Raw genomic sequence first — 57,671 nt, 5'->3', positions numbered from 1 at the left:
GCTTGACTGATCTCAGTGTTTGGTACCATGACTTTAGTATGGACTAGCTCAAAGTAAACTTGTTTCGCATTGAGCGTACCACTTGCTACTTCACTGCTTAGACGAGTGAGTTCAGATTGTAATAGGCTAATATCCACAGGTGCAAAAAATTGCAGTAAATCCGGATAAGACGCAAGCATCAATACCAGATCTGATGTATCAACGAAATCGCGAATATAAATAGGTAAAGTAATAAAAATTTGCTGATATACCATCCACATACCAGAAAGTATCAGTAGATAAATAACAAAAGGTTTGTTACCTAAACTAATTTTTTGTGCATACCAAGGGGCTGATTTTTTAGAAGAAGCGAGTTTGTCCCAAATAATATGCCCGCTGAACCAAAGGGCATAAATGATCAGTGTGGTTTCACCTGTGATCCACTTGGCACCATAAGACATCAAAATAACGAGGGTGCCGAAGAATAAAATAGCAAAACGCGCATTACCCAGCACTTCTTGGATATCTTGAAATACCGCTGTAAGAGGCTTACCTTTTTGCTGATTTTGATCTGTTGGCTCTTTATAAAAGAAATAGGCAGGAATAAAGTTAACCGCAATCCAAAAAGCAGACATGATAAAGACCCAGTCCCAACTAATTGCTCTTACATAACCTGCGATGAATGGACCTAAGAATCCGCCGATATTGACCATCATGTAGAAGATCCCAAAGCCTAAGCCGCGGTTGGTTTCATCTGTTGTGCGTGCCACCGTGCCGGTTACCACAGGCTTAAAGCAGGCCGCGCCAACAGCAACCCCCATAAAAGCGACAAAAAATCCCATAAAGGTATCGACCTGGCCGAGTAAATAATAACTGGGGCACATGATGGCATAGGCGACTAAAAACATTTTGCGGTAGCCATAGCGGTCAGCGAGCGCGCCTGTTAGCACTGGAAATAGGTAAAGAAAAAAAGGGATCATGCCTTGTAATAGGCCGCGCTCTTGCTCTGAAAAGCCTAAGCCACCTTGGTTTTGTGGTGAGGTCATATATAAGGATGACAAGGCAAAGAAGCCATACCAAGCGAGGCGTTCAAAGATCTCCATGGTATTGGCAACAAAGAAAGTAGCGGGCAGCGCAGTGCGTCCTGCTTGAGTCATATTATTATCCGTATATTTTATGCAATTTTAATCATGCTATCACATGTTAATAAAAAGTGGCGACAATTGTGCAAAATAGAAACGGATTCGTGGGGTTGTATGAGCAAGTTATAGGGCTTGCTTGAGCTCATTATTGCGCTAGTACCCCCTAAACTAGAGGGATTGCTGACTTTAAATGGAACTCGAGATTGCCTTTATTGATGATTAGGTCATAATAGCGCGAATTTTATAGTTAACATTTAGTGTGATAAAAATATGGCAGTGTTAGACATCTTAACGATCCCCGATGAGCGCTTAAAGCGCAAAGCTGTGCCTGTAACAGATATTGCGTCTGTACAAGGCTTTATCGATGATCTAATCGAAACTATGTATGACACCGAAGACGGTATCGGTCTAGCGGCGACTCAGGTTGGTAGTTTACATGCAATTTTGGTTATCGATTTGTCTGAAGAGCGTGATCAGCCAATCGTGTTGATTAACCCTGAAATCGTTGAGTCTCGTGGTGAGTATCAAGGTGAAGAAGGTTGTTTATCTATTCCTGGCTACCGCGCTAAAGTGAACCGCCATGAAGGGGTTAAAGTCTCTGCATTAGACCGTGACGGTAAAGCGTTTGAAATTGATACCGATGAATTTTTAGCGATTGTGTTACAACACGAAATGGACCACCTAAATGGCATCGTGTTTACCGACCATCTTTCTATGCTTAAACAGCAAATTGCATTAAAGAAAGTGAAGAAGTTTAAATAAAATAATGAATTATTTGGCTTACTAATAGCCGAAGATTCGTTTTTATCGACTTTAAAAGCGCCCCTCATTTGAGGGGCGCTTTTTTTTGCGCTGTGGATCGCTTGCGATATAACAAAAGATAATTATACTGTATAAGTATACAGTGTTTGTTTTTGGGTCAAACTCAGCAGTTAGTGAGTTGTTGGCTAAATAGGTGCATTAACATGAGTTACGCTAAAGCGCTAACAGCGAGAGAAATGAAAGTAGCGAGTTCTACTTATGCTCCCAAGGGGGAAGAACTTATCCAAAATAGGGCTGCGGTAAGTGAACCCTTAGCCGCGCTATTACAACGTAAAGATCTCTGGTTAGGAGAGCAATGGCAAGCGCCAACAAGTGCATATTCTAGCGGTTTTACTTTGCTTGATAGTCACTTAGCTGATAACGGCTGGCCACAACAAGGTGTATGTGAATGCTTGTATGATGGTAACGGGCAAGGGGAGTTAACACTTGTATTACCGCTATTAAAGCAATTAATTGGTGTTTCGGGCTCTTTTTTAACATCGCCAGCCCTTGCCGACGCTAACTTACAGGTGCAGGACGATAGTGAGCAAGTTGGGCAATCAGAATCGATAGAGAGTGATGCCTTAGTGATGCTGGTTGCTCCGCCACATATTCCCTACCCACATGCACTAGAACAACAAGGCATAGCGGTTGAACGGTTAGTTTGGATTGATACACCAGACAGAAAAGAGCAACTCTGGGCAATTGAGCAAGCCTTATCTAGTGGTTCAGTACCCTTGGTATTAGCCTGGCTAGATGGTTTATCGGTGACAGAATCTAGACGCTTACAGTTGGCTGCAGAAAAAGGCCAAGCATTATGTATTTTATATCTGCCGAGCAAACTGGCAGATAATGGTCATCCCGTGAGTTTGCGTTTATCACTAAAACGTGAGTTTTTTGATGTTAAACAGCCGCAAAATTATTTGAGCCAGAAGCACTATTCACATAAAAACGATTTGCGGAAACATGATTTACATACGCACAGCTCACATAAGCTCAGCTCATATCAATCAAGTCCCAAGCGCGCATGTGGCGATACAGAAATTAATATCATCAAACGTCGTGGCGGCTGGCCCAGTACTGAGTTTAATTTGTCCTTATTACCCGAGCATTTAAAAGAGAGCTTACTCGGCACAAGTCACTTTTTAATTCGAGAAAACGCGATTAACTCGACTCTTGGCTTAGCAGAGACGAGCGAGCTGGCTATTGCGCCGCGAGAACGGGGGAATTTAACTCTGGTGGCTAGCGACTCTAAGGCAAATTGGCATAATTCAAGCAACCCTAGTCACTCAAGCATTTCTAATCGCTCAAACATCACGAATGGCTTCAGCAAGCAATGCCGATTAGCCCCATATTCTGTTTTGGTCTAGTTGAGCCAACTTACTTTTCGAGAGCATTAACATGTTATGGCTTGCTGCATATTATCCTGATTGGGCATTTCAACATCTTAAATATCGTCATGAACTGCAATTAACGAAAGGTTGCTTACTGTTTGCGCCTAAGTCGCTACAAGTGTTGGCGCAAGACAGAGTTGCTGCAGATGCTGGGATCCATATTGGTATGAGTGTGAGTACGGCGCAAAGTTTACTACCCAATGTGGTGTTAATTGAATTTGAGCAAGATATGGTCGAGCAAGCCTGTCAGTGGTTATGTCAATGGAGTTACAGCTTTAGCGCGCGGGTGGTGCCTTTGCAATGTGCTCATACTCGTGTCGAGTCATCGCTTTTAGGGCGCGGTAAATTTGCTGTCAATGAATTTGTCAGCAACTGCCTTGTTATGGAGGTTAGCTCGATGGCATTAGTGTTTGATGGCGTAGAAAACTTGGCTGAACAGTATGCAAGGCGTGCGATCAGTTTAGGCTTAGAGCTGCAATTGGCGATTGCTGAGACGCCATTGGCTGCACAGTTACTGGCACAACAAGCACCGACTTATGTAACGACTGACATTGAGGAAACTGCGGATGTGCCTGATGGCACTCGTTCTTATCACCCATCGCGAGATAGTGTCTCTGCCGAGGTTTTGCAGCGTCAGCAGCGTTACTTACAGCATGACGATAATGCGCTATTACTCGACACATTACCCTTACAAGGTTTGCCTGTGTCTGCTTATCTACGCCAAGCATTTAATGATATGGGCCTACATACTTTCTCTGCATTAACGGCTTTACCGCAAAAGGAGCTAGGTCAGCGTTACGGCAAACCCTTACTGCAAATGATGGCAAAAATCACCGGGCAGCTGCCTCAGCCACTGCGCTATTTTGAGCCCGCAAATGAATACCAACAAAAGCTGACTTTGCTTTATGAGGTCGAATCGATGCAGGGCATCGTGTTTCCTTTAAAACGTATGATTGATGATATGGCAGGGTATTTACTGCAACGGCAATGGGCGCTGCCAGTATTAAGGTTAATTTTACACTATCGAGATCAAGAACTGCCGCCCCTTGAGATCACTATTCACTACCCCTTTGCGGAGCATAGAAGCGAGGCTTTATTAAGTTTGTGCCGTATGCAGCTTACACGGATGACCCTATACCAACCTGTCGTTGAAATTGAGCTCCGCGCAGACAAGTTTGTCCCAGCGGTTCAAGGGCAAGCGGCATTACTGGATCAGCAGGCAAAAAAAGGGCGTAAAGCGGGGGCTTGTCAGTACTTATTATCGACGCTGCAAGCAAGGCTCGGAGCCAATAAAGTTAAGGGGTTACAGTCTATATCGGCTCATTTTCCTGAGCACTGCTGGCAAAGCCTTGGACTTGAACATATCGGAAAAAGTCAGGTTGCTGTTAAGGCGAAATCAACTTTGGCAGCGGGCGCATGTCGACCACTTTGGTTGCTTGCGACTCCAACGGCCATTGCGATGAATGATATTGCATTAATCAAGGGACCTGAGCGTTTGCAAGCACATTGGTGGCAGCAAGATGAACAGTGCCGAGATTACTATATTGCCAGTCATATTGATGGTGGACTTTGCTGGGTGTATCAAGTGGCAGATGGCTTTTTTTTACATGGATGGTTTAGCTGATGTACGCCGAGTTACATGCTATTTCTAACTACAGTTTTTTACGTGGTGCATCTCACCCTCATGAGCTGGTGGAGCAAGCAGCTAAGCTAGGTTATAAAGCGATAGCGATAACGGATGAGTGCTCCTTCGCGGGTGTCGTCAAAGCCTATGAAGCCGCTAAAAAATATGAGATCCGTTTGCTAGTGGGGGCCGAGTTTCGAATTGATGAAGGTGTTTTCGTGCTATTAGCCATGAATCGTAAAGGTTATGGGCAAATTAGTCACTTGATAAGCCGTTGTCGCCGCCGAGCAGAAAAAGGCCGTTATCAACTGGAGTTTATAGAGTTATTAACTGGACTTGAGCAATGCATTTTGTTGTGGCAACCACAACGCCCGTGTCAGCTTCATCAGCCAAATATAGCGCTATCGACACGGTTACAAGATTATATGCAGCAATCCTTGCAAATTGGCTGCAAGCTTGCGGCCAGCTTTAAAGACCGCTGCTATTTGATGATGGAACGCAGTTTGGTTGCAGGAGAGGCTTTAAAGCTGGATTTCTGGCGTGAGTTAGCTGTGCAATTACAGCTTGAGTGTGTGGCTAGCGGTAATGTGCATATGCACATTGAGCAGCGCCAAAAACTGCTCGATGTGTTGACCTGTATACGTCATGGCAGCCAACTTGAGCATGCGGGGGATTTATTATTGGCGAATGCTGAAACCGCATTAAAGCCTTTAGTTGCAATAGCTAAGCGTTATCCTAAAGCTTGGTTGGACAATAGTCTTGTGGTCGCGAGTCGCTGTGATTTCTCGCTCGATGAGCTTAAGTATGAATACCCAAGCGAAGTGGTGCCTAGCCATTTAAGCGCGAGTGATTATTTGGCACAAGAAGTTTATAAAGGTGCTTTGTGGCGCTTTAACAATGCGATCCCCTTTGAGGTTACAGCGCAATATGAAAAAGAGTTGCAGCTGATTAAGGAGATGCAATACGAGTATTTCTTTCTCACCATTTACGACATTGTCCAATTTGCTAAGTCGCAGCGAATTTTACATCAAGGCCGTGGCTCAGCGGCAAATTCAGTGGTGTGTTATTGCTTAGGGATCACCGAGGTGGACCCGACTAAAGTGAATATGTTGTTCGAACGTTTTGTGTCTAAAGAGCGTAATGAACCTCCTGATATTGATGTGGATTTTGAGCATGAACGGCGAGAGGAGGTGATTCAATATATTTATGGTAAATATGGCCGAGACAGAGCTGCACTGGCGGCTACTGTTATTAGCTATCGCTTTAAAAGTGCGATGGGCGATGTCGGCAAGGCACTCGGTATCGATAAACAACATATCGATCATATGTTAGCGAGCATAGATAGGCGTGATAGCGAGTTTGACTGGTTAGCACAGCTTGAAGCTAAGTCGCTGATCCCTAAAGAAGGCATTGGTCAATATTGGTTGCCATTGGTACAAGAAATTTTAGGCTTTCCAAGGCATTTATCGCAACACGTGGGCGGCTTTATTATCTCTTCAGGTCCATTAAGTGAGCTAGTGCCTGTTGAAAATGCAGCGATGGCAGATAGAACCGTTATCCAATGGGATAAAGATGATTTGGAAAGCTTAGGCTTGCTTAAAGTCGATGTATTAGCCTTAGGAATGTTAACTGCTATTCGCAAATGTTTTGAGTTGGTAGGCCAATCTAAAGTTTGCAATAACGCCAATCAATTACAGCAAGCTCAAGCATTTACTATGGCAGATATTTGCTGGGAGCAACCAGAGGTGTACCAAATGCTGCAACGGGGCGACAGTATTGGTGTATTTCAAGTGGAATCTCGGGCGCAAACCTCAATGCTGCCAAGGCTTAAGCCTAAGTGTTATTACGATCTAGTGGTGCAAATAGCGATAGTGAGGCCCGGACCGATTCAAGGCGATATGGTACATCCCTATTTAAAGCGCCGCGACGGATTAGAAAAGGTAACGTATCCAAGCCGAGAGGTTGAAGCAGTACTGTCTAGAACTATGGGTGTGCCTATTTTTCAGGAGCAAGTGATCCAACTTGTTATGGTTGCTGCTGGTTTTTCGGGTGGTGAAGCCGATCAGTTAAGGCGAGCGATGGCGAGTTGGAAACGTTCGGGAGAGTTACAACAATTTGAAGCGAAATTGCTAACGGGTATGCAGAGCCGTGGTTACTCCGCGGAATTTTCACAGCAAATTTATCGGCAAATAAAAGGCTTTGGCGAGTACGGTTTTCCAGAATCCCATTCAGCGAGCTTTGCGTTATTAGCTTATGTTTCTGCTTATTTAAAATATCACTATCCCGCCGCTTTTTGCTGCGCGTTACTCAATAGTCAGCCGATGTGTTTTTATAGCCCATCTCAATTAATTCAAGATGTTAAGCGGCATAAGGTTACCGTACTCCCAGTGTGTATTAATCACAGTCAGTGGCAACATACATTGGAAAGGTCAGCTCTTGGTACGATGCAGATCCGTTTAGGTTTTCGCTTAGTAAAAGGGCTCAATTGTAAAGAGATAAGTCGCATGGTGGCGCAAAGACCGCCAGCAGGATTTAAACAAATAGAGCAAATTTATCAACTGGGTATTGCACGTCACGAGCTAGAAATACTGGCGAGTGCCAATGCATTTGTGGCGGTTGCTGGTCATCGTCATCAAGTACGTTGGCAGCTGTCTGCATGCCAAGCAAGTTTACCGTTATTTGAAGAGCAAGAGCTCAATGCGTTAGATGAATATCGTCAGCAAAGTAAGCCGTCATCAAGCTTGGAACATTCATTCTCAACAGCAGCCGTCAGCTTACCAGCGCCAAGTGTTGCCGAGTCAATGCAGGCTGATTATGCCTACACAGGTGTGACGTTAGGCGAGCATCCCATGGCATTGCTTAGACAGCAAGTGATGACAAAACAAGGTAAGGGAATGACGAGTATTCAAGGTGTTCAGCAAAGGCTAAACACACATTCAGTACTGCAACATTGTCTTACGGCAGAGCAGTTAGATGATTGCCGTAGCGGCCAAGTGGTGACTGTGGCTGGGTTAGTGGTGGGGCGGCAAAGGCCTGGTACAGCATCCGGCGTGACCTTTATCACCTTAGAAGATGAAACCGGGAATGTGAATTTGGTGGTCTGGAGCGCAACCGCACGGGCGCAGCGGCAAGTGTATTTGGTATCAAAAATAATGAAAGTCACCGGAATTTTAGAGCGAAAGTCGGGTGTGACTCATGTGGTAGCGGGCAAGCTATATGATATTTCTCATGCATTAGAGGCGCTACAGCTTCGCTCGAGAGACTTTCACTAAAGTATATTTTAGTCGCTTATCTGGGCGTTTATAGAGGAATAATGATGATTGTATTTATCCTTTTGAATGAATTGACCAAGAAGCCTTTTAAGCTGCTCAACTTCTTATATGAGCGGATATAAGGTTATAATCTGGCTTTCAATGTTTTACGCTAAATACCAAAAGAGTCTTTCTATTGCACGTCATATTGCTCACCCATGAACGCGAAGCTACTCGGCAAACGAATACCGGTACTATTGCACTTAACTGTTTGCCTGAACATTGTGAACGCATCATGTGGTCACGGGTTTCACCATCGCAAAAGCTACTGGATAAATTAGCTGAACCGCAAACGGCATTATTGTTCCCAAGTGACGGGAAAGCGATGCTCAAAAGCAATGTTGACAGTGATGAAACCGCCGATGAAGAAGGATCTGCTGATAATCGTAATATTAGCCCTGCGGTATTACCAACTACGTTAGTGATTTTAGATGCGACCTGGCAAGAGGCGCGCAAAATGTTGCGTCAAAGCCCTTATCTTAAGACGGCGCGAACTTTTTCACTTGATAATACGCCAAGCTCTCAGTTTAATTTAAGGCGTAATCAGGTTGAAGGTGGTTTGTGCACTTTAGAATGCATTATTGAGTTATTTAAACGGGCAGATATGCTAAGTGAAGCTAACTTGTTGACCGAACAGTTTATTGATTTTTGCAAGTTATCAGTAGATGAATAATTTTAAAAGGCGCAGTACGCGCCTTTTTAGTATCGAACGGGTCGAGATAACTGCAATATCAGTGAGTTAAATTACAGTCAAATAGATGCATAAGAAATGAGATACCGCACCACCTAGAACAAACAGATGCCAAATCGCGTGATTAAATGGGATCTTTTTTGCTACGTAGAAAATCACGCCTAAACTGTAAAATAGTCCACCACTTATCAGTAAGTTAAAGCCTAAGTCAGACATATTGGCGATGAGATCTTGCATCACAGTAACGCATAGCCAGCCCATAACGAGATACAGGATTAAGCTGAAGGCTTTAAAGCGACCAATAAATAGGGTTTTAAATAAAATCCCGCCTATGGCGAGTGACCAAATGGCCATTAATACCCAATCGGCATCGCTACTGGTTAAGGTGATCAGCATTAATGGCGTATAGGTACCCGCTATTAACAGGTAGATGGCGCAGTGGTCGGCAATTTTAAGCTTATGTTTTAAAAGCGGTGAGGTAGCACTGTGGTAAAGCGTTGAGCATAAGAAAAGTAAAATGATGCTGGCGCAGTAAACAACAACGCCTGTTAACTGGATAAAGCTTAAGTGGTCATAACCTTCTAGTAAGCAAAGGATAAGTCCAACAATACCGAGAATGACACCGAGTCCATGACTAATACTGTTAGCCAGTTCTTCTTTGGCACAGTAATTTGCTTCTGTAACTTTTTTATCTGCTGGTGGAGGTGCTTGATTGTCTGAAACTGTCGCTTGTTCTACTGCCATCGTATAAAAGACTTCTGGTTTGACCACAATTAGGCTCAGTGTAACAGTTTTGAATTGAAAAGCCACAGGTTTAGCTAACACGTGTACGCTTAAATTGGTTGGTGTTAATGCTGTTATTATTGGCGACTTTTAGTCATTTTGTGTTGGCTTTAGTCGGTAGAATCAATGTTGAACTAATTTCATTAAGCTTGCTCTAAATTACAGCTGAATAGGGATAATAGTTCAAATAGGATCAAGTTAACTGCATGAAGCAAATAACCGTCAAAAAGGATTTCAATGCTAAGGTTGACGCTAGCGTCGATGACAAAAGACATTTTACGGCATACTCAGCGACTGATACTTGCTTAGATGATAGGTTGATAACGGTATTTTATGGCGCTGAAGGTGTTCTAGAACCCAGCGCTTATTTTATTCAGCCTCTAAACATCGATAGACAGACTGAGGATAGCCGCCACGGTCGTTCCTCAGTTAACAATAGCGTTATATTACAAAACCCTGTTACACCAATAATGCGAGATAATACCGCAACCAATGTGTTATCTAAATCGTATATAGCAAGATCTCGATTATCACCATTTTCAGTGCTGATTATTAGCGTGCTTTTAGTGCATGTTGCTGTCATTGTTGCGGTCAACTACTTTTGGGTTAGACCTACTGTAACCGTTAATAAACTGGCCGAGACTACAATCCAATCTTACTTATACCAAGCGCCAAAAGCTGAGCCTTTGTTAGAGAGCCGATTAGAGAGTAAGCCAAGTGCAGCAACGCCATTAAAGGATAAGCCTGATGATAAGCTCGCTGTTAATAATCAGGATACGGCAAGGATTAAGCACACAGAAGTTCAAGAGCCTAGTAAACAAATTAAGTCTGCGCCCAAAACTGACTTATCACAGGAAATTGATGATAAAGCTAAAGTGACAACTGCATTATCGACCCCGAGTGCTAATACATCCAAAGGTACTTCAGCAAAGCGCTTTACCCAATCTTACCTTGCGAAACAGCGGGCGAATAAACTTGATGAACTGGTCGTAAGTAGCGCGGCTAACTATAGCCAAAAACGCTCGTTAAGTGAGATGGATGGCGAAATGCAGGAACTCATTTTTCCGGAGATAGATAAGTACAGTAAGGTGGTCACCACCGATCATGTACTGGATCCTAATCGCATCGTTAGAAAAGGCGATACTTGCTATCGCATCGTTAAAATTGGCGACCAAATTAACCCTTATGCCGAGACTATCGGTTACCCTTTCAATTGTGGTGGAGACAAGGTTAAAAAAGCAATTAATGAGGCTATCGCTGCTCGACTAGAAAAGCGTATGCTGGGGAAATAATAATAAAAATTTGTTTGATAAAAACTCAAGGTGATGACCGTCTCCTATAAAGCAGATGTTAAAAGTTAATAAATATCAGTTGCTTATATTTTTCTAGTTAAGTCTTTAACGTCTGGTCTAATTACTTTTTAAGCCCTTGTATCTCACCTACGGATAGGTCTATACTGCCAGCTCATCTTGTCGGAGTGCCATATGGCTGAGACCGTTAATTCGGGATCCGTTGAACCTGATCAGGCTAGAACCTGCGAAGGAAACAAGCGAAATAACTGCATAAAATGACTTTTAAATGAGCGCCAAAGCAGCATTTCGGTGGTTACGTGTAACTAGAATTTACCCTAGTTATATGTTCAACTTTTCACATTCTCAATTTCTCCTGACAAGCAACTTCATTTCTTTTTTATAAAGTGAGTTTGCTAATGTCAAATCGTCGCGAAACCCGAGCTCAAGCTCAACAATTTATTGATAACCTAAAACCGCTACAGCACCCAAATTCTGAGAAAGTTTACCTTGAAGGTAGCCGTGCCGATCTTAAAGTGGGTATGCGCCAAATTCATCAAGCTGATACCTTAATTGGTGGTGACGAACAAAACCCCGTATTTGAAGCTAATCCGCCATTAAAAGTGTATGACTGTGCGGGTGCTTACTCAGATCCTGATGCCGAAATAGATGTGCGCAAAGGTCTTGAGAAGTTTCGTGAAAACTGGATTGAAGAACGTGGTGATACTGAGCAGCTAGCGGGTGCCAGTTCGGGTTTTACCCAACAGCGCCTTGCCGATGATGGTTTAGATCATCTACGTTTCGAGTCTTTATTACCACCACGCCGCGCCAAAACAGGTAAACGTGTTACGCAATTACATTACGCTCGCCAAGGTATTATTACCCCTGAGATGGAGTACATTGCCATACGTGAAAATATGGCAAAAGCGGAAGTGACCGATCCCATTTTGACCCAAAAAGATAAGGGTGAAAGCTTTGGCGCAGCAATTGGTGAGCCAATTACCCCAGAATTTGTTAGGCAAGAAATTGCCCGTGGCCGCGCAATTATCCCACTGAACATTAATCACCCTGAAGCAGAGCCGATGATTATTGGTCGTAACTTCTTAGTCAAGGTTAACGCCAATATTGGTAATTCTGCGGTGACCTCCTCAATTGAAGAGGAAGTTGAGAAGCTAGTTTGGTCAACCCGTTGGGGCGCCGATACGGTAATGGACTTGTCGACGGGGCGTTATATTCATGAAACTCGTGAATGGATTATCCGTAACTCGCCAGTGCCAATCGGCACGGTACCTATTTATCAAGCGTTAGAGAAAGTTAATGGCGTTGCTGAGGATCTTAACTGGGAAACTTTCCGCGATACGTTAATCGAGCAAGCAGAGCAGGGGGTGGATTATTTTACTATTCATGCCGGCGTATTACTGCGCTATGTGCCGATGACGGCTAAACGCTTGACCGGCATTGTTTCTCGCGGTGGCTCGATTATGGCGAAGTGGTGTTTATCGCACCATAAAGAAAATTTCCTTTATGAACACTTTAGAGAAATTTGTGAGATCTGCGCAGCTTATGATGTGTCGCTGTCATTAGGCGATGGAATGCGTCCCGGCTCAATTGCCGATGCCAATGATGAAGCGCAATTCTCTGAGCTAGAAACCTTAGGCGAGCTGGTGAAAATTGCTTGGGAATATGGCGTGCAGACCATTATTGAAGGTCCGGGTCATATCCCGATGAATCTGATTAAAGAGAACATGGATAAGCAATTAGAGGTGTGTGATGAGGCGCCGTTCTATACCTTAGGCCCACAAACTACTGATATTGCGCCGGGCTACGATCATTTTACCTCTGGTATTGGCGCTGCAATGATTGCTTGGTATGGCTGCGCCATGCTGTGTTATGTCACGCCTAAAGAGCATTTAGGCCTGCCAAACAAAGAAGATGTTAAACAAGGGCTAATAGCCTATAAGATTGCCGCGCATGCTGGTGATGTGGCGAAAGGGCATCCTAGTGCGCAAATTCGTGACAATGCCTTATCAAAAGCGCGCTTCGAGTTCCGCTGGGAGGACCAATACAACCTAGGTTTAGATCCTGAAACCGCCCGCGCTTATCATGATGAATCTTTGCCGCAAGAGTCAGCTAAAGTCGCACACTTTTGCTCTATGTGTGGCCCTAAGTTCTGTTCAATGAAGATCACTCAAGAAGTACGTGATTATGCCGCGGCGCAAGAGCGTGAAGCTGCAGCCAAAAATATTGATATTAAATCTGCCGCAGAATATGAGTCTTACAACAGCAGTGAAGCTGAGGCGACAAAACTGGCGGTTGAACGAGCGCAAGGTATGGCGCAAATGTCGGCCGAGTTTAAGGCGAAAGGTGCAGAGCTTTACCATGAGGCAAGTAATAAACAGCCTGATGTAGCACTAGAGGACTAATCATGGCAAATCCAGATGCGTTATCTGTGAATCGTCCTATTGTATGGACTATAGCGGGCTCAGATAGTGGCGGTGGTGCGGGTATTCAAGCTGATCTGGCAACCATGTCAGATCTTGAGGCCCACGCTTGCAGTGTGATCACCGCAGTAACCGCGCAAAGCTCGGTTACTGTGGCGTTGGTTGAGTCTGTATCAAGCAAAATGTTGCAGTCTCAGCTTGATACTTTAGCGAGTGATTTACCGCCAGCGGCGATAAAAATAGGCTTGCTGGCCGATCAGGCTCAAATAGAGCTGCTAGCTAAATGGTTAACAGAGCAGCAAGCTTGTTGGTTGCAATCAGGCAAAAACGTGCCTGTGATTCTCGATCCTGTGATGGTGGCTACTTGCGGTGATGCCCTAGCAAATGGTGGCGGCTTAGACTTTACGCCGTTTAAAGGGTTATTAACCTTAATCACGCCGAATGTGAGTGAATTGGCTGTGCTTGCAGCCACTGAGCTTACAAGTGTTGATGCATGTATTGCTGCTGCCCAAAAGCTATCTGAAACCTTAAATACTTCAGTGTTAGCAAAAGGCGGTGATAATGGGCCTGCTTGGTGTCAGCAGCAAGCTAACGATTTACTGGTATGCACCGATGTTGATGGGATCTCTGATAAGCACCAGTGGCAGAGATTTTGGCTATCGAGTAATCGAATTGATACAAATAATAATCATGGTACAGGCTGCACATTATCGTCTGCTATCGCAGCGGTAATGGCTCATGGCTTTGTGCTTAATGATGCGGTGGTTGTGGCTAAGGCTTATGTAAATTCGGGGCTTAAGGCCAGCTATCAGATAGGTCAAGGCCCCGGCTGCTTGGCAAGAACGGCTTGGCCGAAGGAGTTAGTTGATTTTCCATACATCAAGCTTGTGACGACCAACGAAATAGAGCCTATGCCGCTTAAAACTTATAGGCATGAGCAAGCCAGTTTCAAGCAGATTGAAGAGTCCTTGGGGCTTTACCCTGTGGTTGCAGATGTTGAAATGCTCGAAACCTTACTTAAAGCGGGTGCTAAAACAATCCAGTTAAGGGTAAAAGATCCTACTGATGTAACGCTTGAGCGCAGCATTATTCAGGCTATTTCACTTGGCCGTGATTACAAGGCGCGAGTATTTATCAATGATCATTGGCAATTGGCGATTAAACATCAAGCTTATGGGGTGCATTTAGGACAAGAAGACCTTATTGCTAGCAACCTAGAACAGCTGCGCGCTGCCAAGCTGGCGCTTGGGCTATCTAGCCATAGCTATTTTGAAATATTGCTGGCTAAACAACATAAGCCTTCTTATATCGCGTTCGGTCATATTTTTCCGACAACCACTAAGGTTATGCCTTCAAAGCCACAGGGACTGAATAAATTAGCCCGCTATGTGTCGTTAATGAAAGGGGAGCTACCGATAGTCGCGATAGGCGGTATTGATGCTGCATGTGTCAATAGCCTTAAAGCAACGGGCGTGGATGACGTTGCCGTGGTGCGTGCCGTCACTGAGGCTGATGATCCCGCTGCCGCCTTTACTGCGTTGCAGCAAACCTGGTGGGAGTTGTAGAGATGCCACTAACTGATAAAGAGTTTATCCGTTACTCACGGCAAATCTTATTGCCTGAAGTTGGTGAGGCGGGTCAGCAAACCTTTGCTGATGCAAAGGTCGTCATTATTGGCATTGGCGGCCTAGGTCATCTCGTAGCGCAATACCTTGCGGCTGCAGGTATTGGTCATCTAACACTGGTGGACGGTGATACGGTGGAAGTGTCCAATTTACCACGCCAGCTGTTGTTTGATGATAGTGACTTAGGTCTATATAAAGCCTTAGTGGCTAAAACAAAACTCCGCCGAGCTTATAAGCAAACGGGCGTTTCCGCTGTAACTGAACATTTAAACCACAACAATGCTGAGTCAGTGCTAAATAGTGCTGAGATTGATTTGTTGCTCGATTGCAGTGATAACTTCGCGACTAGGCATTTTATTAATCAGTTAGCGATTAAGCAGCAAATTGGTCTAGTGTCAGCATCTGCTGCCCACTTCCAAGGACAATTACTCAGTATTGATCAACATGTAAGTCCACAATCAGGCTGTTATCACTGTTTGTTTCCAGCTGACATGCGAGTTAATCAGAGCTGTCAAACAGTGGGGGTATTGGGACCTATGGTCGGTACTTTGGCATCGATGCAGGCCTTGATGGCTTTGCAATTGATAATGGGTAATAAAGCACTGATCGGTAAACTGTATCGTTTTGATGGTAATCAGTTTAGCTGGCGAGAAGCCCGTTTACCCCGTAATCCTGAGTGTAAGATTTGTCGTCAACAGCAAGTAGCACCCGATCCGTTTACGGAGAAACATTATGTATAAAGGTAAAGACTTCATTGCAGTGAGTATCAATGATGAAAGTAAGCTGATAGCGGCTGATTCCACTGTGCAAAGTGTGCTTGAAAGGTATACAGAACTGCGAGGCGTGGATATTAGCGCGATCGCCGTTGCGATTAACAGTGAAGTATTGCCTCGTGCTCGTTGGCAGGCAGAACCTTGCCTCACGGGTGATAAGTTTGAGATTTTTTCTGTGGTAGCAGGAGGTTAACATGCTAAAAATTGGCGATTATCAATTTGAATCAAGACTGTTTACCGGAACAGGTAAGTTCGCCGCGCCGCAGACCATGCTAGCGGCAATAGCGGCGTCAAAATCACAGCTAGTCACTCTAGCGGTAAAAAGGCTTGATCTTAATACCGGTAGTGACAACATATTGCAGCCCCTACGTGATAGTGGCGTTAAATTACTGCCTAACACTGCCGGCGCGCGTAACGTAAAAGAAGCCGTTTTTGCTGCGCACTTGGCTCGTGAAATGCTCGGGACTGATTGGGTGAAACTAGAAATACACCCAGACCCTAAGTACCTGATGCCAGATCCTATCGAGACGTTAGCGGCGGCCAAGATCTTATGTGAACAAGGTTTTACGGTATTGCCCTATGTGCACGCCGATCCGGTATTGTGCCGTAGACTTGAAGAAGTCGGCTGCGCCGCAGTCATGCCATTAGGTAGCCCAATTGGCTCCAATCAGGGCTTGGCGACAGAAACCTTTTTAAAAATCATCATCGAGCAGGCAAATGTACCTGTCATTGTTGATGCAGGAATTGGCGCGCCTTCACAAGCGACTCATGCTATGGAGCTCGGCGCTGATGCTGTGCTCGTTAATACCGCCATTGCTAGCAGTGCTGAGCCTGTGACTATGGGGCGCTGTTTTGCACAAGCCGTTGATACGGGGAGGCAGGCATACCTTGCTGGTTTAGGAGCCGTGAGTCAGCAAGCGCAGCATACGAGCCCATTAACAGGTTTTTTAAATGACTAATTTAACGCAGCAAGCGGCATTTAATCACCCAAGTGATGAGCGGCACTCGAGCAACGCAGAAACGAGTCGTCCGCAAACCAGCGACTCACAAATCAGCTACTCACAAACTAGCCATCAACAAACAAGCTTTGTGGATGTGTTTAAAAAGCTGTCTCGTGCTGATTTAACGCTTAAGCTTTACTCGCAAACAGCTTGCGATGTTGAGCGTGCATTGCAAAATCCTGCGGCTAACCTCGATAGCTTACTGGCATTGTTATCACCTGCCGCTGAGCCGTATCTTGAACAGATGGCGCAGCAAGCGGTGGCGCTCACTCGTCAGCGCTTTGGTGCTAGCATTGGCATGTATATTCCGCTGTATCTATCCAATCTTTGTGCTAACGAATGTGATTATTGCGGCTTTACCATGAGCAATAAGATAAAGCGTAAAACCCTTTCTAAAGCAGAGATCACTGATGAGATCCGTCCGATAAAAGCCATGGGCTATGACTCTATCTTACTGGTGTCCGGTGAGCATGAAACTAAAGTTGGCGTGCCATACTTTAAGCAAATGTTGCCTGTGGTGCGTCAGCATTTTAGCTACGTGGCTATGGAAGTGCAGCCGCTAGAAGAGCAAGACTACCGGGAGTTGGTTACAGAAGGGCTTGATGCGGTGATGCTATATCAAGAAACCTATAACCCTGTGACTTATGCGGAGCATCATACTCGGGGTAAGAAGAGCGACTTTGCTTATCGACTTGAATCACCCGATAGAGTGGCGCGAGCCGGTGTTGATAAAATTGGTTTAGGGGTGTTACTCGGTTTAGATGATTGGCGGCTTGACGCGCTATTAATGGGGCATCATTTAGATTACCTTGAGAAAACCTATTGGCGCAGTCGTTACAGTATTTCTTTACCAAGATTAAGACCTTGCACCGGTGGCGTTGCCCCCAAAGTAGAACTTACCGATAAGGGCTTAGTGCAGATGATCTGCGCCTTTAGGTTGTTTAATCAACAGCTTGAGATTAGCTTATCAACTCGTGAAACTCCTGAGCTTAGAAACAACTTGTTTGCACTGGGTGTGACCAATGTGAGTGCAGGGAGCTCAACTCAGCCCGGTGGTTATGTCGAGCCTAATACTGAACTGGATCAATTTGAGATAAGCGATGAGCGTTCACCGCAACTTGTGGCTAAAGCCATGCTTGAACGCGGATTGAATCCTGTATGGAAAGACTGGGAAAGTGGCTGGTAGTGTGGTCTATTCGCTTTATAACTGTAGTAGAGCAGGGAGCTTATGCTAATAAGTGATCTGCAGTAAGCTTATAGATGAATTATTTGCGATTGCTTTGGTTTTTAAAAGCTATAGTCTAAACGTGTTAATTAGTACCCGCTTCAAACACATTACTACTCAAATGTACTAATTCAGATATACAGGTACCAGTAAAGCACTTGCTTTATCTTGGGTAGAGCAGCAGGAATGCAGTGAAATGTTTAAAAATAAGAAACGGTTAGAGTTTGATGGCCATTCAATAACTGTCAACTATAGTGGCTTATCGGGTAAACTTAAGGTGCTAGAGGGGGAGCGAGTCATACTGGAAAAGTTTTTGTGGCAACCCTATAAAAGTTACACTATTACCCTTGCAGAAGAACGCTATCAGGTTAAAGCATTGCTGTTTCCGGTTAATAGTATAGGTATATATCAAGACAAACGCATTATCTGTAAATCGCTGTTTCCAAAGTTGAAATATACGGGGCTTGTGACCTTTAGTTTGAGCAGTATTAAGGGGCTAGCCTTGTTTTTATCATTAATGATGGGGTGATCTTCGCTGATAGCACATGCAGGGACTTAAAATAGTGAATTACAACAGAGTAAATAACGGAGCAAAGGATGGTGTCTTTACGTAAACAGATGGAGCAACATCTTTGTTGCCAATGTAAGCATCGTAATAGTGAAAAAGTGACAGTGATATTTCGCTTTTTGCCCAACATTGTTGGTTATCCAGTGGGGCTCACCATACTGACATTAGTGGGGATCCAGCCCTGGCCGATAAAGTTACACTGCCAATCTTGCGACAATTATTTTTTTGCTAGCGGTATTCACCATTAATCAGGTACACAGTACTAACGAATAACATCATCATAGCACCACCAACTTATGAGTGGTGATTGTTTGACTATTGCAGATGTTTTTTTAACATGACAAACACTTCTGTAGGGCTAATAGGTTTGGATATATAGCCATTGGCGCCTAGCCTTAATGCTAAATTCTCATCAGACTCTTCTGAGAGGGCACTGACAATGATCACTGGAATAGCTTGTGTCGATGGATCGTCTTTTAAATCTTTCAATACTTGATAGCCGTTTTTGCCCGGCATCATAATATCTAAAAATATAAAATCAGGGCTTTGTACACTGGTAATATCGACAACATCAAACCCAGAGTTTACGGTTGTGACTTGGTATTCATCACCTAATATTGACAGCAAAAGGCTTGAGCAAAAAGGATCATCATCTACAACCAGTATTCTAGTTTTATTCATTTAGACTTCCCCTAAGCGGATTTGTGAAGATTTATTGTAATCAAAAAGGCTAACATTTAATTTCGATAAAGGCTATTGATAGGCGTATTTTTGAGCTGCAGTTTATCTAGTTGTTATCACAAGTTAATTGTAGTTAGTGTATTCATATATACGAGTTTTTAAAACGCTATACTTTGTATCATTCCTGTATGATAATCGAGCTAATTAAGTTTGGTTGTTGGATGACATTATGCAAATACCACCAAGTATTATTTCGGGAATGAATGGCTTTCAGGCTGCACAGACTGATTTAACCCAAGCCACAATTGATATAGCTGGTGCAAGCCAGTCAGTTGCAGGAACAAGTGTGGTCGCAGCAGAAGATACTACCCAAGCATTAGTCGATGTCGCTCAAGCGAGTATCAATGCTCAAGCCTCTGCAGAGGTCATACAGACCTCCTATGATATGCTAGGTAGCATAATCGATATAAAAGTTTAATTGCTGTCTATTTGAGTCGAACAGGTATAACGGCTGTTATGTATACTGTTACTGATTCTCGCAATTCTATAAGCAACCCCCTGATATTTTAGCCTATAGCGCTACTTTTCGTCTCTTTCTTACTATTAGTCACTGCTTCAGTGTATATTCTTAGCGCTAACTTGGTGGAAGCCGCTTATTTGACCTATTGTTTATATGCATACTCTTAAGGGGCGCATATGTCTAAACAAGGAAGTTGGTCAATAAAGCAATACTTGCTAGCAGGTAGCATAGCTATCATCATTTTATTGATTATTAATATTGCAATGGCGCAATACGTATCTAAAACAAGAACAAGCCTATTAACACTAGAGAACGAGGTGGTCGTAGCGGCAAATACCTTATTAATGATAAGGCGTAATGAGAAAGACTTTATTAGCCGAGTAGAGCAAAAGTATCAACTTCAGGTAGTAACCCTTCGCGCTGAATTAGAACAGCAATTAACTCGTATTAGTTTGCAGTTAGCGAGAAGCGAGTTAGCTGTTAGTTATGATAATCAAAAGGCAATCGCTAACCTTAGAGCATATCAACAGACATTCTTTTTGCTTGTCCAAGAAATATATAGAATAAAAGGGATTGCTGGTCAGCAAGGCTACCTACAGTATTTCGAAAATAGTTCTAAAGCTCTCCAGTTACTTACCAATGAGCTGCAAGATACAGAATTATTGACAATGATAATCAATGTACAAGCGACGGTTTTTAACTTTTTTGAAAGCTATAACCCACTTTTGTTAAGTGATATAAAACTACAGTTTAATTTGATTGAAGATGAAATTGGGACAAAAGAGCAATCAAAGCAGCCGCTATTAGAAGCATTTATCGCTTTTGAACGTGCATTTTTTCAGTTACAGCAGGCGCAAGAAAGTAAAGGTTACTCAGAATCCTTAGGTTACCATGGTGCGCTTAGAGCAAATGTCCATAGTGTTGAAGCAAGTCTGGATAATCTGTTTAACCAAATTCCACAGCAGGTTGAAAAGCGAATTAGCGTACTTACACGCAATCGTTCTGTGATTGAATTATTATTAGTATTATCAATAATTTTTATCCTTTACTATATTTTTCACAGCATTACTCGAATGGAACGAGGTCTTATTTTTGCAAGGCAAAAAGAGGCGCAAGCCAATAGAGCCAAAAGCTCATTTTTAGCCAATATGTCCCATGAAATAAGAACGCCGTTGAACGGGATTATCGGCATGACCGAGATCTTAACTGATTCAAACCTTTCGGCTATTCAAAAAGACTACTTAGCGACAATAAACTCTTCTTCGCAGACATTGCTTATGTTAATCAATGATATTTTGGACCTTTCCAAAATAGAATCTGGTCATCTGGAGATCTGCCCCCATACCTGCAGTATCAAAGAAGTCATTTATGATACAGCAGCACTGATTGCGCCTAAAGCACAGCAAAAAAATATCGCTCTACGGATCACTATGGCGCAAGATATTCCTACTTATATAAAAGCCGATGAACAAAAGTTACGTCAGGTGCTAATGAATTTAGCCTCTAACGCAATAAAGTTTACCGAGTCCGGCTCTGTGTCTTTTCAGTTAGTTATTGAAGCGGAGACGGACAAGGATATTTGTTTGTTATTTTCGGTTAAAGATACAGGGTGTGGTATCGATAGCAGCAAACATGAGCGAATTTTCGAGGAGTTTCAGCAAGCTGAAAGCAATACATCAGTTGAATATGGTGGCACAGGCCTAGGCTTATCTATTTCTGCAAAAATAGTCAGTATGATGGGAGGTAAAATTGTCATTAACTCGACTAAGAATATGGGCAGTGAATTTTATTTTTCATTGGTTTTCAGTAAACAAAAAAAGCCACGCATTGATGAAAAATCACATCAGCATTTGATTTATTGTGCAACTCAGCACAATCCTTTGTTGGTGCAAAACATTAAAAGCCTAAATTATCAACTTGATAAAACGCACAAGGTTGAGGAGGTTATTCCTTTACTCAAGCAGTCAAGCGTGATTGTTCTCAACATTGAGGATGTATCTTCTAAAGCAGTACTGGCAAGAATTGCGGCTGAATTCTCAGGTAGTCCGTTGCTTATTGCAAGGCAGAATAACGCTAAGCATGAAGACTTTGGCGATCTCGTTGCGGGTTATATTACTTTACCCTTGTTAGGTGTTCGTTTAGACACTTTGATTAAGTCTATAAGCCATCGCTATCTGCAGAAGGAAATTTTTGCTCCGACTCCAGGAAAAGCCAAAAATAACAAAAGAATGGTGCTGGTGGTAGAAGACAATAAAGTTAATCAACAAGTTGTTTCAATTAACTTGAATAAATTGGATTTACCTTACCTTATTGCTAATGACGGTAAAGAAGCGCTAGAGCATTATAAGCGTAACATTGGCAACTTTTCGGTCATTTTAATGGACTGTATGATGCCCATTATGGATGGGTTTGAAGCGACAAGGGCGATACGGCTATTTGAGCAACAAGAAGATGCACAACGGGTAAAAATTATCGCCTTAACGGCATCAATTTTGGATGATGATATTCAAAAGTGTTTTGATTCAGGGATGGATGACTACTTACCTAAACCGTTTAAGCGAGAAGTGTTAGTGGATAAGCTTGCTAAGCTGCATTGAAGAAGCGTTAAGGGACGCTGTTTAGTCCCTTAACGCTGTTGTTTATTGTTTAATTGGCGTCACTTGCTTTGGAAGATACTTTTTAGTGGCCTTCAATTCAGATAAGTAAGGGCCTTTGTGTAAGTTCTCAGGCCAATCAAGTAGCATCATAGCCAAAACATTTCGGTGCTCTCCCATCACCAGATCAGGCTTGCCACGAGGAGAAGGAATTATCTGCTCTTTGGTATCAAAAGCATTGAGAATATGCTGCTGAGTCTTTTTTACTACCGGGTGTTCAGCTTTACCTGCAAGTAAGAAGCTAATGCCAACTTCAGCAATAATATCGTCAGTTGCATCTTCTAGGATACGGTCAATATTGTGCTCAAAATGGTCTAATATCCAAGCAAATTCCTGTGCATTAACACTATGTTGGTAATATTCACTGGCAGCAAAAATAAAGTGTGTCATGCCATAAAGCTTATTTCGGTATTGCTTTTTATCTAGCTGTTTATCTTGGCTATCAGGATAAACTTCGATAAAGGCTTGTTTATAATCTGCTAGGTAATCACCCACACCAATTTGTTTTGCCCAGTACACATAATTAATGAGTTGAGCAGCCCAACTTTTTATCATCGCTTTGTCGGTTAGTCCGGTTTTTAAATCGGCTTTTTTAAGCGATGCCGTCAATTTATCATGGCACGGACCTGTAAACCCGAACTCATTGATTCGACTAGAATAACGCAGTAACACATCGGTATAAAAAATAAACTCAGGAAACGGTTGCAGTGCTTTTTTACGCGCTTTGGCCCGTGGACCTTTGCCTAGCACTGAAATCGCTTGCTCTGCTTGTTCGGAGATAAATCCAGGTTTATCAATATTACAGGCATAAAAAGCCTGTGCTTCTGTTACGGCGTATAGGTCGACAAGTGCAGCATTGGCGTATTTTGCATCGCCAGTCATTCGATATTGACGTATACCATAATGTCCTTGAATACGCGGAGGAAGCTCGAATAGATGCTCTTCGAGGTTTGCTTTTATTCTTTGATATACCATAGCCTTATTGGACTCTGTGACAGCAAGGTCGGCGGCAAAACTATTGGCGCAAAAAAGTGCAGCTGCGAGGGTGCTGATCTTGATGATTGAAGGCATATTGAGTCCTTTTGATGAGTGAGTCACTGGTTATTGGCTCCCCTAGTAATAATTGCAATCGAGTTGCTAAATCGCTAGCGGTTTCATTAACCACTAAGTTGTTGAAAACACGTTTTTGATTCTGACAGTCTTTTGTCGACTGGTAAATATCGTTAGCGACGGCTTGCTGCCAGATATTTTGGTAGTAAATTGGCCCTTGGTACACAATGGCGCTAAAACTATAAGCTGAGTCGCTGATATTATCCCAATTCTTACCAAATGCGAGCGTAAACGCTTTATTTAAATCGAATTTGTTAGTGCTGTCTGCTGCTAAATAAGTATTGAGTGCGACCTTAGCGCGAAACACCTGTAGCTGCGCTGAATAACGCTGCAATATTGCCTCTCTGCTACCCTGTGTCGGCGTAGGTAAAAGTTTAGCTTTAAGCCAAGTTTGCAGCCAAAGCAGGTCGATTTGGGCGCTGTCCTGAGTTTCGCCTAGGGTATTATTAAGATAATACTTATCGCCACTGGCTAATTGACTAACAATTTGCGCAATTACGTTAATTACCTGACTTTGGGTTTTGTATTGGTTTAAATCAGTGAGAAGGGTTAATTCAAATTGACCAAACTGCTGGCCAACCACGGTATGACGAATCGCTTTCGCCTTAATCCTTTTACCAAGGTTTACATAAACCTCACCAATTAATCGATCTTCATGGTAAATACGATACAGCTTTGGATTAACCTCAGAAAAGCGGATCCCAAGCGTTTCGAGTACAGTACCTATTTGTTGTAGCCATAGCTTTGAGCTGTATGACTCGACTTTTGTTGACTGCGCTTTTGCAAGTAACTGGCCGAGATCCCAAGGGGCGATATTAATAGCTTGAGTTTGCGCATCTAAAAATTTGGCGACTAAGCTCGGCTCTGCTAGCCATTGCTGACTCAGCATAGTATCAACATAGTCAGTAAAACCTGCTTGTGTGGCTTGTTGTTGGCGCAACTCAGTGATTTGCATGAGTGCGGTGTGGTTCTTTACCGAAGCGCGCCCTTGATATGCCTGCCAAACTTGTTTTCGGCACTGCTCATTAGGCTGTTTAATTAAATAGCTTGCTAAAGAGTCGTTAAAGGATTTGTTACGCTGAGGTGTGACTTGCTCAGTTGTTACTTGTTCAGTAATCGCTGCAGTCTGATCTAATTTACAACGCTCGCCAATAAAATTCAGGCTTAATGACTGGCTACTCACACCTTGCTTAAAAGTCGCCTGCGCCGTATGTAGTTGCGCTTTATCGTAGGGCTTTTCGGTATTTTTAGCTAAACGATTGATGCGTTTTGCTAATGCTTGAATATTGGGGTCTTGACTGGCTGCGAGTTTAAAGCGAATGGATTGAAATTCTGCAGACTTAAAAAATAGCGCTAGCTCGTCAGCTAGATATAACTGACATTGCAACACACGCTCACGGTCAGCGTATGTGAGTGGAAAATGACGATAATACTTGAGTCTATCGTTGATATTGAAAAAGCCAATGAGGTTTCGTTCAAGCGCGATGGCTTCGTTTTCAATAATAAAACTAATGTTTTCGTTAGGCTTGTTAGCTTGATTATCTAAATTGGACTTAGTTGGAAACTGATAATTAAGACATTGCTCGACTAACAGTGGGATAGGAGATACGGCAGCATAAGCTGCCGTATTAAAGCAAAATAAACACCAGATAGCTGGCTTTAACAGCCATTGACGCAGATTAGCTGTTGGCACTGAAATGGATTTTGGCGTATGCCACACGTTCTTCGACTGTCATATTATGGTTGCCCATTTTTTCTACATGACGAAGGTTAGGTAAAATACCGCGACCATTAGCAATTTGAATCGCTAAACCTGGACGGGCATTTAGCTCAAGCAACAGTGGGCCTTTATTTTTATCTAGCACCATATCGGTACCGAGATAGCCAAGTTCTGACATTTCATAAGCCATTGAGGCTGTATGCAATAAGGTATCCCACTGCGGAACCTGTATCGAAATTAGCTCTTTTTGCGTATCAGGGTGCAAATCTATTGGCTGATCAAATTGCACTGCATGTAGGCCTTTGCCTGTTGCAATATCAATTCCGACACCTACAGCCCCTTGGTGCAAGTTTGCCTTACCGTCAGATGCCGCCGTTGAAAGACGCAACATGCCCATGATTGGGAACCCCTTGAAAATGATTAGACGAATGTCTGGTACACCTTCATAAGAGTAGCCATCAAATACAGGATCAAACTGAATCAAGCCTTCGACAATGGCTACATCAGGTTTTCCACCTAAAGAGAACAGTCCACTTAATACGTTAGATACGTGTCGGTCAACTTCTGAAGGGGTAACTTCTTGTCCATTAGGTTTGTAGTAGCGGCCGTTTTCAACTTTGGTAACCACTAAGATCCCTTTACCGCCAGAACCTTTAGACGGTTTAATTACAAAGCCGTCAGTGTCGTTGACCATGGCTGGAATGTCAGCAATTCCGTGTTGTTCAGATACAGTACCAATTAAGTCTGGCACGGCGATGTTATTCGCCAATGCCAATTGTTTAGTGGTTAACTTATCATCGACTCGTTTGTAGTACTTACGTGGGTTATATCGACCAATGTAGTCGATATTACGCTTGTTCATACACAATACACCATTTCGGCGTAGATCTGACGGCTTAGCTAGAAACATTATTTTTCTCCAGCTAGTGGCTTAAAGCGTTTAAGCTCAAGCAGGCGATATCCTGTGTATTGACCCATTAGCAGTACTAGAGCCAAAATGACTAAGTGAATGCCGAGGAAGTTAAATACCCAGTGCTGTACCCAAGTTGCGCTCATTGCTAAATAAGCAAGTGTTGCTACAAATAGGCTGCCGCCACCTTGTACGATAACTTCTTTAGGGCCTTCTTCTTCCCAAAGGATAGACATTCTTTCGATTGTCCACGCTAAGATGATCATCGGGAAGAAAGTAATCGTTAAGCCTTCGCTTAAGCCAAACTTGTAAGACAACAAGGTAAACAAGCCGATAATACCGATCACCACGATAATAACGGCGGAGATCCTGGATATGAGCAATAAGTTAAGCTCTGATAAGTAAGAGCGGATCATCAAACCAAATGCAACAATTAGAAGGAAACCAATTAAACCGGTGAATAGGGTCGTTTGGATGAATGCTAATGCAATCAAGACTGGCATAAAGGTACCTGAGGTCTTGATACCGATAAGTACTCGCAGGAAGACCACGACCAATACACCAATTGGGATCAGCAAAATACCTTTAAACAAGCTCTGTTCTTCGAGTGGTAATTGATAAAGCGAGAAATCTAACGCGTTGTCGTTTTTCATCACATCAATTGCTGTAGCTAGCGCTGAGCGAGTATCTTGCAGCATAGAGAAGTTAACTTGTGAGTTAACGCCGCCAATTACATCAAGTACTGAGGTACCAGAACGGTCCCATAACAATAAATTGTCTGGGCGGCCCTGGCTGCCATCTTCTGCGTTAAATAGATGCCATTCACCGTCATTATAGACTTCTACGAAATTTGACAGTTGCTGTCTACGGCGCTGATCTTCTAAGTAAAGACCGCTGACTTCTTTAGCGGGTATGCCTTTACTATGCAGCATTCTGATAAATAATTTGGTCGGTGTATTACTGGTTAGCAGTAGCTCAATATTCTGGCTGCGCTCGTTAGCATTTAACACTTTGTTTAATTGCTGTGCGAAAGACAGATTAGTTGCACTACGCGACCAAACCTCTTCAATTGCCTGTTCAGCAGCCGCTTGTTCAGTTGCTGGCCAAATATAAGCAGCAGGCGCTTGAGGCTCATTTGGATCTAAAAGCTTGTCTTGACCGGTTGGGATCAATGTGACTTTGTAATAAAGATCTTGGGTGCCAGTTGCGCTACGAACAGACCAAATCGCTCGGCGGTCAATGGCATTATTAGTAATGGTTAAACCATAACCCGGTGAAGTGGCATTTTCGACCAAGATTTCGTAAGCAGGATCTTCTGGTAAAGAAAAAGAGACTTCTGCTGGCTCGCCAGTGCCACGAAAGCTCACCTTGGCGTCGACTGCCCAGCTCTGTACTTGTTTTCCTGGAACAAAAGGTACGCTGTGCTCGATTCCGCGGTAAACACTCGCGGCGATACCTGCAATAAATAGCAAGGCAACTAAAATATAAAAGGGTTTTCTAGAATGCATTTACATTTATCCTATTTATTGGTTTTAGACGGTTTAGCGTCTTGTTTTTTGCCATGGATAAAAGTTTGTCCAACATCGACAACTGCGATGTCTTGCATAAACTTGCGGCCAAGTAACAGTGGATACTCCAAATGGCTACGGTCGCTTAGATTCAAATCGGTTTCAGCTTTATACTGACCGATCTCTAAATGCGCGTGGATGACTGGACGACGGTCACTCTTATCTTCAGCATCTTGCTTAATTCTGACAAAGCGCTCGACTTTAGATTCGAATGTTTGAGCAGGTTGCTTATTGCCTTGGGTGAAGACATCGAATCGAACCCATTGGCTGCCATCTCTTTCAAATAAAATAATGTTACGGGCGTCGAGTGAAGATGACTCTGCACCAGTATCGATTCGGGTTTCAAAGCTGGCTTTGACTTCATCGACATAGACATTTTCTATGGCGCCAAGCATAAACTTGTCACCGTTAGGCGAAGGAGGGCATTGCACTGGAGCGACAACGGGCACGACGGCCTTTTCTTCTTTGACATTTAATTGGGCAACATTAGCTTTAAGTTCATCAATTTGTGCCGTTAAGGTTTCAAAAGCGGCAGCTTGGCTTTGATTACAGGTATTAATCGCACCGAGAATATTACTTTCTTGCTTGGTTAAACTGGCTTCTAGTGCAGTCGCATCAACTGGAATTGGTACATTTTTATCGGTAGTTGTTGCACAACCGGCAAGGGCTGTTGATATTGCGGCAATACAAATTATCTGCTTGAACATAGTGCTTCCCATTTACTATTGGCTAGATTAAATCTTTATTTGGTTGATTTTTGGTGGCAATGATCGTGGCTCTTTTCGGCGCCGGATAGCCTTCTACTGTTAGGCTAACATCATTAGGGTCTAAATAATCAACTAATGATTCATTTAGCATCCATTGTGTACTTCTTTGTTCTGCAAGAGAAGTTACATCGACATCAACACAGCGTATGTCGGTGAAATCACACTTCTTTAACCATAGCATTAGCGCATCGACAGAAGGTAAAAACCACACGTTATTCATTTTACCGTAGCGATCTTTAGGTACCAAAACGGTGTTTTCGTCACCATCTACCACTAGCGTTTCAAGTACTAATTCTCCGCCAGTACGTAGCTGATCTCTTAACTGATAGATATGATCAATAGGGGAGCGGCGATGATATAACACGCCCATTGAAAATACGGTGTCAAATGCATCGAGTGCCGGTAACTCTTCAATACCTAGTGGCAGGAAGTGAATAGGGTGTTCATTACCTGCTAAGCGCTTAACGGCTTCAAATTGGCACATAAACAGTGGCGATGGGTCAATACCTACCACGTGTTTAGCGCCTTCACCTAACATGCGCCACATATGGTAGCCGCTACCACAGCCTACATCTAAAACGGTACGGTTTGCTAATGGTGAAATATGTGGCACAACGCGGTCCCATTTCCAATCAGAGCGCCACTCGGTATCGATTTCAACACCATGCAAAGAGTAAGGGCCTTTACGCCAAGGTTTAAAAATCGCTAATAAGTTTTCTAGCTTTTCTCTTTCGCCATCACTAAGTTGCTCCCCTGAACCAATTTTTACACTGGTTTTAAAGTCGATGATGTCAGCTTCTGGATAGTGCAGCTTATTAAGTACTTTTTCCCACTTAGGCAATGAACCGTGTTTATGTTCACGTTGCCATTGGCCGAGAATTGAAGGCAGCGTTTCAAGCCAATGTTGTAGACTTGAATCTGAAATATGTTTGTAAAACGAGCTAAAACTAATCACTTAATTGCCACCATTGATGCAAAGTTAAAACATTGGAACCACACGCTGAACTCGCTAAACCCTTGTGATCTGATCCGATTCTCATGTTCAATCAGTGTATCGGGTTTCATCACATTCTCTAATGAACTGCGTTTCTGACTGATCTCTAACTCACTGTAACCATTTGCTCTTTTAAAATCGAGATGCAAGTCATCTAATGTTGCTTGAATTTTATCTTCTTTAAAATAAAGCTTTTCAGAAAGAATTAATAATCCTCCAGGAATAAGACCTTGGTAGATATTATTAAGTAAGCTTTCTCGATCACTTGGTGCAAGAAACTGCATGGTAAAGTTAAGTACTACCATCGACGCATTTTCGATTTTAATGTCGCGAATATCACCGCAGATAAGCTCCACTGGGGTTTCGCTCACGTAAGCAGAAAGGTTTTCTTGGCAGCGCTCAATCATCGACTCACTGTTATCGATAGCGACGATTTGGCAATTTCTGCCTTCTACTCGGCGGCGAATGCTTAGGGTTGCCGAGCCTAAGGAGCAACCTAAATCGTATATTTTACTATTTGGCGCTGCATATTTTTGTGCCAGATCACCAATAGTATTAATGATTTGTCCATAGCCAGGCACAGAGCGCCTAATCATGTCATTAAAGACACCGGCGACTTTGTCATCGAATTGGAAATCGCTGACTTGTTGGTAAGGCTTGGCAAAAAGATTGTCTTGTGAAGAGTTCATGTGATCAGATTGTGGGAGTTCAACACTTTATTCTAGCTAAACATGGCAGTTACCAGCAAGAGTAGTACTGGAAATTACTCATAAAATTTTGTCTAATAGCAATAATAAAACAAAAAGCGCACAATAAATTAACGCTATTGGGGATGTAATTGAAAACTATCGTCTGTTTGTTGTTTGCCTTCGTAACAACTTTCTTTGCTATTTCGGCAGAAACTAAAGAGTGGCAACAGAATACTCCTTTAGTTATTGCCATGAGTAACGATACTTATCCCTTCCAATTTGTTGATGAAAATAATCAACCGAGTGGCCTGTTAGTTGATATTTGGCTTGAATGGGCAAAGCAGACAAACACCCAAGTTGTATTTAAACCGAGTGACTGGGTTCAATCTTTGGCTAACTTAGAAAATGGCATTGCCGATGTTCATATTGGTATGGCAAAAAATAGTACTAGAGAATTGAATTACGATTTTATGCCTGAATTGTTCAGTTTTCATAGCTTCTTGTATGTTAACTACCAACTTCCTCAATTAGATAACTTATCGGATGTATTACCCTACAAAGTGGGGGTCGTTAAAGGCGCTGCGCAGATAAACATATTAAAAGCACAAGAGCCTAAACTCGCTTTTAGTTATTTCGATAACCGTACCGACTTAATGCAAGCAGTCATAAATGAAGAAGTACTGGTGTTTGTTGGACTCGAAGGTTTTTTACGAGAGAGTCAGATTAATCATAAGGTTTCTATTCAGTATCCAAAAGAAAATCGAAAATCGATAGCACAGTTTGCATTCTCCCCAGCGGTCGCGAAAGGCAACCAGAATTTGGCGCAGCAGGTTACTCAAGGTTTTGCGGCAATTACGACAGATATTATGCAAGGTCATATTCATCAATGGCTTGGTGAACAGCGTTATCAAAATGAAATTGTTATTTCTATGCAGTCCGGTGTTGGTCCTTATGCAGATTTAGGTGCCGATGACTTACCACATGGTTTACTGGTTGATATATGGAAATTATGGTCTGAAAAAACCGGTTTGCCCGTACGTTTTTTGCCCGCAAATATGCAGCAGAGTCTAGACAATGTTCAACGAGGCGTTGCAGATGTGCATTTAGGCTACCCAGAAAGCGCAACCATGAAATCAGGTCTTAACCGAACCCACCCGATATATCAGGTTAAAAGCCGGCTTTTTTCTTACAAAGCCCGATTACACTCGTTAACAGAGTTAAAAGGCAGTGTTGTTGGGGTTGCGCCGACGTCTCCCTATTTAAATGAACTTGCTGACGCGCTTCCTGATAGCCAGCTGCGTTATTATCCCTCAGTTGACGCCATGATTGATGCAGCGATAAAAGGTGATATTAGTGCTTTTGTTGCCGCTGGTGCTTGGACCCAGCATTACTTGTTACTTAATCAAAGTTGGGACTTGTTTTTTCAGTTCCCTGATCTCGAGTTTAATACCGATCTTTACGTATTGAATCGTAACCGAGATGTTGGTTTTGCAGAGCGAGTGGCCTCAGGTTTCAAAAAACTGTCACTTGCGGAACTGACCAAGATTGAACAGAAGTGGATGCTTAATCCGAATGACCGAATCTACGGTTTGAAAACGGGTAATTTGATTTTATCTTCTGAGCAAAAAAGCGTAATCGAAGCGCTCGGTCCAATAAAAGTAGGCTACTTACGTGATTGGCGTCCGATGGAGTTTGTAGAAGAGGGTAAATATGCGGGCATAAATAGTGATGTGATTAAAATAATTGCTAATGCACTAGGTTTAACGATACAAACCATTGTTTTTGACGATTGGCAGTCTTTGCTTGATGGACTGGTTAGCGGCAAAGTGGATATGGTTGGGAGCGTAGCGAAGACGCCTGAACGAGAATACCAGCTTGGTTTTTCTGATGCCTACTGGCCGGCACCTTGGGGCTTGGTAACGCCCCATAGCTATCTTAACGTATTTGATTTAGAAGAGCTAAGTGGTCAAAGGGTTGCAGTAGTTGAGGGCTATCATATTGTCGGGCAATTGCTAAAAGAGTTCCCTCAATTAAAGCTTGTTTTGGTGTCTGATAGTCAAGCAGGTTTAAAAGCGGTTGATCAAGGTAATGCTGATGTTTTCATTGATAAAGTGGTTAATCTAAGTAGTGGTTTGCGAGGCGGGAAATACTCTAGCCTAAAAATGTCAATATTGGTTGATTTTGCTGAACAACGCAGTCATATCGGTGTACATAGCAGTAAAAAAGCATTGCTGCCGTTTATTAACATGGTACTAGCGGGGATTGATAATGTAACCCAGCGTCAGATACACCAAAAATGGGTCTCTCAAACCATCGAGATTGGCCGCAATGAATATGAAAAACAGCTTAAATTTGGCTTGATGATTTTCGCTATTTTGGTGTTAGGTGTTATAACCGCATTACTTGCTAATAGGCATTTACGTTGCGAGATAGCTAGACGTATTGAAGCAGAGTCTAAGATGGCTCATTTTGCAAAGCATGATTGTTTAACTCAATTGCCTAACCGTTCCTTAATCGACGACCGATTGGAGCAAGCTATTTTGTCTCATACTCGCGATACTGGCCAATTTGCTGTTGTTTTTGTCGATCTAGATGGTTTTAAGTCAATCAACGATGAGTATGGACATCATGCAGGCGACCTACTATTAACTCATGTGAGTGAACAGCTTAGGAAAAGTGTTAGACAATCCGATACCGTTGGCCGAATTGGAGGTGATGAATTTGTGATTATTTTGAATAATATTCGTCAATACCAGTCTGTTGTTGATGTCGCTGAAAATATCTTAAATAACCTTACGCAACCTTTTATTATTCAAGGCCACACTGTTACCACATCTGCGAGTATTGGGATTGCTTTCTTTCCACAGGATGGTGATACGGTTGATACGCTGTTAAGAAGTGCAGATAAACAGATGTATCGGGCTAAAAATGCGGGTGGTGGTACATATAGATGTGTTCCCCTCTGCTAAAGTATACAAAATTCGGCTAGTGAAATTGAATTTGGACAATTTTTGAATGATGTCTGTGCCGATTGCAGTTGAGCATAGAAAGCTAGGTTTTTACCTGTGATTGCAGAACATCTTTTTGTTATATGAATAATGGCTAGACTCGGTTAATTTAATAGGATGTCTGCCTAATTAGCTTATTCATTTAAATTTTTCTGCCAAATTGATTGATAGTTAGCCGACTAGTAAGAAGTTATTTGGAAAACGGCAATATTTCTCTATAATGCCCGTTTTGTCTTGTTTTGAACCAGATCCTCAAACATCGCTTTGCGGAATAAAGGAAGAGTTAAATGCGCAGTCATTATTGTGGAGACGTCAATAAGTCTCACGTAGGTCAAGAAGTGACCCTAGTGGGTTGGGTTAATCGCAGCCGAGATTTAGGCGGCGTTGTTTTTCTCGATCTTCGTGATAGAGAAGGTATCGTTCAGGTTGTTTATGATCCAGACCTTCCTGAAGTGTTTGATGTTGCAAGCACACTACGCAGCGAATTTTGTGTTCAGATTAAAGGCCTTGTAAGAGCAAGACCTGATAGCCAAGTTAACGCTGATATGCGTACTGGTGAGATTGAAATTTTAGGTCTAGAGCTCACTATTTTGAATAGCTCTGCGCCACTGCCAATCAACATGGACAAAAATCAGCATAACACTGAAGAGCAACGTCTAAAGTACCGCTACTTAGACTTACGTCGCCCAGAAATGGCTGACCGTATTGTATTCCGCTCTAAAGTGACCAGTGCTGTAAGACGTTTCTTAGATGGTAACGGTTTCCTAGATATCGAAACCCCAATCCTGACCAAAGCAACACCAGAAGGTGCGCGTGATTATTTAGTACCAAGCCGTACTTATAAAGGTCAGTTCTTTGCATTGCCACAGTCACCACAATTGTTTAAGCAGTTGTTGATGATGTCTGGTTTTGACCGTTACTACCAAATCGTTAAGTGTTTCCGTGATGAAGACTTACGTGCTGACCGTCAACCAGAATTTACTCAGATCGATATTGAAACCTCATTCATGTCTTCTACCCAAGTAATGGATAAGACTGAAGAAATGGTACGCGGCCTGTTCAAAGAGCTGTTGAATGTTGATTTGGGCGAGTTCCCTAAAATGACATTTGAAGAAGCGATGCGTCGTTTCGGTTCAGACAAGCCAGATTTACGTAACCCGTTAGAGCTTATTGATGTCGCTGATATCGTTAAAGACGTTGAGTTCGCGGTATTTAATGGTCCAGCAAACGATCCAGAAGGTCGTGTTGCGGTACTAAGCATTCCAGGTGGCGCTAAACTTTCACGTAAGCAGTTAGATGAATACGCTAAGTATGTGACTATTTACGGTGCTAAAGGTCTAGCTTGGATGAAGGTTAATGACCTTGCTCAAGGTATGGAAGGCATTCAGTCTCCAGTACTTAAGTTCCTAAGCGAAGATGTGGTTAAAGCGTTACTTGAGCGTACTGGCGCACAAACTGGCGATCTAATCCTATTTGGTGCTGATAAAGCTAACATCGTTGCTGAGGCAATGGGTGCACTACGTCTTAAAGCGGGAGAAGACTTTGACTTGCTACAAGGTGAGTGGAAGCCTCTTTGGGTTGTTGACTTCCCAATGTTTGAACGTACATCTGACGGCGGTTTGCATGCAATGCACCACCCATTCACTGCGCCAAGCAACATGACGCCTGAAGAGTTAGAAGCGAATCCAATTGCTGCTATTTCTGATGCATACGACATGGTACTAAACGGGTGTGAATTAGGCGGCGGTTCGGTACGTATTCACGATAGCAAAATGCAGTCAGCAGTATTTAGAATTCTAGGTATTAATGACGAAGAAGCGAGCGAGAAGTTTGGCTTCTTATTAGAAGCATTGCGTTACGGTACACCACCACACGCAGGTCTTGCATTTGGTCTTGACCGTATCATCATGTTGATGACAGGTGCGAGCTCAATTCGTGACGTGATGGCGTTCCCGAAAACAACCACAGCAGCTTGTCCGTTAACAAACGCGCCAGGGTTTGCTAATCCGGTTCAGTTAGCTGAACTTGGTGTCAGTGTTGTTGAAGCTGAGCCAAAAGCTGACGCTAAAGACGCTGAATAATAAAGCGTGATTAAGAGCCGAGTTAAGACTCGGCTTTTTTTTCGATAAAATATACCCAAGTAACTTACATTTAAAGCAAATAGGCGCATTACCGTCGCTTAAGTCGCTTAAGTCGCTTAAGGTTGTTTGGGTATAAATTAAGGAGATAGAGATGGCAGGTCATAGTAAATGGGCCAATATTAAGCACCGTAAGGCTGCTCAAGATGCAAAACGCGGTAAATTATTCACTAAATTTATCCGTGAATTGACAGTTGCTGCGCGAGAGGGCGGATCAGATCCTGATTCAAACCCACGTTTACGTGCGGCGATTGATAAATCTCTTTCAAATAACATGACTCGTGACACCGTTGAGCGCGCGATTAAACGTGGCGCGGGTGAACTCGATGGCCAAGTTTTAGAAACCATTATTTATGAAGGTTATGGGCCAGGCGGTACAGCTGTACTGGTCGAAACCATGACTGATAATAAAAACCGCACCGTATCAGGTGTGCGTAATGCATTCAGTAAATCTGGCGGTAACCTAGGAACTGACGGTTCAGTTGCTTACCTTTTCGATAAGAAAGGCATTATCTCTTATGAAGGGGTTGATGAAGATACGGTCATGGACGCGGCATTAGAAGCCGGTGCTGAAGATGTGGTCACCCATGAAGATGGCTCAATCGATGTACTGACCTCGCCTGAAGATTTCGGTAGTGTTAAAGATGCACTAGACGCTGCAGGACTCGAATCTGTTAACGCAGAAGTGACTATGGTGCCGTCAACCAAAGCAGACTTAGATGCCAATACTGCGCCTAAGTTTTTACGCTTAATCGATAATCTAGAAGATCATGATGATGTACAAGAAGTTTATCACAATGCAGAAATTTCTGACGAAGTGATGGAAGGGTTGGAATAAGTAACCTATGGCAATTATTTTGGGAGTCGATCCCGGCTCTCGGATCACCGGCTACGGCGTGATTAAATGTGTAGGCCGGCAGCAAGTTTATGTCGGTAGTGGTTGTATTCGTACTAGCTCAGATGAGTTGCCTTTACGTTTAAAGCAGATTTTTGATGGCTTGTCTGAGATTATCAGACAATATCAACCAGACGAATTTGCGATTGAGCGAGTTTTTATGGCCAAAAATGCGGATTCGGCATTAAAGCTTGGCCAAGCAAGAGGCGCAGCGATTGTTGCGGCAACAGCGGCCAATTTACCGGTTGCTGAATACAGTGCCACGCAGATAAAAAGCGCAGTTGTAGGCACTGGGCGCGCACAAAAAGCGCAAGTACAACACATGATTCAACAATTACTTAAATTGCCAAGCGCGCCACAAGCCGATGCAGCGGATGCGCTCGGTGTGGCAGTGTGTCATTATCATACATGTCAAAGCTTGGCTGCGTTAGGTGGTCGAGCAAATGTTAGAACTTACGGACGTTATAAATGATAGGTCGTATTCGCGGATTATTAATTGAGAAACAAGCGCCAGAAGTGCTCGTGGATGTGTCTGGGGTTGGCTATGAAATTCAAATGCCACTCACCAGTTTTTATGAGCTGCCAGAGCTTGGGCAAGAAGCGGTGATTTACACTCATTTTGTCGTTAGAGAAGATGCGCAATTGCTTTATGGCTTTGTAACGAAACAAGAGCGCAGCCTATTTAGATTACTTATCAAAGCCAATGGCGTAGGTCCAAAGCTTGGATTAACGATTTTATCAGGCATGACAGCGGGCGAGTTTGTTGCTTGTGTTGAGCGTGACGATATTGCCACGCTTGTAAAATTACCGGGAGTAGGCAAGAAGACTGCAGAGCGATTATTGGTTGAGATGCGCGATAAGCTTAAGAGCTTAATGGAAGCATCCGTCGGTTCAGAGCGTGAGTTTATGTTGCAATCAAACTATAAAGCACCAGAAGTGGTTAATACTGCTGAAGAAGATGCCATTGCAGCGCTATTATCTCTCGGTTATAAGCCTGCACAAGCAAGTAAAGCGGTATCAGCAGTTTATACTGATGGTATGAGTTCTGAAACACTGATTAAATCAGCTTTGAAATCGATGCTTTAAGGATAATAAATGATTGAAGCAGACCGACTCATACAGCCTAACATCATTGAACGTGAAGAGATTGAAGCCGTTGATCGCGCCATGCGCCCGAAGATGCTCGATGAGTATACTGGGCAAGATGATACGCGCGCGCAGCTTAAAATTTTTATTCAAGCTGCACAAAAACGCGGTGAAGCACTTGATCATATGCTGATTTATGGTCCGCCAGGTTTAGGTAAAACCACATTGGCGATGATTGTTGCTAATGAGATGGGCGTTAATATTAAGTCGACTTCAGGCCCAGTGCTTGAAAAGGCGGGTGATCTCGCGGCACTACTGACGAATCTTGAACCAAACGATGTGTTATTTATCGATGAAATTCATCGTTTAAGCCCCGTGGTCGAAGAGATCTTGTATCCGGCAATGGAAGATTATCAGTTAGATATCATGATTGGAGAGGGCCCTGCAGCTCGCTCAATTAAGTTAGATTTACCGCCGTTTACGCTCGTTGGTGCAACGACACGCGCAGGCGCTTTAACCTCGCCACTTAGAGCACGTTTTGGTATTCCGCTTAGACTTGAGTTTTATAATGTTAAAGATCTTTCAAGCATCGTGACGCGCAGCGCTAAAGTGATGGACCTTGAAATTGATGATGAAGGCTCAATTGAAATTGCTCGTCGATCTCGTGGTACGCCGCGTATTGCTAATCGCTTGCTTAGACGTGTGCGAGATTTTGCAGAAGTTAAACATAGCGGCGCAGTAACTAAAGCCATTGCAGATGAAGCATTAGATATGCTTGATGTTGACGCTGAGGGTTTTGACTACATGGACAGAAAGCTGTTACTGGCGATTATTGATAAGTTTATGGGCGGCCCTGTTGGTTTAGATAACTTAGCCGCAGCAATTGGCGAAGAGCGCGAGACTATTGAAGATGTGCTAGAGCCGTTTTTAATTCAGCAAGGGTTTATTCAGCGTACACCTCGTGGACGAATAGCGACTAACAGAGCTTATAGTCATTTTAATATAATCAAGCCTGAAGCCTGATATTCCAAATAAAATAGCCCATTTAGAAACGGGCTATTTTATTAAAATAATATATTTTACATGTGGGTATCATTGTTCTGTTACCCTTAGCACATATCGCGGAAACTTCTCTCCAGCCGTTGCATTTTTCCCTGCAGCAACCTTAGCTCCAATCGATATTATCTGCCCGTCTATACCGGGGTTGTCTAGCTCTATAGTAGGAAAGCTTTTATAAGTTTTATTTTTATACCTAACTCTTAGCGTTTTTAGATTTACTTTGGCTTCATTGGCAAGCTGGAAAAAATCGACTGTAATAGGTTGATTGGTATCAGAGCTCACCAAATATTTACCTTGAGAATAATCACTATCTAATAAACTGGCGTTTGTTCCGCCACCAAGCTTGCCTTTCCAATTAACCACGACAACCGTGGACTTATTCATATTTTTTATTGTCGCTGGGTATTTAAGTGGTTGTATCTCAGTAATAGTGATCGCACCGAAAGCGTGGTTACTGGTAAGAGTGCTTAAAAATAGAGCTGCTAGTACCATGCAGACCTTCAAATCAACTTTGCAATGGTCCTGAATATTAGCGCACTGTTTTAGCGGTAAAAAACTTAATGACTGAAAGGTAAATTTACCCAAGAAAATAAATTTTGGCATTGGTTTAGCTCTTATACGTTATTATTTTTTATAGAGTAACGTGAAGTATAAAAAACACAAACAGGGGAGACAGTTTTTCCTTGTGTTTTAGTACTCTGTTATTAGCTCGCTTATAGTATAAAAGTCTAATAAAAAACATTCAGTGTAGACTAACGAGTTATTCAAATTGGTTATCACTTATACTTACTAGTTATACCCGAATTTTAACCTTAATATAAATATGTGATTAAATACGCCAATAAATGCCACTAGGTTGGTTTTATCCTCTGTCTTATGTGGTTTTGATAGTGATTAATTGGATTGGTGGCTTTTTAATGCCTTATAAAAGCTAAGGGTTAATATTTTTTATTAATTTATCAGTGTGACACTTTTATGAAGTCAAACTTAAAAGTATTGTCAAATGTAGCGAAATTGTTATAGCTTCTAGCTCTAGCGCTGCTTGGAGGATAAATTGGCATAATTTCATGCATTTATCATTGTTGTCTAAGCGGGGGGATTTAACAAATATTAACGTTAAAATGTAGGTAAATTAAAAATGAATAAAAAAACACTGCTTTCTACCCTTATGGCATCATCATTTCTACTGTCTGCTGGTGTGTCTGCGACAGATCAAACCGGTACTGCTAACTTTAACCTGATTGTTCCTATTGTTGTAACAGAAGCTACGGCGATGGATTTTGGTGATATATCACTTGCTGACGGACAGTGTGTATTAACCGAATCAAATTCTGTATCAGGCTCAAGTTGTGTACCAGGCGGAAATGCAGCACAGAGCGGCGTATTTAATATTACGGGTGCTGATGCAACTGTAAACGTAGCACTATCTGCTGCTGATAGTTCTTCTGTACCAGGTGTCACCTTTACGCCACAAATTACTGCTAATACCGTTGATATTATAAGTGGTACCGCATCAATTAATGTTGGTGGGACAATTGATGTTGTTGCTGCTAACGCAACAGCGGGTGTTAAGGCAATTAGTTATACTGTGAGTGTTACTTACTAAATATAAGTATAGGGTCAATATTAATATCAATGTTGCCCCTATTTTTAACTGACAATTGTCAGTGCCGAAGTAAGCTATCTAAAAACAATAATGAGGTTTAACCTCTAATTAGCTAGGCGACCTTATGAAGAAACTAATTACTTGCTGTATTACAGCACTATTTGCTTTTAATGCTTCCGCTAACCTGCTGGTAAATCCCACTCGTGTTGAGCTGGATAAAAAAAATACCAGCGCAGTCTTTTCCCTTGTAAATAAAGGCACTGAAGCCGCACGTTATAATGTTTACTTTGAAGATAAAAAGATGCTTGCCAATGGCGAATATGCAGAGCTGACAAAAGAGCAAGCAACGCAATCGGTAGCAAGCTTTGTGCGTTATTCTCCTCGTCGTGTGAGCTTAGAGCCAGAGCAGGGCACTCGAGTTCGTTTAGCTGCTAGAGTACCGCGAAATATAATACCGGGCGAATATAGAAGTTATATTGTGTTCCACCAGATCCCATTAGCACCGGTGAGTAATCAAGCGTCACAGCAATCGCATAGCGACACTGTTAGCTTAAATATTTCAGCTTATTTAAAAATATCCATACCTGTTATTATGCGGGTTGGTCAGTTAACAAGTGACCTCTCTATAGAAAGAAGCCAACTGGATAGTGACAAGCATGCGGTTGAAGTAACGCTACAGCGCACGGGAGACCGTAGTAGTTTTGGTGATATTGAAGTTATTAATACAATCACAAATGAAATTGTTGGTGTGTCAAAAAATATTGCAATTTATACTGAATTATCAGAAAGAAACTTTTTAATACCTTTAACGAAACCGCTAAATTCCAGTGAGTTACTTGTGCGATACAAAGAAAATAATTCGCTTTATCAGCCGAAAATAGTCGAGGCTAAGATAGCGCTTTAGTTAAAGTGTCAGCTTTATTATATTTATTGCAAATCGCACGTTGGCTAACGCTGGCGGCGATTTTTCTTGTATCGCTTCTCGCATCAAAAGAGCTATCGATAGCACCCCAGCTAGAAGAGTTAAACACAAGTCGCTCAGAAGTTCTGCCTGAAGCAAATCACTTTTCAAGCAATACTTCATTAGCGTCAGATTCGATTAATCTAAGTCGTAATGGCGCTATTGTCACATCAGCTATAAATGAAAACCCTATATCAAAGCCGTTAACAATTTATCAAGCAAAGCAATCTAAATCATCGAATGAAGCTGCATCTGTTTTGTCATCGGCGATGGGTAAGTCCAAGTCCGCAAATGTGTCTACAATGCCACTCAAACGAAGACAGGCGTCGGAATCTAAAATAGTAAGCCAAGATTCAAAGTTGATGCCAAATATGCAGTTATTGCCCTCGTCAAAACCGACGCAAACGTCCGTTCTTTCTATGATGACTCAGGATAGCGTGATAGATAGTCGATCTAACCAAACAATGAGTGGTAGCAAAATTGGAGAAATCGCTTCGGCGAAGTTGCAATGTGTTGGGCAGTTAGCCATACCCTATCAAAATCAGGTGACTCAAGAGTCACTATTTTTGGTGACTCAGCTTAATTATGCCAAGATGCAATTGAGCAATGAAATGTTTGTTTATCAGCAAAATGGGATGCAATATTTGCCTCTTGAATACATTGCTGAGTTATTGCACCTACCGATCCAAGTTGATATCGATACACTGTCTGCAAATGGTTGGTTTATCGAAGAAAGCCATCTAGTTGATATCAGCCAAGACCTGATGGTTTTTCGAAATATAAGTGACAATTGCGATAAATCTGAAACCATCGTTTATCACGATAGTTGGGATTTATATATTGAGTCTAGGGTACTTGAGCAGTTGTTAGGGCTTGCCGTGTCTTTTGATTCTGCAAGACAAAAATTTGATATTCAAGCGAGTAAACACATTCCTTTAACTTTGCTTCTTGAAAGGCAAAAGCGCTTTGAACTATTTAATGCCCAAAAGAAAAATAACCAAAGCCGACCAGTTAAAAAAATTAGTAAGGAATATGCGTTATTGGGAGATTTGGCGGTTAACGCTGATATCGGTGTTAGAACGCAATCACTTAATGATATTAAACATACCGAAGCCGACGCTTTTTTACAGACAAGAGCAGATTTGTTGGGCCACAATACTTACGCCGCTTATTCGCAAAGTGCTAGCGGAAGCTCTTTTAACGCTTACCTTGAGCGAGAACTACAAGAACAGTGGGTCAACTTCTACCGAATTGGCAATGTAGACAGCCATAGTTTGTCTTTAGTATCTGATTCTGTGCTCGGTGTGGGCGCTATAGTGAGTGCAGGTAGCACATTTACCGGTGATTTGCGCTCAATTGTTGTTGAAGGTGAATTGGATCCTGATTGGGACGTTGAACTCTATCGGAATAACACTTTGGTAGGAGTGCAACGGGTAAAGTCTGATGGTCAATATCGATTTGCTGATGTGCCTTATTATATTGGACTAAATCAATATCAATTGCGCTTTTATGGTCCTAATGGTGAAATCCGTACCGAATCTTTTAGTAAGCTATTGGACAGCTCGTTACTTGAAAAAGGTAATGTTGGTGTCAATTTTGGCGCGATGGCTAGGGAACTTGATGACTTAAAACAGTATTATGCCGATGTTAATTGGGCATTAGCGGATGATATGACAGTCGGGCTTGCCCTCGTTCAGCAGCAAAATACTTTAAAAGAGTGGCAGTTTTTACCTAGGCTATCAGTGAACTTTGTCGGTGACTCGCAGTTAGTACAGCTAAATTATGTCAATAGCCCTACGGGCTATGCGACCAGTGTTGCAATTCAGGGGAGTCAAAGCGAGCTTGATTGGCAGGCTGAGTGGCAAAAGTACAGTAATTATTCGACTTGGGACAATATCGATGGTCGAATAGATCAAGAAGCGCTTATCAATATTAGTGGATCACTAGATGGGAGCACATTAAATTGGGGATTTGGAGCGCGTTGGCAGGCTGTTAATTTGGGTAGCGATAATACTCAAGCCAACTTTTTACTATCAAGTCAGTTTAACGCATTGTCATTGAGCAATGATTTACGTTGGTCTAGTTTAAATAGTATCGGACGTTGGAGCGACCGTCTTGCTATCTCTGGCCGGATCAATAACTGGCAAATACGTAGTTATGTTGATCTAGATATTGCGCCAGAACTTTCTCTTAATCAGTGGAACACTAACTTTAATACAGCACTGACCGATAGAGCTAACTATCAACTTGAGTTGGGTTATCAACCAAATGGTAGCAGTGACTTTACTGTCAGAAATTCGATATCTTATTTATTTGATTATGGCGCGCTAAGGCTAGAATTAGATAACCGTTCGAATGGTGATTGGTTAGCACAAATGAAATGGAATAGCGCGTTTTTATGGGATACTGAACCTGATCGTTGGTTAGTTGATCGTATGAGCTATATCAATACCGGTAGTGTGAAGATTATCGCTTTTCAAGATGATAACGCGAACGGCTTATTTGACGATATTGAGCTACCTATATCAGGCTTAAAGTTTACGGGGCACAGTCAATCAAATAAACAAACGGACCTTAATGGTGAGCTTCTTATTACTCAGCTGCAAACAAATCGGCAACAAAAGTTAGTGTTGAATGAAAATAGTTTAAAAGATCCATTTTTATTACCAGCAGCCCATATCATTAGCGTTAATCCACACCCTGGACATATCCAGCCCATTTTATTCCCTGTCATGTATACAGCTGAACTCGAAGGAGAAGTGGTTTTTGATGATAAAGATAACTCACCTGCATCCGGAGTTTTTGTAGAGTTAAGGGCAAAGAGTTCGGATATTTCGAACTCTACGCGGGTTGAGTATGACGGTATCTTCATTTTAGACCAGATGTTACCCGGAGAGTATGAGCTTTTCATCAATGATATTTTCATTCAAACAGTCAAGTTAACACCTGGAGATTTTATTCAATTGCCTAAGTTTACAATAGAGCGCCAAACAAACTCTTAGCTTAAATGTGCTCGTCTGTACTGCGAATAACAGCGGTAATTATCTCTGAGCTCACGTTTTTAACCTGAGCGAGTCGTTTGTCTCTATAAGCACTAATATTTCCCAAAGACAAGCTATAATCAGTTGTGATGACTCTTTGTTAATGGATTAACATGACACTTTTGTTTGGATTAGCAACTGCGCTTGCACAAGCCCACTTAAACCTTATTATTCCCGTTTCAATCGAGCAAACCAAAGCAATTGAGCTAGGCGATATCTACAATTTTACTCATGGAATTTGTGAACTAACCGCCAATGGGCGTCAAGGTAATGCATGTTCTGAGTCAAATACCTCTTTGGGAAAATTATTGGTAAGAGGGGAAGAAAATCAGCGTATACAAATCACGGTTAAAGCTACTTCGAATGGGGCGGTAGCATTTACCCCGATTTTACCTAACGGTAAGCAGACGTTGTCTTTATCGCTATCCGATGTACCAACAGAGTTATATATTGGTGGTGAATTAATCGTTGAAACGCCATCTTCGCTAGGGGGGATGAGCTTAGATTATGTCATAGAAGTGAACTACCAATAGTCGACTCAGCATCCGCATACCTAGTTCAAAGCTTGGGCATGGTTTTTTGTGTACTCATTTAGCCTTGTTGTGAATTCTTGAATCTTACGTAAACGACAGTTTTGGCCTATTCACATATAGGACCTCTGCGGACATGAATACTTCAACGGGCGTAAGTTAAGATCACGCTTTGTGTCAGCCTAAATCAATTTCTCCCTTGTGTTGTATTCTAATTAGCCAAAGTGTCTTTATGTTACATCTATTCACATTTCTGCATTTTTGATAGCCTGAAACTGAATATCTCCTGTTTACTAGCTTAGTTTTTTCTAAAAAAACATGAGCAACATCTAAGTATTACAACAGCAGGCAGTGCCTTTACTAAATTACACGTTGTGGAATTGTGATCTGTGTCGCACTTCTGTCTTGTCGTAGGGTTAAATATATGTTGCACGCCTTTCAGGTGTTTTATCTGGTATTTTTGATATATACAGCGATTTAAACTGATAAGTGACGCTGGTCACATTGTTGGGTGGTGTTGAACTTATTTTGGTTTACATTTTATTTAACTTTTAACAACTTTTTTGCTGCTGTGGTTAATGAATTGCTTGATTGACGGGGTAAACGTGAACTAGCAGTATCCTAATCAACGTCTGAAATAACAAATGACGTATATATAAAAATAAATTGGTTAGGGAGTACAACATAATGAACAGACCATCTAAATTGGCCTCAGCAATCAAGTTTGGCTTGATTGCTTCGGTTTCAACTACTGCATTTGCTACATCGAACATCGCCTTTGCTGAAGAGGTTGGTGCTGATGTAGAACGCATCGCTGTCACCGGCTCCCGCATCCAACGTCAAGACATGGAAACTGCATCGCCAGTTACTGTTATTGGCGCGGAAGAAATTCGTGCAGAAGGTTTTACTACCGTTGACGAATTGCTACAAGCTCAAACATCTATGGGTGGTAAAGCCGTAGGTTCTAGCACTAACAATGGTGCTGACGGTGTTGCTCAAGTTGACCTTCGCGGTATGGGTTCACAGCGTACACTAGTACTGTTAAATGGTCGCCGTATGGTGAACTCAGGTTCTGGTGCAAACAGCTCTGTTGACCTTAACTCTATTCCTGTTGCGATGATCGCACGTGTTGAAATTTTAAAAGATGGCGCATCAGCAGTATATGGTTCAGATGCAATTGCTGGTGTTGTAAACATCATCACTAAGAAAGACTTTGAAGGTTTCCAAGTTGACGTTCAAGGCGGCATGACCGACAAGAGCGACGGCGAAAATGGTGAAATCAGCGCACTTTATGGTTTTAACACTGATACCGGTAACTACACATTTGGTGCAGCATACTCTGAGCGTAAAGGTGTAATTCAGTCTGACCGTGACTGGACAGATCCAGGTAACAGCTCATTTATTCCAAATGGCTCTTTGGGCGGTAAGGTTAAAGATGAAAATGGTAACTGGGTAGATCGCTCTGAAGGTTATGATTTTACTCAAGATAGCTTCTACCAGACTCCAAGCAAGCGTTACAGTCTATTTGCTAACATGACTCAAGAGCTAGGTGATGACATCGTAATGACCGGTGACATTCTATATACCAAGCGTAAGTCTAACCAACAGTTAGCTCCACAGCCTGCCAACATCATGCTAGATGTGTGTGAAGCTGGACAAGATCCAATGACATGTTTAGAGCTTGATCAAGACATGATCGATGCTGGTATTACTCCAGATAAGAACGGTCAAGTTAACTACAGAAAGCGTATGAATGACGTGGGTCCACGTATTTATAACCAGGACACTGATACATGGCGTATTTCTGCAGGCCTTGAAGGTTCACTAGATATCAATACGGGTATGAACTGGGATGCTTCGTACACTTACGGTAATAACAAAGCTAAGACTGGCGTAGAAAACTCTATTAACGCTAACTTGATGGCTGATGCTATCTATGCTGACCAAGATCCATGGTTAACTGGTCAGCCAATGACTGATCAAGATGTTCTGAATAGTGTTTCTTATGATGAAGAAGCTGATGGTGGTAACGAGCAGCATGTATTCTCTGCAGGTCTTAACGGTGAACTGTTTGACCTAGATGCAGGTGCTGTTGCATTCGCTATCGGTACTGAGTATCGCTACGAAAGCGGTTACTACAATCCGGATCCAATTGTTGTAGCTGGTGAAAGTACTGCAGCGCAGCAAGATCCAACAGATGGTAGCTACAATGTAATTTCGGTATTCCAAGAAGTTAGCGTACCATTTACTGATAAGCTAACCGGTGAATTTGCACTACGCTTTGATGATTACTCAACATTTGGTAATGCATCAACTTGGAAGATTGGTCTTACTTATGAAGCTACTGATGAGTTAATGCTACGTACTGTAGCGGCAACCGGTTTCCGTGCGCCAAGCGTAAGTGAGCTATATGGTGGTAACTCAGGTTCTTACGACTACCTAGTCGACCCATGGGGTAACGAAAAAGACCCACAGATCCTAGTAAACCGTACGTCTGATGAAGACCTAAAGCCTGAGGAGTCTGAGTCTTACACTGCTGGTTTAGTTTACTCGCCAAGCTATGTAGATGGTATGTCGTTAACAGTTGATTACTGGCGCTTTAAAGTGAAGAACGCAATTACGCGTCTTGACACGCAAGCGGGTATCGATGCTTGTTATGGCGGTGATGCATCAGCATGTGAAACCTTTAACATTGGTGCTGATGGTGACTTGTCTAACTTGACTAACTCACTAACTAACGTAGGTTTCCAAGATACAAGCGGTATTGACTTTAACTTAGCTTATAGCTTTGAAGTGCTAAACCTAGACTGGACCGTAAGCAATGACACGACTTACTTGCTTAACTTTGAGCAAGACGGCAAAGATTACACAGGTACAATCGATGGTAACTTCGGTGCATATGCAGAAGTTCGTAACAACTTCAGCATTAAAGCGGGACAAGATGACTGGACCGTAATGTACTTCAACCGTTACATTGGTGAAATGGACGACTTAGCGACAGGTGATACTGTAGACTCTGTTCTATACCACAACCTTTCAGCTTCATACTTCATCAACGATGCTTGGATGCTAAGCGCTGGTGTTAAGAACTTTACTGATGAAGAACCATCAAAAGTTTCTAACGGTAGTGACGGTGGTACAGTACCAGAAGTTTACGACGTAATTGGTCGCACTTACTTCGCTGGTGTAACCATGAAGTTCTAAATAGCATTAGCTATTTAACCTAAAGAAAAAGCGCCTTACGGCGCTTTTTTTATTGGGAAAAAGAGAAGGTAAAAAATTAACCTAAACCTTTCTCCGCAGAGCTCATCTGAATAAATTCAATTTTGTAACCGTCTGGATCTTCAACAAACGCGATTTCAGTACTGCCGCCAGCGACTGGGCCCGCAGGGCGAATCACTTTACCACCGGCCGCGGTAATCGCTTCACAACGAGCATAGATATCTTCTTCACCGATAGCGATATGACCAAAAGCATTGCCATGATCGTAGCTCTCAGTGCCCCAGTTGTATGTAAGCTCAATTACAGCGCTTCCTGTAGACTCTTCATCAAATCCAACAAAGGCTAAGGTATATTGATATTCGCTATTTTCGCTTTGTCTAAGGAGCTTCATGCCTAGTACTTTGGTGTAAAACTCGATGCTGCGTTCAAGATTGCCGACACGTAACATGGTGTGGAGTAACTGCGCCATTTTTCTTCCTATTTATTGTGGTTATTTATAATTGAATTATATCTATTTTCTTATCACTGGATACATTTGGTAAAAATTGCGCTAGATCAATTTTATTAGTAAGCACTAGATCACAAAAGCTTTAAAATTGGCTGAGAAAGTCGCATTTTTCTTATAGTATTAGCTTAATATTACAAGGAGAACATTATGCAAACTGAACTAAAAATGTCACTAGCGCTTACTGCAATTATCGCTGCGTTTTTAACTGTTTTCTTTATCTGTATGTACTAAACATATTGATATTAAAAAGCCGCTAATTGCGGCTTTTTTGTTGTTTGATTCATCGATATCTTGAATGAAGTATTAATCTTCAGGATAGACCTTATCTTTAAACTCACACAAATCTTCGATGATACAGCTTCCACAGCGGGGCTTACGTGCAATACAAGTGTAACGCCCATGCAGAATAAGCCAGTGGTGCACGTCTACTTTAAATTCAGCCGGTACCACTTTAAGCAGTTTGTTTTCTACTTCAACAACGTTTTTACCCATTGCGAACTTAGTTCTGTTCGATACTCTATCTATGTGGGTATCAACTGCAATAGTCGGCCAGCCAAAAGCGGTATTGAGTACAACGTTTGCAGTTTTGCGTCCAACACCGGGTAAAGATTCAAGTGCTTCTCTATTTTCTGGGACTTCACCTGCATATTTTTCGACTAAAATCTCACAGGCTTTTACAACATTAATGGCTTTATTGTTGTATAAACCTATGGTCTTTATGTATTGCTTTAGCCCTTCAACACCGAGATCGGCAATAGCCTGAGCGGTATTAGCAACAGGAAACAGTTTATCGGTTGCTTTATTGACACTGACATCAGTTGCCTGAGCAGATAAGGTGACTGCAACCAACAGCTCAAATGGGCTAGAGAAATTAAGCTCTGTTTCTGGGTGAGGGTTGTTTTCCCTAAGCCTTTCAAGAATTAAGCGACGTTTTTCAGCGTTCATTTTTCGTTCCGTATTGTTTTTATTATTGCCTTACCATGCAGTAGGCTTAATTTACTTTGGTAATACGCGCTCGAGTAGGGGCCTCAAGTTCAGCTTTAGGCTGTTTACTGGCTAAATGCTGATCGATGACATTTTTAAGCGCAATGAGCAGTCCCATCCCAATAAATGCACCCGGTGGTAACATCGCTAGCAAGAAGCTCGTATCGACTTGCCAGATCTGAATGGTTAATGATTTTGCCCATTCGCCAAGTAATTGGTCAGCCCCGTAAAACAATGTACCTTGCCCGAGTATTTCACGGCTTGCGCCTAATATCGCTAAGACTAAAGTGAAACCAAGACCCATCATTAAGCCATCAAAGGCTGATTTAGCTACGTTATTACGTGATGCGTAGGCTTCTGCACGGCCTATGATGACGCAGTTAGTCACAATCAGCGGTAAGAAAATACCTAATGACAGGTATAACCCATAGGCGTAGGCATTAATCAGTAATTGGACCGTGGTTACTAGCGCGGCAATGATCATCACAAATACCGGAATACGGATCTCTTTTGGAACAAAATCGCGTACTAAAGAAACCAATATATTTGAGCCGATTAGCACTAACATTGTTGCTAAGCCAAGGCCTAACGCATTGGTTAAGGTCGCTGTAACAGCAAGTAATGGACACAGGCCCAATAACTGAACTAAACCGGGATTATTCTTCCATAAACCTTGTTGAGCTAGCTCTTTATAATCACTCATTTCCTACCTCACAGTTAGCAGGTGTCGACAGTAGTTCAGCTTTATGCGTATTAAAGTACTGCACGGCTTTTTTGACTGCTTTTACATAAGCGCGCGGCGTAATCGTTGCACCGGTAAACTGATCGATTTCACCGCCATCTTTTTTGACATTCCAGCGCTTGTCTTCGTCAGACAGCAACAAAAGCCCGTCGAATGATTTTACCCATTCAGACTTTCTTAGTTCAATTTTATCGCCAAGGCCAGGAGTTTCTTGGTGAGAAAGGGTGCGCACGCCTAACACTTCGCCTTCGTGACTAATGCCAATAATGACTTTGATATTGCCGTTATAGCCATCTGGTGCAATGGCTTCAATGGCTATAGCCACACCCTTACCATTTTGGGTTGCGATATAGGCTGGTAATGCGTCAGCAGTACCGAGAGCGTCTTCTGCTTGCAAGGTAATACAATGTTCTGTTAATTCATTATCGTGTAATGCATCCGGTACTATTTGGTGCAATACTCGCGCGAGTTCTACTTTTTCTTGTTGCTTAATTTTATCAAAGGTAAATTCGTTGACCACAGCAACTAGCCCGGTGCAAAGCAGCGCAAATAGGCCGAGAAGTGAACCATTTTTTAGCATCGATTTTTTCAAAATAATTTCTCTTTAAACTCAGTTGCCAGTGCGGTGACCATAGGCGCGAGGCTTGACATAATAGTCAATAAACGGCGCGCAAAGGTTAGCCAGTAATACGGCGAAAGCGAATGCGTCAGGGTAGCCACCATAAGTACGAATAACATAGACCAATACACCGATTAGGGCGCCAAAAATTAAGCGTCCACGGACACTAGTTGCTGCGGTAACAGGATCGGTGGCAATGAAAAATGCCGCAATCATTGTTGCGCCTGAAAACAACTGCATTAATGGCCCTACATGAGTGTCAGGGCTAAGTAGGTAGCCAAAGCTACTGCAAACAAAGAGCGAAGCTAAAATGGCCACGCTGATATGCCAGCGGATCACTTTGAGCTTTAGCATCACTAGGCCGCCAGCAAGGTATGCCATATTGACCCAAAACCAGCCAACACCAAACCCGTCTGCAAACACAGGTTTATTTAAGCTTTCTGTCATGGTTAACCCTAAAGCGAGGTCGGTTTTTACCGTATCGAGTGGGGTAGCCATTGCGATACCATCAAAGCCGAGTTTATAGCTATTAAGCTGCTCCATAGACATTGAACCGAAGATGGCCTGCAAGCTTAAGCCTATATCCATCGGATTTTGTGCAATCACTAGAGGCACTGACCAACTTGTCATCTGCACAGGAAAAGAAATCAGCAACATGACGTAAGCCGCCATTGCAGGGTTAAAGATATTCTGTCCTAGACCGCCATATAACTGTTTGACTAATACAATAGCGAACAGGGTTCCTATTACCACTAACCACCATGGTGCTATAGGTGGGATTGCCACACCGATCAATACAGCTGTGAGCACGGCACTGTTGTCTTTAATTGTTGGCAGCACGGCACGCTTTCTGAGCACTAAGACGGCGGCTTCAGCAGCAAGTGCAACGATAATGGCCAATAACACTTGGATAAGAACACCAAAACCGAAAAAATAACTCTGTACAGCAATACCCGGTAGTGCACATAAAATAACGCGGCGCATAACCGTTTGGGTTTGTAACTGCACTTTTAAGTGCGGTGAAGAGGCTAATTTAAACGCCATGTCTTATTCCTTTTCCTGCAGTTTTGCCTGGGCTTTCTTTGCTTTGGCTTTGGCAATCGTTGCTGCAATACGTGCTTTTTTCTGCACGGTGTCTTGTTGGCTCTCTTGTGCACTATCTGACAAAGATTTAGCGTTAAGATTGGTGTCAACTGGATTAAGCGTTTCATCCGATGCCATCGATGGTTGTTGATTATCTATTGTTGCAGATTTAGCTGCGGCTTTTTTGGCTTTTGCGCGAGCGATAGCCGCTGCAATTTTGGCCTGTTTGTCACTAATTTCAGTATTAGCAGTATTAGCAGTATTAGCAGTAACAATATCTGACGGGATGGCATCATTAGCAATATCATCTATTGCGGCTACTTCGTTCTGCTTATCAGTAGAAGGTACTGTTGAATCAATATCTACTGTACCAGTGTGTTTAGCTGAGGCTTTTTTAGCTTTTGCACGGGCAACCGCCGCTGCTATTTGCGCTTTTTTATCAGTAGCTTGAGGCTCAGGTGTTTCTGCTGCGGTATTCGCACCGGCCTTTTTAGCTTTAGCACGGGCAATCGCTGCTGCTACCTGTGCTTTTTTATCATCAGCAGGAACTGCAGTAGCAGATGAATCATCTGTCGGTGCGCCTTCTTTTTTGGCTTTAGCGCGAGCTATGGCGGCGGCTATTTGTGCCTTCTTATCTAATTCTGGTGCAGCAGTGGCTGTATCTGCAGCAGAATTTTGTTGTTCTGCGGCTTTTTTGGCTTTAATTCGCGCCATAGCTTCAGCGACAGCGTCTCTGTCACCACCTGACATCGTGCCTTTGCGGCGTTCAGCAGCCTCTTTAGCTTTCGCTTCACGGGCGAGCTTTTCTTCTTCAAGGCGTTGTAAGCGTGCTTCAAAGCGCTGTTTCGCAAAATCCGCTTGCTTTTTCTCTTCGTTTTGAGTGCGTATTGCAGATTTAGCGATACGGTAATACTCGACCAAAGGGATGTCGCTTGGGCAGACAAAGCTACAACAACCACATTCGATACAGTCATGCAGATTAAAACTAGCAGCTTTGTCATACTCTTCGGCTTTTGAATGCCAGAACAGTTGTTGAGGTAGCAATAGAGCAGGGCAAGCCACGGCGCATTCGCCGCAGCGGATGCATGGTTTTTCGGCATCATCGTCAGCAATTTCTTGCTGGCTTGGCAATAAAATACAGTTAGTGCCTTTGAGTACAGGCGCTTGGGTATTGGGCAATGAATGGCCCATCATTGGTCCACCAATGATGATTTTGTCGCTGCTTAGATTACCGGCAAAACCTAAAGCGTCGAGAATATGCTGGATAGGTGTGCCAATAGGCATCCAATAGTTGCCGGGAGTTTGGCTATTTAGTCCTGTTACCGTCACGACGCGATGGGTAAGTGCTCGACCATTGACTACGGCATCATTAATTGCGTACGCCGTGCCAACGTTTTGCACTAACATACCTAGCTGCGCAGGAATGGCTCCTGAAGGCACTTCTTGTCCAGTTAAAATCTGAATAAGCTGCTTTTCGCCACCCGATGGATACTTAGTCGGTACGGCTGTTATGCGCGTACTTCCTGTAGCCAAATGACTGCGATTAAGCGCATGCTGCATCGCTTCAATCGCTTCTGGCTTATTGTCTTCAATGGCGATAATGATGCGCTTAGGTGAGAGCAAGCGTTGAATAATCTCGATACCCGCTAAGATCTCATCACTATGTTCACGCATTAAGCGGTCATCAGAGGTGATATAAGGCTCACACTCAATACCGTTGATGATAACGAGCTCGATATCACTTGCTGGACGAAGTTTGATATGAGTTGGAAAAGCTGCCCCACCTAAGCCAGCGATGCCCGCATGCTGGATCTTTGTTAGGATCTCTTCATTACTCAGCGCACCGACTTTAGCCGTTTCAAATACTACAGCTTCATCTAAGCCGTCAGCATCAATAATGCAGCTAAGAATATGGATACCCGATGCATGGTTACTCGGCATAGGTTTGATGGCTGTTACTACGCCGGATGTTGGCGCATGAACCGGACTATAAGCGAAGCTTGTACCGCTGGTTAAGGTTTGGCCTTTTAAGACTCTTTCACCTGTTTTTACAGCTAATAATGCACTATCACCGACTTGAGGTAACGGGAGGATATATTGATTTGCTAGTGGCAATTGGCCTATTTTAGTCTGATTAGACAGGTTTTTTAATTCTGGAGGATGAACACCACCATGTGAACGCCAAAGCGTTCCTTTATCAATTTGCTCTAATAAAGTTAACACGGTTTATCCTCTTGCAACTGCTTGACTGGAATAGCATTAAGCTGCCAATCCCATGTCTTAGTGGTTTGTTCTACGGGGAGCATATCAATGCAATCAACCGGGCAGGGTGCGACACATAAATCACAGCCTGTACAGTAGTCGGTAATCACGGTATGCATTAGCTTACCTGAACCTAAAATGGCATCGACAGGGCATGCTTGAATACATTTAGTACAGCCAATACATTCATCTTCGCGGATGTAAGCGACTTTTTTGACTTGAACTTCTTCTGTGGCATTAAGCGGCTCTGGATCTACGCCCATCAAATCAGCGAGTTTTTCCATAGTCGCAGTGCCACCAGGAGGGCACTTGTTAATTTTATCACCGCCAGCAATCGCTTCCGCGTATGGACGGCAACCTGGATAACCACACTGGCCGCACTGGGTCTGCGGCAGCAGTGCCTCGACTTGATCTGTGAGCGGGTTACCTTCAACTTTAAACTTTTCGGCGGCGAAGCCAAGTAAAATACCAAAAACGAGGGCGAGTACAGTCAATACGACGACTGCAATAACAATTGCTGACATGTTTATTTAACCAATCCTGTGAATCCCATAAAGGCGAGTGACATAAGCCCAGCGGTTACCATAGCAATAGCACCACCTTTGAAAGGGGTGGGAACATCTGCGGCCGCTAAACGTTCTCGCATAGCAGAAAAAAGCACTAGTACTAATGAGAAACCGACAGCAGCACCAAAACCAAAGATCGCGGACTCAATAAAACCATGCTTTTCGTTGATATTTAGCAATGCAACACCTAATACCGCACAGTTGGTGGTAATTAGGGGCAGGTAAATACCCAATGCTCGGTGTAAAGATGCGCTGGTTTTCTGCACTAACATTTCAGTGAACTGTACGACGACAGCAATAACCAAAATAAAGCTCATTGTGCGTAAATAGCCAAGGTCGAAAGGCAGCAATAGGTATTGGTTGACGAGATAGCTAAGAATAGACGCTAGCGTTAACACAAACGTCGTCGCCATTGACATACCAATGGCGGACTCTAGCTTGCTGGAGACGCCCATAAAGGGACATAAACCAAGAAATTTTACTAGTACAAAGTTATTGACGAGCACAGTGCCAATCAATAAAAGGAGATATTCACTCATCTCTATTCAAATTTTTTAGACAGAATTTGACTATTATCGGCTTTTCCGTTGCTATTAACAACACATAGAAAGCAAGGATAAAAAGTTTGCTTTTTTTATAAACAAAGATTGCATTTTATTTATGCTATTTGTTCTTGTGTTAAGGGCATTGGTTTTGCGATATAGTACCCTTGCAAACCGTCAGTAAGTAGCTGTTCCATAGCTAATTTTTCATCTTGCTTTTCAATGCCTGTAGCGATAACTCTAATCCCTAACTTGCGTGATATATCAATAATCATTTTGACGAAAAATCGATTTTGTGGGTCAGAGCAAATGCCCTGAGTGTAACTATGGTCCAATTTAATAAAGTCTGGGCGGACCTCTTTGAAAAATTTAAATGAAGTAAAGCCTAAACCAAAACGCTCTATAGAGACTCTTGAACCTACACTGTGCAATTCATTAATGAAATGGTAGGTTGCACTTAGATTTGTTTGCATACCTGATTCATTGACTTCAAAAACGAGTCGTGCAGCTATCCCTCTCTGCCTTATTAATACGTCTTTTAACCAAGCAACAAAGGATTTATTTGTAGCCGAAGCTGAGCTGATATTGATGCCCATAGTGCCAGATATCTTGGTTGAACTTGCTAGTAATTGAATTGCATTTAACACGACAAGTTTATCCAGTTCTTCACTCATACCATGTCGCTCTGCCATTGCGATAACTGTCGTTGTTGGAAAAAGTTTCCCTTCACTGTTATAAAACCGTGAAAGTAACTCACGATAAGATTGGACATCATTTCGGCATGGACGTATGGGTTGAACATAAAATTGAATCGCTTTATGGCGAATGAGTTCGTTAATCGCGACTTTCCAGCGACTTTCACCAAATAATTCGTCTCCGGTAAGCTTTTCTTGTACATGGTAACAATTTGGACCAAGAGTTTGAGCTATGCTTACAGCCGTATCCGCTAGTGTCATTAATGATACTGGGTCAGTATCTTCAAAATATGGAACTAAACCAATATGGGCAATTGATGCCGTCCCAGCTTGTTGCTGATATTCGTTAAATGCCATTTTTAAACTCTCTGCGATTACTTTTCCTTGCTTTAAGCTTTTAGAAGGCAAAATGATGGCAAAGTCGGCAGTTGAAATTCTAAAATAGCTCGCTTGTGGGTTGCCTTTAAGTGAACTTCGAATTTCATTTGCGATGCGAGCAAGGTAATCGTCGCCACCATCTCGACCAACCATTTGGTTCATCGTGGCTAATTCAGTAGCCTTGATAATAAATAGGACGCCAACCTCAGCTTGTTTTTGGTCGCTTATCTGGTTTAGTTTTTCGGTAAACCTTGCTCTGGTACCAAAACCTGTCACAGGATCTTGAAATGCAGTTTTAGTCAACTGCTCATTATGCTCCTTTAATAGGTTTACTTTATGCTTTAATAATTGCTGACTTTTTTCAAAAGCCTGACCAATAATTTTATATTCGCCTTTAGTTTTTGATTGTTCAAAAGCATCAAAGTTTAAATTTGCCAAGCTTTCCATTTTAGCCGCTATGTAACGAATACTCTTTTTCTGTCTCAAGGTGAGTAGTATGTGGAATAGCGAGATTAAAGCAAAAACCGCCCAAATATAGCTCAGACTTTCTTCAAATTTGGCTATTGAATTAGCGGTAGGTATTTGATTCAAAATCTTTACTTGTAAACGACCGTGCTCTAATGCCTGAGTATGTGATAAATCCATATGGAATAGAGGTTCCAAAAATGAATGTTGCGTAGCTTGTAGGGTGCCTTTGGTGAAGTTGTTATTACTATCATCTATATCGATGTATTGAAAAAATTGAAGACCAAATTTAGATGATAGCGAAGTGTACAGAGTCTCGCCATTTCCTTGCGATTCATGTTTTTTTGCTATTTTTTCTACGTATTCGTTAAGAATTTTTTTGTTTGCTGATTCTAATTCTTGCTTTTCTGTCTGGTAGGCTAGGATTGTGAACCCACCAAATAATATTGCTAAGAAAAACTGGAAAAGCGTGGAAGTATTCATAAGAGTCCGTTCAATGCTATGAATTACTCGATCTTAGGTGATCAAGTTTAATAGTGCATTATAAACAGATTTCTATGAATGATGTAAATTGTTTGTTAGGAGATAATGTTGCGAGATTGGCTCCCCAGACTGGACTTGAACCAGTGACATACGGATTAACAGTCCGCCGTTCTACCAACTGAACTACAGGGGAATCGATATTTTGATATAGCAAATGTTAAAGTGGCTCCCCAGACTGGACTCGAACCAGTGACATACGGATTAACAGTCCGCCGTTCTACCAACTGAACTACAGGGGAATCGATACTTTACATTTTACTTTTTTTGCTAGTTAAAGTGGCTCCCCAGACTGGACTCGAACCAGTGACATACGGATTAACAGTCCGCCGTTCTACCAACTGAACTACAGGGGAATCGATTACTTTAATTTTTTACTTTTGTTGCTATTTAAAGTGGCTCCCCAGACTGGACTCGAACCAGTGACATACGGATTAACAGTCCGCCGTTCTACCAACTGAACTACAGGGGAATCGATACT

47 protein-coding genes, 4 tRNA genes and 1 riboswitch (1 of these 52 running past the window's edge) are annotated in these 57,671 nt (G+C 42.5%); of the genes, 27 read left to right on the top strand and 24 right to left on the bottom strand.

The window, feature by feature from the left end; genetic code table 11:
* Positions 1–1,136: the 5' portion of an MFS transporter gene (locus L2748_RS10755; RefSeq protein WP_220780708.1), read on the bottom strand. The gene continues 577 nt to the left of window position 1, outside the view; only the first 1,136 of its 1,713 coding nucleotides appear in the window; the start codon lies at positions 1,134–1,136; the stop codon falls past the left edge of the window.
* Positions 1,137–1,391: 255 nt separating this feature from the next.
* On the opposite strand from L2748_RS10755, the gene def reads away from it, so the two are divergent.
* The 5 genes from def (at position 1,392) to L2748_RS10730 (ending at position 8,924) form a co-directional block, all read left to right on the top strand.
* Positions 1,392–1,883 carry a peptide deformylase gene (gene def, locus L2748_RS10750; RefSeq protein WP_220780707.1) on the top strand — a complete coding sequence of 164 codons (492 nt, stop codon included), beginning with the start codon at positions 1,392–1,394 and terminating at the stop codon, positions 1,881–1,883.
* Positions 1,884–2,086: 203 nt separating this feature from the next.
* The gene (locus L2748_RS10745) at positions 2,087–3,292 is read left to right on the top strand and encodes a hypothetical protein (RefSeq protein ID WP_220780706.1); all 1,206 of its coding nucleotides are present in this window, start codon (positions 2,087–2,089) and stop codon (positions 3,290–3,292) included.
* 31 nt (positions 3,293–3,323) lie between these two features.
* On the top strand, positions 3,324–4,940 hold the full coding sequence (locus L2748_RS10740) for a Y-family DNA polymerase (RefSeq protein WP_220780705.1): 1,617 nt from the start codon (positions 3,324–3,326) through the stop codon (positions 4,938–4,940).
* Positions 4,940–8,212: an error-prone DNA polymerase gene (locus L2748_RS10735; RefSeq protein WP_220780704.1), complete on the top strand. Its 3,273-nt coding sequence runs from the start codon at positions 4,940–4,942 to the stop codon at positions 8,210–8,212. The genes L2748_RS10740 and L2748_RS10735 overlap by 1 nt, the downstream gene beginning before the upstream one ends.
* Positions 8,213–8,387: 175 nt before the next feature.
* Complete coding sequence (locus L2748_RS10730) at positions 8,388–8,924, top strand: tRNA-uridine aminocarboxypropyltransferase (protein ID WP_220780703.1); 537 nt, start codon at positions 8,388–8,390, stop codon at positions 8,922–8,924.
* Between the two features lie 66 nt (positions 8,925–8,990).
* On the opposite strand, the gene trhA is transcribed toward L2748_RS10730, so the two are convergent.
* On the bottom strand, positions 8,991–9,686 hold the full coding sequence (gene trhA / locus L2748_RS10725; RefSeq protein WP_220780730.1) for a PAQR family membrane homeostasis protein TrhA: 696 nt from the start codon (positions 9,684–9,686) through the stop codon (positions 8,991–8,993).
* A 245-nt stretch (positions 9,687–9,931) separates the two neighbouring features.
* Between trhA and L2748_RS10720 the strand changes: the two genes are divergently transcribed.
* The 9 genes from L2748_RS10720 to L2748_RS10680 all read left to right on the top strand — a co-directional run bounded on the left by L2748_RS10720 (position 9,932) and on the right by L2748_RS10680 (position 18,895).
* Positions 9,932–11,017, top strand: a complete 1,086-nt coding sequence (locus tag L2748_RS10720; protein ID WP_220780702.1) for a hypothetical protein — start codon at positions 9,932–9,934, stop codon at positions 11,015–11,017.
* A 171-nt stretch (positions 11,018–11,188) separates the two neighbouring features.
* Positions 11,189–11,287: riboswitch (TPP riboswitch) on the top strand.
* 146 nt (positions 11,288–11,433) lie between these two features.
* Positions 11,434–13,437 carry a phosphomethylpyrimidine synthase ThiC gene (gene thiC / locus L2748_RS10715; protein WP_220780701.1) on the top strand — a complete coding sequence of 668 codons (2,004 nt, stop codon included), beginning with the start codon at positions 11,434–11,436 and terminating at the stop codon, positions 13,435–13,437.
* A gap of 2 nt (positions 13,438–13,439) precedes the next feature.
* Positions 13,440–15,020, top strand: coding sequence for a thiamine phosphate synthase (gene thiE / locus L2748_RS10710; protein WP_220780700.1), 1,581 nt, complete (start codon positions 13,440–13,442; stop codon positions 15,018–15,020).
* Positions 15,021–15,022: 2 nt separating this feature from the next.
* Positions 15,023–15,820, top strand: a complete 798-nt coding sequence (locus L2748_RS10705) for a HesA/MoeB/ThiF family protein (protein ID WP_220780699.1) — start codon at positions 15,023–15,025, stop codon at positions 15,818–15,820.
* On the top strand, positions 15,813–16,046 hold the full coding sequence (gene thiS, locus L2748_RS10700) for a sulfur carrier protein ThiS (protein WP_220780698.1): 234 nt from the start codon (positions 15,813–15,815) through the stop codon (positions 16,044–16,046). The genes L2748_RS10705 and thiS overlap by 8 nt, the downstream gene beginning before the upstream one ends.
* A gap of 1 nt (position 16,047) precedes the next feature.
* Positions 16,048–16,812, top strand: a complete 765-nt coding sequence (locus L2748_RS10695) for a thiazole synthase (protein ID WP_220780697.1) — start codon at positions 16,048–16,050, stop codon at positions 16,810–16,812.
* A complete protein-coding gene (gene thiH / locus L2748_RS10690; protein WP_220780696.1) occupies positions 16,805–18,040 on the top strand; it encodes a 2-iminoacetate synthase ThiH in 1,236 nt (411 codons plus the stop codon). Before L2748_RS10695 ends, thiH begins: the two co-directional genes overlap by 8 nt.
* 235 nt (positions 18,041–18,275) lie before the next feature.
* Positions 18,276–18,608, top strand: coding sequence for a hypothetical protein (locus L2748_RS10685; RefSeq protein WP_220780695.1), 333 nt, complete (start codon positions 18,276–18,278; stop codon positions 18,606–18,608).
* Positions 18,609–18,676: 68 nt separating this feature from the next.
* Entirely contained in the window at positions 18,677–18,895 is a 219-nt protein-coding gene (locus L2748_RS10680; RefSeq protein ID WP_220780694.1) for a hypothetical protein, read from the top strand.
* A 67-nt stretch (positions 18,896–18,962) separates the two neighbouring features.
* Here the strand turns inward: L2748_RS10680 and L2748_RS10675 are convergent, their stop codons facing one another.
* Positions 18,963–19,328, bottom strand: coding sequence for a response regulator (locus L2748_RS10675; protein ID WP_220780693.1), 366 nt, complete (start codon positions 19,326–19,328; stop codon positions 18,963–18,965).
* A gap of 229 nt (positions 19,329–19,557) precedes the next feature.
* On the opposite strand from L2748_RS10675, the gene L2748_RS10670 reads away from it, so the two are divergent.
* Together L2748_RS10670 and L2748_RS10665 are read left to right on the top strand one after the other, a co-directional pair.
* The gene (locus tag L2748_RS10670; protein ID WP_220780692.1) at positions 19,558–19,806 is read left to right on the top strand and encodes a chemotaxis protein; all 249 of its coding nucleotides are present in this window, start codon (positions 19,558–19,560) and stop codon (positions 19,804–19,806) included.
* Positions 19,807–20,024: 218 nt separating this feature from the next.
* The gene (locus L2748_RS10665; protein ID WP_248957699.1) at positions 20,025–22,445 is read left to right on the top strand and encodes a hybrid sensor histidine kinase/response regulator; all 2,421 of its coding nucleotides are present in this window, start codon (positions 20,025–20,027) and stop codon (positions 22,443–22,445) included.
* A 42-nt stretch (positions 22,446–22,487) separates the two neighbouring features.
* Here L2748_RS10665 and L2748_RS10660 read toward each other — a convergent pair whose 3' ends face one another.
* The 7 genes from L2748_RS10660 to cmoA are packed head-to-tail and all read right to left on the bottom strand — an operon-like array spanning position 22,488 to position 30,260.
* On the bottom strand, positions 22,488–23,477 hold the full coding sequence (locus tag L2748_RS10660) for a DUF3541 domain-containing protein (protein ID WP_373317195.1): 990 nt from the start codon (positions 23,475–23,477) through the stop codon (positions 22,488–22,490).
* 40 nt (positions 23,478–23,517) lie between these two features.
* Positions 23,518–25,332, bottom strand: a complete 1,815-nt coding sequence (locus L2748_RS10655; RefSeq protein WP_246616128.1) for a M3 family metallopeptidase — start codon at positions 25,330–25,332, stop codon at positions 23,518–23,520.
* Positions 25,292–26,242, bottom strand: a complete 951-nt coding sequence (locus L2748_RS10650; RefSeq protein WP_220780689.1) for an alpha-L-glutamate ligase-like protein — start codon at positions 26,240–26,242, stop codon at positions 25,292–25,294. The genes L2748_RS10655 and L2748_RS10650 overlap by 41 nt, the downstream gene beginning before the upstream one ends.
* Entirely contained in the window at positions 26,242–27,750 is a 1,509-nt protein-coding gene (locus L2748_RS10645; protein ID WP_220780688.1) for a UUP1 family membrane protein, read from the bottom strand. Before L2748_RS10645 ends, L2748_RS10650 begins: the two co-directional genes overlap by 1 nt.
* 11 nt (positions 27,751–27,761) lie before the next feature.
* Positions 27,762–28,517: an ATP-dependent zinc protease family protein gene (locus L2748_RS10640; protein WP_220780687.1), complete on the bottom strand. Its 756-nt coding sequence runs from the start codon at positions 28,515–28,517 to the stop codon at positions 27,762–27,764.
* Between the two features lie 22 nt (positions 28,518–28,539).
* Positions 28,540–29,532 (bottom strand): tRNA 5-methoxyuridine(34)/uridine 5-oxyacetic acid(34) synthase CmoB, encoded by a 993-nt coding sequence (cmoB, locus tag L2748_RS10635; protein ID WP_220780686.1) that lies wholly within the window; start codon positions 29,530–29,532, stop codon positions 28,540–28,542.
* Positions 29,529–30,260, bottom strand: a complete 732-nt coding sequence (gene cmoA, locus L2748_RS10630) for a carboxy-S-adenosyl-L-methionine synthase CmoA (protein WP_248957698.1) — start codon at positions 30,258–30,260, stop codon at positions 29,529–29,531. Before cmoA ends, cmoB begins: the two co-directional genes overlap by 4 nt.
* Before the next feature lie 149 nt (positions 30,261–30,409).
* On the opposite strand from cmoA, the gene L2748_RS10625 reads away from it, so the two are divergent.
* The 6 genes from L2748_RS10625 (at position 30,410) to ruvB (ending at position 38,410) form a co-directional block, all read left to right on the top strand.
* Positions 30,410–33,229 (top strand): diguanylate cyclase domain-containing protein, encoded by a 2,820-nt coding sequence (locus tag L2748_RS10625; protein WP_246616274.1) that lies wholly within the window; start codon positions 30,410–30,412, stop codon positions 33,227–33,229.
* Between the two features lie 326 nt (positions 33,230–33,555).
* Positions 33,556–35,349: an aspartate--tRNA ligase gene (aspS, locus tag L2748_RS10620; RefSeq protein ID WP_220783159.1), complete on the top strand. Its 1,794-nt coding sequence runs from the start codon at positions 33,556–33,558 to the stop codon at positions 35,347–35,349.
* 151 nt (positions 35,350–35,500) lie between these two features.
* Positions 35,501–36,244 carry a YebC/PmpR family DNA-binding transcriptional regulator gene (locus L2748_RS10615; RefSeq protein ID WP_220783160.1) on the top strand — a complete coding sequence of 248 codons (744 nt, stop codon included), beginning with the start codon at positions 35,501–35,503 and terminating at the stop codon, positions 36,242–36,244.
* Between the two features lie 7 nt (positions 36,245–36,251).
* The gene (gene ruvC / locus L2748_RS10610) at positions 36,252–36,773 is read left to right on the top strand and encodes a crossover junction endodeoxyribonuclease RuvC (protein ID WP_220783161.1); all 522 of its coding nucleotides are present in this window, start codon (positions 36,252–36,254) and stop codon (positions 36,771–36,773) included.
* The gene (ruvA, locus tag L2748_RS10605; RefSeq protein ID WP_220783162.1) at positions 36,770–37,387 is read left to right on the top strand and encodes a Holliday junction branch migration protein RuvA; all 618 of its coding nucleotides are present in this window, start codon (positions 36,770–36,772) and stop codon (positions 37,385–37,387) included. Before ruvC ends, ruvA begins: the two co-directional genes overlap by 4 nt.
* Before the next feature lie 9 nt (positions 37,388–37,396).
* Positions 37,397–38,410, top strand: a complete 1,014-nt coding sequence (ruvB, locus tag L2748_RS10600) for a Holliday junction branch migration DNA helicase RuvB (protein ID WP_220783163.1) — start codon at positions 37,397–37,399, stop codon at positions 38,408–38,410.
* A 69-nt stretch (positions 38,411–38,479) separates the two neighbouring features.
* Here ruvB and L2748_RS10595 read toward each other — a convergent pair whose 3' ends face one another.
* Positions 38,480–39,049 (bottom strand): hypothetical protein, encoded by a 570-nt coding sequence (locus tag L2748_RS10595; protein ID WP_220783164.1) that lies wholly within the window; start codon positions 39,047–39,049, stop codon positions 38,480–38,482.
* Positions 39,050–39,584: 535 nt separating this feature from the next.
* Here L2748_RS10595 and L2748_RS10590 point away from each other — a divergent pair.
* The 5 genes from L2748_RS10590 (at position 39,585) to L2748_RS10570 (ending at position 47,788) form a co-directional block, all read left to right on the top strand.
* Positions 39,585–40,052: a hypothetical protein gene (locus tag L2748_RS10590; RefSeq protein WP_220783165.1), complete on the top strand. Its 468-nt coding sequence runs from the start codon at positions 39,585–39,587 to the stop codon at positions 40,050–40,052.
* Positions 40,053–40,176: 124 nt separating this feature from the next.
* Positions 40,177–40,956, top strand: coding sequence for a fimbrial biogenesis chaperone (locus L2748_RS10585; protein WP_248957697.1), 780 nt, complete (start codon positions 40,177–40,179; stop codon positions 40,954–40,956).
* Between the two features lie 5 nt (positions 40,957–40,961).
* On the top strand, positions 40,962–44,015 hold the full coding sequence (locus L2748_RS10580) for a carboxypeptidase regulatory-like domain-containing protein (RefSeq protein WP_220782853.1): 3,054 nt from the start codon (positions 40,962–40,964) through the stop codon (positions 44,013–44,015).
* A gap of 152 nt (positions 44,016–44,167) precedes the next feature.
* On the top strand, positions 44,168–44,587 hold the full coding sequence (locus tag L2748_RS10575; protein WP_220782854.1) for a hypothetical protein: 420 nt from the start codon (positions 44,168–44,170) through the stop codon (positions 44,585–44,587).
* Between the two features lie 684 nt (positions 44,588–45,271).
* Positions 45,272–47,788 (top strand): TonB-dependent receptor, encoded by a 2,517-nt coding sequence (locus L2748_RS10570; RefSeq protein ID WP_220782855.1) that lies wholly within the window; start codon positions 45,272–45,274, stop codon positions 47,786–47,788.
* A gap of 76 nt (positions 47,789–47,864) precedes the next feature.
* Here the strand turns inward: L2748_RS10570 and gloA are convergent, their stop codons facing one another.
* The 13 genes from gloA to L2748_RS10505 all read right to left on the bottom strand — a co-directional run bounded on the left by gloA (position 47,865) and on the right by L2748_RS10505 (position 57,662).
* Positions 47,865–48,275: a lactoylglutathione lyase gene (gloA, locus tag L2748_RS10565; protein WP_220782856.1), complete on the bottom strand. Its 411-nt coding sequence runs from the start codon at positions 48,273–48,275 to the stop codon at positions 47,865–47,867.
* A gap of 342 nt (positions 48,276–48,617) precedes the next feature.
* Complete coding sequence (gene nth / locus L2748_RS10560; protein WP_220782857.1) at positions 48,618–49,259, bottom strand: endonuclease III; 642 nt, start codon at positions 49,257–49,259, stop codon at positions 48,618–48,620.
* Between the two features lie 46 nt (positions 49,260–49,305).
* Positions 49,306–50,001: an electron transport complex subunit E gene (locus tag L2748_RS10555; RefSeq protein ID WP_220782858.1), complete on the bottom strand. Its 696-nt coding sequence runs from the start codon at positions 49,999–50,001 to the stop codon at positions 49,306–49,308.
* Positions 49,994–50,632, bottom strand: coding sequence for an electron transport complex subunit RsxG (gene rsxG, locus L2748_RS10550; RefSeq protein ID WP_220782859.1), 639 nt, complete (start codon positions 50,630–50,632; stop codon positions 49,994–49,996). Before rsxG ends, L2748_RS10555 begins: the two co-directional genes overlap by 8 nt.
* A gap of 18 nt (positions 50,633–50,650) precedes the next feature.
* Positions 50,651–51,703 carry an electron transport complex subunit RsxD gene (gene rsxD / locus L2748_RS10545; RefSeq protein ID WP_220782860.1) on the bottom strand — a complete coding sequence of 351 codons (1,053 nt, stop codon included), beginning with the start codon at positions 51,701–51,703 and terminating at the stop codon, positions 50,651–50,653.
* Positions 51,704–51,706: 3 nt separating this feature from the next.
* On the bottom strand, positions 51,707–53,965 hold the full coding sequence (gene rsxC / locus L2748_RS10540; RefSeq protein WP_220782861.1) for an electron transport complex subunit RsxC: 2,259 nt from the start codon (positions 53,963–53,965) through the stop codon (positions 51,707–51,709).
* A complete protein-coding gene (gene rsxB / locus L2748_RS10535; RefSeq protein WP_220782862.1) occupies positions 53,959–54,528 on the bottom strand; it encodes an electron transport complex subunit RsxB in 570 nt (189 codons plus the stop codon). Before rsxB ends, rsxC begins: the two co-directional genes overlap by 7 nt.
* A 2-nt stretch (positions 54,529–54,530) precedes the next feature.
* Positions 54,531–55,109, bottom strand: coding sequence for an electron transport complex subunit RsxA (gene rsxA, locus L2748_RS10530; protein ID WP_012277028.1), 579 nt, complete (start codon positions 55,107–55,109; stop codon positions 54,531–54,533).
* A gap of 119 nt (positions 55,110–55,228) precedes the next feature.
* A complete protein-coding gene (locus tag L2748_RS10525) occupies positions 55,229–57,133 on the bottom strand; it encodes an EAL domain-containing protein (RefSeq protein WP_248957696.1) in 1,905 nt (634 codons plus the stop codon).
* Between the two features lie 117 nt (positions 57,134–57,250).
* Positions 57,251–57,326: transfer RNA gene (locus tag L2748_RS10520), tRNA-Asn, on the bottom strand.
* A gap of 30 nt (positions 57,327–57,356) precedes the next feature.
* Positions 57,357–57,432: transfer RNA gene (locus L2748_RS10515), tRNA-Asn, on the bottom strand.
* A 38-nt stretch (positions 57,433–57,470) separates the two neighbouring features.
* Positions 57,471–57,546: transfer RNA gene (locus tag L2748_RS10510), tRNA-Asn, on the bottom strand.
* A gap of 40 nt (positions 57,547–57,586) precedes the next feature.
* Positions 57,587–57,662 (bottom strand) — tRNA-Asn (locus L2748_RS10505).
* Positions 57,663–57,671 lie beyond the last annotated feature (9 nt).

This window comes from Shewanella sairae (genome assembly GCF_023283535.1).
GTDB lineage: Bacteria > Pseudomonadota > Gammaproteobacteria > Enterobacterales > Shewanellaceae > Shewanella > Shewanella sairae.
Note: the sequence above shows the minus strand (reverse complement) of the source record. Positions and strands in the feature narration are given on the sequence as shown.

Coding starts and splice junctions, on each gene's coding strand:
- L2748_RS10650 (WP_220780689.1), bottom strand. CDS start 26,242: ATGTTTCTAGCTAAGCCGTCAGATCTACGCCGAAATGGTGTATTGTGT.
- L2748_RS10585 (WP_248957697.1), top strand. CDS start 40,177: ATGAAGAAACTAATTACTTGCTGTATTACAGCACTATTTGCTTTTAAT.
- def (WP_220780707.1), top strand. CDS start 1,392: ATGGCAGTGTTAGACATCTTAACGATCCCCGATGAGCGCTTAAAGCGC.
- ruvA (WP_220783162.1), top strand. CDS start 36,770: ATGATAGGTCGTATTCGCGGATTATTAATTGAGAAACAAGCGCCAGAA.
- ruvB (WP_220783163.1), top strand. CDS start 37,397: ATGATTGAAGCAGACCGACTCATACAGCCTAACATCATTGAACGTGAA.
- L2748_RS10660 (WP_373317195.1), bottom strand. CDS start 23,477: ATGGTATATCAAAGAATAAAAGCAAACCTCGAAGAGCATCTATTCGAG.
- rsxB (WP_220782862.1), bottom strand. CDS start 54,528: ATGTCAGCAATTGTTATTGCAGTCGTCGTATTGACTGTACTCGCCCTC.
- thiC (WP_220780701.1), top strand. CDS start 11,434: ATGTCAAATCGTCGCGAAACCCGAGCTCAAGCTCAACAATTTATTGAT.
- L2748_RS10555 (WP_220782858.1), bottom strand. CDS start 50,001: ATGAGTGATTATAAAGAGCTAGCTCAACAAGGTTTATGGAAGAATAAT.
- cmoA (WP_248957698.1), bottom strand. CDS start 30,260: ATGAACTCTTCACAAGACAATCTTTTTGCCAAGCCTTACCAACAAGTC.
- L2748_RS10575 (WP_220782854.1), top strand. CDS start 44,168: ATGACACTTTTGTTTGGATTAGCAACTGCGCTTGCACAAGCCCACTTA.
- L2748_RS10670 (WP_220780692.1), top strand. CDS start 19,558: ATGCAAATACCACCAAGTATTATTTCGGGAATGAATGGCTTTCAGGCT.
- L2748_RS10640 (WP_220780687.1), bottom strand. CDS start 28,517: ATGTTCAAGCAGATAATTTGTATTGCCGCAATATCAACAGCCCTTGCC.
- rsxA (WP_012277028.1), bottom strand. CDS start 55,109: ATGAGTGAATATCTCCTTTTATTGATTGGCACTGTGCTCGTCAATAAC.
- L2748_RS10720 (WP_220780702.1), top strand. CDS start 9,932: ATGAAGCAAATAACCGTCAAAAAGGATTTCAATGCTAAGGTTGACGCT.
- L2748_RS10645 (WP_220780688.1), bottom strand. CDS start 27,750: ATGCATTCTAGAAAACCCTTTTATATTTTAGTTGCCTTGCTATTTATT.
- L2748_RS10695 (WP_220780697.1), top strand. CDS start 16,048: ATGCTAAAAATTGGCGATTATCAATTTGAATCAAGACTGTTTACCGGA.
- L2748_RS10665 (WP_248957699.1), top strand. CDS start 20,025: ATGTCTAAACAAGGAAGTTGGTCAATAAAGCAATACTTGCTAGCAGGT.
- L2748_RS10740 (WP_220780705.1), top strand. CDS start 3,324: ATGTTATGGCTTGCTGCATATTATCCTGATTGGGCATTTCAACATCTT.
- L2748_RS10590 (WP_220783165.1), top strand. CDS start 39,585: ATGAATAAAAAAACACTGCTTTCTACCCTTATGGCATCATCATTTCTA.
- trhA (WP_220780730.1), bottom strand. CDS start 9,686: ATGGCAGTAGAACAAGCGACAGTTTCAGACAATCAAGCACCTCCACCA.
- L2748_RS10680 (WP_220780694.1), top strand. CDS start 18,677: ATGGTGTCTTTACGTAAACAGATGGAGCAACATCTTTGTTGCCAATGT.
- thiS (WP_220780698.1), top strand. CDS start 15,813: ATGTATAAAGGTAAAGACTTCATTGCAGTGAGTATCAATGATGAAAGT.
- L2748_RS10570 (WP_220782855.1), top strand. CDS start 45,272: ATGAACAGACCATCTAAATTGGCCTCAGCAATCAAGTTTGGCTTGATT.
- L2748_RS10675 (WP_220780693.1), bottom strand. CDS start 19,328: ATGAATAAAACTAGAATACTGGTTGTAGATGATGATCCTTTTTGCTCA.
- L2748_RS10745 (WP_220780706.1), top strand. CDS start 2,087: ATGAGTTACGCTAAAGCGCTAACAGCGAGAGAAATGAAAGTAGCGAGT.
- L2748_RS10735 (WP_220780704.1), top strand. CDS start 4,940: ATGTACGCCGAGTTACATGCTATTTCTAACTACAGTTTTTTACGTGGT.
- gloA (WP_220782856.1), bottom strand. CDS start 48,275: ATGGCGCAGTTACTCCACACCATGTTACGTGTCGGCAATCTTGAACGC.
- L2748_RS10615 (WP_220783160.1), top strand. CDS start 35,501: ATGGCAGGTCATAGTAAATGGGCCAATATTAAGCACCGTAAGGCTGCT.
- ruvC (WP_220783161.1), top strand. CDS start 36,252: ATGGCAATTATTTTGGGAGTCGATCCCGGCTCTCGGATCACCGGCTAC.
- L2748_RS10685 (WP_220780695.1), top strand. CDS start 18,276: ATGTTTAAAAATAAGAAACGGTTAGAGTTTGATGGCCATTCAATAACT.
- thiH (WP_220780696.1), top strand. CDS start 16,805: ATGACTAATTTAACGCAGCAAGCGGCATTTAATCACCCAAGTGATGAG.
- rsxD (WP_220782860.1), bottom strand. CDS start 51,703: ATGGCGTTTAAATTAGCCTCTTCACCGCACTTAAAAGTGCAGTTACAA.
- nth (WP_220782857.1), bottom strand. CDS start 49,259: ATGAACGCTGAAAAACGTCGCTTAATTCTTGAAAGGCTTAGGGAAAAC.
- L2748_RS10525 (WP_248957696.1), bottom strand. CDS start 57,133: ATGAATACTTCCACGCTTTTCCAGTTTTTCTTAGCAATATTATTTGGT.
- aspS (WP_220783159.1), top strand. CDS start 33,556: ATGCGCAGTCATTATTGTGGAGACGTCAATAAGTCTCACGTAGGTCAA.
- thiE (WP_220780700.1), top strand. CDS start 13,440: ATGGCAAATCCAGATGCGTTATCTGTGAATCGTCCTATTGTATGGACT.
- L2748_RS10595 (WP_220783164.1), bottom strand. CDS start 39,049: ATGCCAAAATTTATTTTCTTGGGTAAATTTACCTTTCAGTCATTAAGT.
- L2748_RS10705 (WP_220780699.1), top strand. CDS start 15,023: ATGCCACTAACTGATAAAGAGTTTATCCGTTACTCACGGCAAATCTTA.